Raw genomic sequence first — 57671 nt, forward strand, 5'->3', positions numbered from 1 at the left:
TAATGTCTTATGGTATTGATGGTGAAGCAGAGGGTGAATGGGTTGTTGTCGACATGGGTAATGTAATGATTCATATTTTACAGCAAGAGTACCGTGATCTATACCAACTAGAAAAATTATGGGGCTAATGCAATGAAACTTCAATTAATTGCTGTTGGTACTAAAATGCCAAAATGGGTTGAAGAAGGCTATAAAGAATATAGTCGCCGATTCCCAAAAGACATGCCTCTTGAACTTATAGAGATCACCGCTGGTAAACGCGGTAAAAATGCAGATATTGCTCGAATTCTTCAAAAAGAAGGGGAAGCGATGCTTGCAGCTGTGCCAAAAGGCAACCGTATTGTAACTCTTGATATTCCAGGAAAGCGCTGGAATACGGAGCAACTGGCGGAACAATTAGAAGTATGGAAATTAGATGCCCGTGATGTATCTATATTGATTGGAGGTCCTGAAGGATTATCTCCAGCTTGTAAAGCTGCGGCTGAACAAAGTTGGTCTCTATCTCCTTTAACACTTCCTCACCCTCTTGTTCGTGTTGTTATGGCAGAAAGCCTATACCGAGCATGGAGCATTACTGCAAATCATCCTTACCACAGAGAATAAGAGTGATTAAACGCAAACGCACACAAATTCGTGATCATCATGCTGAAACGAGATTATTTGCTTCCCGTGCAATAGTCTCGTTTGCAGGTATCATTGTACTTATTAGTCTTCTACTAACTAATTTATACAATATTCAAATCAATGAATTTCAAGATTATAGAACACGCTCAAACGACAACCGCATAAAAATTGTACCTATCGCCCCAAATCGAGGGCTGATTTATGACCGTAATCGTTTACCTCTTGCAGAAAATCGTCCTGTTTTTAATTTAGAAATCAGCCCAGATAAAGTAGATAACTTACCTCTCTTATTAACAGAGTTACAAAGTATTTTACCAATCACACAAGAGAATATTGAAAATTTTAAAAAAGAACGCCGCCGTACTCGTCGTTTTAAATCTGTTCCAATTTTATCTCAACTCACTCAAGAACAAGTTGCCATTTTTTCGGTTAACCAACACAAATTCTCAGGAGTTGAGGTTAAAGCCTATCTAAAACGTTTTTATCCTTATGGAAAGACATTTACTCACGTACTTGGATATGTAGCTAAAATTAATGACCGTGATTTAGCCCGTTTAGCTCGAGAAGAGAAAGACGCTAATTATCAAGCCACACGCGACATCGGAAAGCTAGGAGTAGAGCGCTATTATGAAGACCTACTTCATGGCACTGCTGGATACCAAGAAGTTGAAGTCAATAGTCGCGGAAGAATTATACGTACATTAAAATACGTACCGCCTATCCCAGGAAAAGATATTGTTTTAAATTTAGATGTTAAATTACAACAATTTGTTGAAAAACAATTAGATAGCCGCCGTGGTTCAGCTATTGTACTTGAACCTAAAACCAGTGCTATTTTGGCTATGGTATCAAGCCCTAGTTATGACCCAAACCTATTTGTTCATGGTATTTCTAGTAAAAGCTATAATGCTTTGTTACAAGATCCTAATCGACCATTAGTAAATAGAAGTACGCTAGGTATCTATCCACCAGCCTCTACTGTTAAACCTTTTATTGCCGTTTCAGCTTTACAAGAAAAAATTGTCACCACAAAAACAACCAGAAATGACCCTGGTTATTGGCGCATTCCAAACTCCAAAACTAAACCATTTAGAGACTGGAAACGTTGGGGACATGGTTCTGTTAACTTAAAACAATCTATTGAAGAATCAGTAGATACTTTCTTCTATCAAATATCGTTTGATATGGGCATTGATACATTATCAAGCTGGATGATGAAGTTTGGTTTTGGTGACTATACAGGTATTGATATTTATGAAGAAAGCAAAGCAAATATGCCAACTCGAGAATGGAAAGTAGGCCGATTCCGAACCCCTTGGTATCAAGGCGACACTATACCAGTAGGCATTGGGCAAGGTTACTGGACAGCCACACCGTTACAAATCGCAAAAGCAACAGCGGTATTAACGAATCATGGTAAAGTTCAAGCCCCTCATTTATTAAAAACGATCATTGACGGTCAGCTTGAAACACCATTTGTACCTGATCCATATCCGCCGATAGAAGGCGTACGAGACAGTTACTGGCAATTAGCAATTGATGGAATGATTTTAGTAAACAATGGAAAAAAAGGAACAGCCAGAAGAGCTTTTGCTAAAACCCCTTATGTAAGTGCAGGGAAATCTGGAACTTCTCAAGTATTTGGTTTAAAAGAGAACCAAGAATATAAAGCAGATGAAATCGCAGAACACTTACGAGATCACGCTTTATTTACTGGATTTGCTCCTGCGAACGATCCAAAAGTCATTATATCTCTTGTATTAGAAAATGGCGGCGGTGGCTCAAGTCAAGGTGGTCCTATTGCGCGAAATGTATTTGACTATGTTCTATTGCCTGACAACACGAGTGAAAAATAATGAGAGTAGATATTGCATCCGGAAAAAACCGTGATTTATTCCATCGCATTCATTTAGATTTACCATTGTTGCTCGGTATTTTATTACTGATGGCCTGTGCTTTAGTTATTATGTACAGTGCCAGCGGCCAAAGTTTATTGATGATGGATAAACAAGCCATGCGTATGCTGCTTTCATTGGGGGTCATGCTGTTATTAGCACAAGTATCTCCTAGGGCTTATGAGGCAGCCGCCCCCTACTTATTTACCATAGGAATTGCTTTGCTGTTAGGAGTACTTTTTTTTGGTGAAGCATCTAAAGGGGCACAACGGTGGCTAAACCTTGGTTTTGTTCGCTTTCAACCCTCAGAGCTTATTAAACTTGCCGTACCACTTATGGTTGCTCGTTATATTGGTAATAAAGCACTTCCACCAACAATAAGAACGTTGTTTATCGCGCTGTTAATGGTTTTAATTCCTACTATCATGATTGCAAAACAACCCGATCTCGGTACCTCTATTTTGATTGCTGCTTCTGGTGTTTTCGTTATTTTCTTAGCAGGAATAAGTTGGAAAATCATCTGTGCTGCCACTATAGCCGTAGGAGGGTTCATCCCCATTTTATGGTTTTTCTTAATGCGCCCTTATCAAAAGGTGAGAGTTCAAACCTTATTTAATCCCGAATCTGATCCTCTAGGTGCTGGTTATCATATTATTCAGTCTAAAATTGCCATCGGCTCTGGTGGTTTATTAGGTAAGGGTTGGTTGCATGGAACACAGTCTCAATTAGAATTTATTCCTGAGCGTCATACTGATTTTATTTTTGCAGTTATCGCTGAAGAGTGGGGGCTAATTGGTGTTATTGCTTTGTTGTCCATTTACCTATTTATTATTGGTCGAGGCTTATTCTTAGCTGGCCAAGCGCAAACTGCTTTTGGTCGAATGATGGGGGGGAGTATTGTATTAAGTTTCTTTGTTTACATTTTTGTCAATATAGGAATGGTAAGTGGTATTCTTCCCGTTGTAGGTGTTCCCCTTCCTCTGGTCAGTTACGGTGGTACATCTATGGTTACTCTAATGGCAGGTTTTTGGCATCCTCATGTCAATCCATACCCATAAAAAAGTACACTCAAAGGCAAATTAATGCGTATTATTTTTCTTGTCATGTCATTATTCTTGATTGGTTGTACCTCTAAACCAGTCAAGGATACTCAAGATCAACCAAATGCAGGTAGATACCATATTAATAACGATATTGCGCCTAATAGCCCTATATCCATCGAGCATATAGAAGATGCTCATCCTCGGTATGAACCTAAAAGCCTCTATGGTAATAAAGATTATACGTTACTAAGTAAAAACTACTCTATCGTTAAAGATCCTAAAGGTTTTAGCCAAGAAGGAATTAGTTCTTGGTATGGTAATAAATTTCATGGACATAAAACATCCAATGGTGAAGTGTATGATATGTATTCAATGAGTGCAGCCCACAAAACACTTCCAATACCAAGCTATGTTAAAGTCACCAATAAGGACAATGGTAGAGCCGCTATTGTTCGAGTTAATGACAGAGGCCCGTTTCATGAAGGGCGCATTATTGATTTAAGCTTTGCAGCAGCAACCAAATTAGATGTAATAAGAACAGGCACTGCCAATGTTAACGTTGAGTACATCGCAATTGAAAAACCTAAAAACATACAGAATTGGCATGCAATTGATCCCAATCAATATCATATTCAAATGGTTGCTTTAAATACTCAAGAAAGAGCAAATTCAGCAGCCCTAGCATTACAAAAGCAATTTAATGCACCAACAAATATCATGAAATCAAAGACTATTTACCGTGTTCGTTTAGGCCCATTTGTTGATAGAGATATAGCTAATGACCTGTTAATAAAAGCAAAAAGTGATAAATATCCTTCCGCATTTATTATACAAGAATCAAAAAATAACATTTCCAATGTCAAGGTTAAGTGAATATTGTAACGGAATATCACCCCTTATTTAGATAATAAAGATTCACAGAACTAATAGATAATTTAATTGTCTATATTTAACAATAAGATAGGCTTTTATAAAGATTCAGTGTCATGCATTTTTATTAACCTTCTTTTCATAGAAAATCAGTTATTTAATTACGCATCTGGTTATGAGATTCAAATCTGCTATTATATATCCAGTTTCACTACCTCACAGTGTAAAAGTTATTATTATGAAAAATTCAGCAAAACAGTTAAAACGAATCATCTTATCGAGCTGTATTCTTGGCTCTACTGTTGCAGTCGCTGCACCAGCCGTTATCCCTAATGCGCCTCAAATTGCCGCAAAGGGTTACGTTCTTATGGATTACCATTCTGGAAAAGTTCTTGCTGAAAACAACATGAACGAACGAATGAATCCAGCAAGTTTAACTAAAATGATGACGAGCTATGTTATCGGACAAGAAATTGAGAGTGGTAATATCTCAATGGATGACGATGTCGTTATCAGTAAAAATGCCTGGGCGAAAAACTTCCCTGGTTCATCAAAAATGTTCATTGAAGTTGGTAGTATCGTTAAAGTTCGCGAACTAAATAAAGGTATCATCGTTCAATCAGGTAATGACGCTTGTGTTGCAATGGCTGAGCATGTCGCAGGCTCTGAAGACGCTTTTGTTGATCTAATGAATGCTTGGGGTAGAACACTTAAACTAGATAACACACATTTTGGCAATGTTCATGGCTTAGATAGTAATGACCTTTACTCCACTCCATATGATATGGCTTTGATTGGCCAAGCGTTAATCCGCGATGTACCTGAAGAGTACCGTGTATATTCTGAAAAATCATTTACCTATAATGGTATTACCCAATACAACCGTAATGGTCTGTTATGGGATAAAAGCATGAACGTTGATGGCATTAAAACAGGCCATACTGACGGGGCTGGTTATAACCTAGTAAGCTCAGCAACTGAAGGAAAAATGCGTTTAGTTGCCGTAGTTATGGGTACTAAGTCTGGTAATGCTCGTAAAGCTGAAAGTAAGAAGTTACTTAACTATGGCTTCCGATTCTTCGAAACAGTTTCTCCACATAAAGCAAATGAAACCTTCGTTACTGAAAAAGTATGGATGGGTAGCACTGATGAAGTTGCTCTAGGTGTTGCTGAAGACACTTATGTTACTTTACCTCGCGGTCAAGCGAAAAAGATGACAGCAAGCTTTGTTCTAGAAAAAACACTAGAAGCACCAATTTATAAAGGTGATGTTGTCGGTAAGCTATTCTACCAAGCCGACGGTGAAGACATTGCTGAATACCCACTTCTTGCATTAAATGATGTCGAAGAAGGTGGTATTTTTAGCCGTCTAATCGATTACATCGTATTAATGTTTAAAGGCTGGTTAAGCTAATAATTAGCTAATTAATTGATTAAAGGCGGCTTCGGTCGCCTTTTTAATTTCCCTTGTTATCTGACTTAGGTCACAGTAAAATTCCCTTCTATTATTTATCACTTTCGACTGGAGACGGTTATGCAAGAGCAACCAAAGCTAAAAGATCTTCTAGAATTCCCGTGTAAATTTACTTATAAAGCCGTTGGCCTTGCTCAAGAACAGTTGCCTGAACTTGTACTTGAAGTGATTCAACGTCACGCTCCTGGAGATTACACTCCTACAGTAAAAGCGAGCGGAAAAGGTAACTACCACTCGGTTTCTGTTAGTATTACAGCGACATCAATTGAGCAAGTTGAAACTCTCTACAAAGAACTAGCAGACATCGATATTGTTCGCATGGTTTTATAGTTCTTTAGTGAGCACTATTTAGTTATAAATAGTGCTCGTCTTCTATAATTTTTGATATACCCCTACATTTCTTATCTATTCCTTCCTTTCTATCCTTGCTATCATTGGCCTAAATTTTCAAATCAAGTGTGATCCTATTGAACAAGCGTCTAGTAGTTAAAAACCTTGGCCGACAAGATTATGAGCCGGTGTGGAAAGCAATGCATACCTTTACTGATGAGCGCGATGAAAATACGTGTGATGAAGTATGGTTGGTAGAACATAATCCTGTATTTACTCAAGGGCAGGCAGGTAAAGAAGAGCACGTTCTTGCAGCTGGTGATATCCCGATAGTAAAAAGTGATCGCGGTGGGCAAGTTACCTACCATGGACCAGGTCAACTAGTCGCTTATGTGTTAATCAACTTACGTCGTAAGAATATCGGTGTTCGTGAATTAGTCACTCACATTGAAAATACAGTGGTTAATACTTTACACCAATTTAGTATTGAATCAGCAGCACGACCTGATGCTCCGGGTGTGTATGTCGATAATAAGAAAATCTGTTCTCTTGGTTTACGTATCCGCAAAGGATGCTCATTCCACGGACTAGCACTAAATATAAATATGGATTTATCTCCTTTCCTTCGTATTAACCCTTGCGGTTATGCTGGGATGGAAATGATACAATTGCACGATTTAGTCAAAGAAAACGATGAAGTAAAGAACAAAGCAGAACACGTTGAAGATGTTCATCCTCTACTCATTAAAGAATTAACAACGTTACTTGATTACACTGATATCGAGTACATAATGGAAAGCAGCGATCATGAGTAAGCCAATTCAAATGGAAAAAGGCGTGAAATACCGCGATGCCGATAAAATGGCTCTAATTCCAGTTAAAAATATGCCAACAGAAAAAAAAGAAGTATTACGTAAGCCTGAGTGGATGAAAATAAAACTTCCATCAAGCAGTAAGCGTATTGATGAAATTAAATCAGCAATGCGTAAAAACAACCTTAACTCTGTATGTGAAGAAGCCTCTTGCCCGAATTTAGCAGAATGTTTTAATCACGGTACTGCTACCTTTATGATCTTAGGCGCAATTTGTACTCGTCGTTGCCCTTTCTGTGACGTTGCTCATGGACGCCCTGTTACCCCTGAATCAGAAGAGCCAAAAAAACTGGCAAAAACGATTCAAGATATGAAACTGAAATACGTCGTGATTACCTCTGTCGATCGTGATGATTTACGTGATGGTGGTGCACAACACTTTGCTGATTGTAACCGTGAAATTCGTGAATTAAACCCAGAGATCCGTATTGAAACGCTAGTGCCTGATTTCCGTGGCCGTATGGACCGCGCATTAGACGCTATGCACGGCAATCCACCGGATGTGTTTAACCACAACCTAGAAACAGCGCCGCGCTTATACCGTAAAGTTCGACCTGGGGCTAATTATCAATGGTCATTAGATCTACTTAAGAAATTTAAAGAACAGCACCCTACAGTACCAACTAAGTCTGGTGTAATGATGGGATTAGGTGAAACTAAAGAAGAGATCGTCCAAGTATTAAAAGACTTGCGTGCTCACGGCGTGACAATGCTAACTCTAGGTCAATATTTAGCACCAAGTCGTCATCACCTTCCTGTTGAACGCTACGTTCCACCTGCTGAGTTTGATGAGCTAAAAGAGATTGCTCTTGAGCTTGGCTTTTCTCATGCGGCTTGTGGTCCATTTGTTCGTTCTTCTTACCATGCAGATCTTCAAGCAAAAGGCGAAGAAGTTAAGTAATTCAGGATTCAGGATTCAGGATTCAGGAAATAAAAAAAGGTTGACGTTTTAGCGTCAACCTTTTTGTTTATCTGCTAGAAGCTAATTCAGGAGTGATTAACTACGGATTAGGTAATCGGCTTTACCTACCCATTTATAACTTGTTAACTCTTCTAAGCCCATTGGTCCACGAGCGTGAAGCTTCTGGGTTGATACAGCAACTTCTGCACCTAAACCAAATTGAGCGCCATCAGTGAAGCGTGTTGATGCATTCACATAGACAGCAGCAGATCCCGCCGTATTAATGAACTTCTCAGCAGATTCGATATTATTGGTTAAGATAGTATCTGAATGACTCGCGTTATGCTTTTGCATATGAGCAGCCGCTTCATTAACATCAGCGACGACTTTTACACCTAACGTATAACTTAACCATTCAGTATCAAAATCGCCTTCTTGAGCTTCACGTAACGACACACCGTCAAACTCTTTTAATAGTGCATAAGCTTTAGGCTCAGCAACTAATTCAACACGACCAGCCATGTTATCCGCAAGTAATGCTAAAAATTGTAGTGCGACTGCTTCATGAACCAGTAACGTATCTAATGCATTACATGCTGATGGACGTTGTGCTTTTGAATTATCTACAACCGCTAATGCTCTTTCCAAATCAGCACTATCATCAACAAACGCATGGCTAATACCAAAACCACCAATGATCACTGGAATTGAGCTATTTTCTTTACACATTTTATGTAAGCCAGCGCCACCACGTGGAATGATCATATCTACATAATCATCAAGAGTAAGCAGTTGAGAAACTAACTCACGATCAGGCTTTTCGATATATTGCACAGACGCCGCTGGTAGTCCTGCTTTTTCAAGCGCAACTTGAATAACCTTAACCAACTCCATATTAGAGAAGAAGGTTTCTTTACCACCGCGTAAAATGCTCGCATTACCTGTTTTTAAACATAATGAGGCAATATCAATAGTCACATTTGGACGCGCTTCGTAAATAACGCCAATCACACCAATTGGCACGCGACGACGAGATAAAAACATCCCATTTTCTAATACTTTACTATCGATTTCGCTACCAACAGGATCATTTAAATTAATCACATTACGAACATCGTTAGCAATGCCAACTAAACGTTCTTCTGTTAGTAGTAATCTGTCTTGCATTGCTTCTGAGATGCCCGCTTCTACTGCCGCTTTAATATCTTTTGCATTTGCAGCAAGAATCGCCTCTTTATTTGCTTCAAGCTCATCAGCAATAATAGCAAGCGCCCTGTTCTTTTGTGCTGTTGGAGCAACAGCCAAGTCAAATGCAGCCGCTTTTGCTGCCTGACCCATAGTTGTTAAATTCACAATATATCCCTTTACTAAATCAGTACTAAATCATCACGATGGATAGCTACAGGCCCATATTCGTAGCCTAATACTGCGTAAATATCCAAACTGTGCTTTCCTAAAATTTTACTTAAATCATCACTTGAATAGCGTGAGATACCACGAGCAATCAACTCGCCGTTTGTATTTACAATCTTAGCAACACCACCACGAACAAAATGACCCGCAACTTCAGTAATACCCTTACTCAATAAGCTACTACCTTTCTGTTGAACTGCGTTAACGGCACCATCATCAATGACAATGTGCCCATTAGTCGCAGGCCCAGCTAAAATCCAGCGCTTACGGCTCTCAAGTGCGCATTCAACTGGTAAGAACTTAGTTCCTTGTGGTTTTGAGTGTATAACATCACTGATTACGTTTTCGGCACTACCTGCTGCGATAACAACTTCTATACCAGCGCGGCGAGCAATATCTGCCGCTTGCAGTTTCGTTGCCATACCACCAGTACCTAGCGTTGTTCCGCTACCACCGGCAATTTTTCGTAATGTTTCATCAATCGTATGAACTTCTTTAATCAACTCTGCTTTAGGATCTTTTCGTGGATCAGCCGTAAATAATCCCGACTGATCTGTTAATAATAACAGCTTATCTGCTCCGGCAAGAATTCCGACTAGTGCTGATAAATTATCATTATCGCCCACTTTAATTTCATTGGTTGCTACTGCATCATTCTCATTAACAATAGGCACAATGTTATTTTTAAGCAAAGCCGTTAGCATATCTCGCGCATTTAAGTAACGTTCACGATCGTCTAAATCTGCGCGTGTCAGTAACATTTGACCGACATCAACACCATAGATGCCGAATAAACTCTGCCATGCTTGAATTAAGCAGCTTTGACCAACAGCAGCAAGTAACTGCTTATTGGCCATAGTTTTGGGTAGTTCGGGGTAGTTAAGATGTTCACGACCAGCAGCAATCGCTCCAGATGTAACAACAATAACTTGGTGGCCTAACTTTTTCAGATGCACACATTGGCGAACAAGTTCAACCATATGGGCTCTATCAAGTTTTAATGTGCCACCGGTGAGTACACTTGTACCAAGTTTAACGACTATGGTTTGAGATTGTGTATTCAATTCCCTACTACCTATTTATTAACTAATAATGTTTTAAATTACGATTTTTGTTCGTCGTAATAATAATGGAAAAACTGCCCTATTTTTAGCAAGCAAATCAGAACAGTACAAGCTTAAAATAGCATTTAATAACATTTCACTTTAATAAGATGAATTTAAAGTCAGATTATTGTTTCATTTCTTCTTTTATCCATTCAATCATCTGGTTTAGTGCTTCCTCATAGCCACTATATAAAGTCTTAGCATTCAATTCGACACCTTTACCATACTGACTAAACAAAGCGGCCAATTTGTTATCTGACTTAGGGGATACAGGATCCCCTTTTAAGCCAATAGAAAGAATAGAAACCGACGTTTTTCTTCCTCCAGAAAGAAAGCCTTGGTTTTTCAAAGACCATGCTTGCATCTGGCTTGTTAAACTATTGATATCAACAACCTGTTTTGCTAATCGGGAGGCCAATACATCTAAATACATCTTTGGCATCTTCTTCAGCTTAGTCGGTTCAGATAGAATATTATGTATTGGTGCGCCCAATGCCACACATGCTTTTAATCTACTAGATTCTAAAAAAGAGAGACGTAAAGCCACATTTCCACCAAAACGAAAACCCATAACAGCGGCATGAAAGCGGTCAACCCATGGAATACTTGGTAAATGGTTCAAGACGGCTTGATGCAAACAACTAGAGTCTTCCGTTAATGGCCAATGAGAACTGTGACCAATTGATGGCATATCAAGAGTCAGCATAGCTATATTATTTGGCGCAAGAAAATCACGATACAGTCGCCACATATCTGTTTGTAATGAATCCATTCCACCACTGACAATAACAACTGGTAATGGTTTTTCTGTACTTGGTAAGTGTAAATAACAAGTAATTTTCTTTCCTTCATAAGGCACGAGGATCTTCTCTATTCGATGAGAAGTTTCTTTTGCTGCCATGTCATAAGCCTGATTTGCAAGAACCTGTGCTTGAGTTGCCAAATTATCCCCTTTAATGTGCGGATAACCTGCAATACTAAAGTACAAACTTGCTTTAAAGAAAGCCTCAGCGGCTTCATCACCCTCTAGTTCTGATGCTTGCTTTTGATGTTCCATTCCAACATGGATCCACTCATAAGCCCAATTTCCAGAATGATAGCCACTTACAGTATCGAGCCATTCATCACGGCTACGATTTTTGTCACTACTGGCGATACGAGCAAGAATTGACTCTAATTCGATAGGCTCAACACCTTGCCAAATCCATTGAGGGCGACGAAGTTCACGATACCAACGTCGGTCATCATCATTAGAGGACATTTGTTCCACACTACTTGGAAGATAAGGAACAAGACCTGACGTCTCTAGGGCTTGTTTTTGATTTTTAAATAATTTAACAGAGAGGTTTTCACTTTCAGGCTGAGTCATTCCAAACACCAGTAATACAAAGGTTGATGGCTATTACTATATACTGAAAGGCAAATAAGAAATACGCAGAGCGCAATAAAATCAAATTCAAGGCAAAAAAAATGACCCTACTAAGAGAGTCATTTTTATCAATTTGATTTAAATTATTTTTTACAAATAGGATCTACGTATGTTACCGCCATATCCCATGGTTGTTCAATCCACGTATCTTGTGGAATATCAACAACATATGCATCAACTAAATGAATACCTGCTGGTTTAGCACATACTGTCACTAATTTACCTTTAGGGTACATTTCACGTAGCTTAACCGCAGTATCGCCGCTATCAACAAGGTCATCAATGATGATAAAACCTTCACCATCACCTTCCATTGCTTTAACAACCGTCATATCACGCTGGTGATCATGATCGTAGCTTGAAATACAAACTGTATCAACATAACGAATATTCAACTCACGAGCTAAAATCGCAGCAGGCACTAAACCGCCACGGCTCACAGCCAAAATACCTTTCCATTGCTCGGCAGGAAGTAACTGTTCAGCAAGCTGACGAGTATACATCTGCATGTTATCCCAAGTGATTACAAATTTGTTAGCCATAATAGACAAAACCTCTAAAAAGCATAGCCAGTAGTGACTACGCCGTAAAAATAAATTTCAGCGTGAATAGTGCAGCAAGAACCCAAACACTGATATGAACGTCACGACCTTTCCCGCTTAACAATTTAATTGCAGCATAAGAGATAAAGCCTAACGAAATACCATCAGCAATAGAGAAGGTTAAAGGCATAAGTAAGCATACCACAACAACAGGGGCTGCTTCAGTAAGATCTCGCCAATCTATACTCACAAGACCAGACATCATTAAAATTGCTACATAAAACAGTGCGCCAGCCGTTGCATAGGCAGGAACCATTCCCGCTAAAGGAGAGAAAAATAAAGCAAGAAGAAATAATACACCCACAACAACAGCCGTTAAACCAGTGCGACCACCTGCTGCAACACCTGATACACTTTCAATATAAGATGTTGTATTTGATGTTCCTAATAATGCACCAACAGATGTGGCTGTAGAATCGGCTAAAAGAGCGCGGTTCAAACGTGGAATTTTACCATCCTCCCCCATTATACCTGCACGCTGAGAAACACCAACTAATGTGCCCGCAGTATCAAATAGATCAACAAATAAGAAAGCAAAAACAACCGTCAGCATACTTAGTTCAAATGCATTAGAGAAATCTAATTGCATAAAAGTAGGTGCAATGCTTGGCGGTATCGACATAATACCGGCATATTGAACTTCACCAAATAATACCGCTAAAACCGTTACCGCAATAATAGCTAACATTACCGCTGCTTTATATCCACGATGAACTAAAGCAATAGTTAAAAAGAAACCGATAGCACCCATTACCGCAGGGAAACTAGTGATATTACCCATTGATACTAATGTTGCAGGGTTATCAACGACAATGCCTGCATTTTTCAGTGCGATAAATGCAAGAAATAAACCGATGCCCGCAGAGATACCCGTTCTTAATGAAAGAGGAATTGAATCGATAATCCATTCACGTACTTTGAAAATGCTTAAGAAAATAAAAAGTACACCTGACATAAATACAGCAGCTAAAGCAACTTGCCATGTATGACCCATACCTAAAACAACGGTATAAGTGAAGAAAGCATTTAACCCCATCCCTGGCGCTTGAGCGATTGGGAAGTTAGCAACGAACCCCATAATGAAACAACCGATTGCCGCTGCAATACACGTTGCAACAAACACAGCGCCTCTGTCCATTCCTGCATCCGCTAAGATAGCCGGGTTAACAAAAATAATATAAGCCATGGTTAAGAAGGTGGTTAAGCCTGCAATGACCTCAGTACGAAAGTTCGTACCGTTTTCTTTTAGTTGGAACATTTTCTCAAGCATTAGGGGTATTCCTAGTCTATTTTATGCAATCTAAACGTTTGCGTAATCGATTGGCTGAGGATTATAAAGAGGAATTATAGGAATTTCTAGCGATAGTTACCCTTTTAATGAGCTAATAATAAATAAAGTCAATACTCTAATTTATAAAGCAGAGTGTTTTCAATATTAATCAATTAGTTAAAGATAAAGATAACAAGTGAGGTAAGCGTCGAATTTATTTCAGACAAAAAAAACGCCACCCAAATGATTTGGATGGCGGAGAATTAAGTCACCCGTATTTGGGTAAAATAGAATTCCAACTATAGGGGTATTACTTTAACGTATAAAACCGAAGTTTTATTAGTAACCAAAGCAAGCTGGGTATACAAATTGGTTTGTATAAATAGAGCGTTGGTTCCAGAATTTAGAAGAACTTAAAGACATAACATCACCTTATCAATTGACAGTTAAAAACAAAATAATTGATCTCAGTTCCTTGGAGGCGATAAATCGGACTCATCCTTTGAGCATTTACTTTTTGCTGTAGCAGCAGATGGAGTAACTATACCACCATGAAATTTAATTACAACAAAAACATGACGCAGCTCACATAAATTTAATTACCCCTGCTTATTCACCTAAGTTTTGTAATTTTATTACTTTATCGTTTGCTATTTAAAAAATGGACCTGTATCTCATTTCTATTCATAAAATTTGATATGGTATTTACGATATCAAACAGAGTAATTCGCTAGATTCATAGGTATACTTGTTTTAATTAACACCCAATAACTCAAATAAATAGAGCATTCCTAAATAAATAATGTTCTCAAAAGGAGATTCTTGTGTCTGAGATCCGTCAACTTACCCCTCAACCTCTTTGGCAGTTTTTCGATAAAATTTGCTCTATCCCTCACCCTTCTAAACATGAAGAAGCATTAGCTCAATACATCATTGAATGGGCAACAAGTGAAGGACTAGAGGTTCGCCGTGATCCTACTGGTAATGTATTTATTAAAAAGCCAGCAACTGCAGGCATGGAAGATCGTAAAGGGGTTGTTCTTCAAGCTCACATCGATATGGTCCCACAAAAGAATGAAGACACGGATCATGACTTTACAAAAGATCCAATCCAGCCATACATTGATGGCGAGTGGGTAACCGCTAAAGGAACCACTCTTGGCGCTGATAACGGTATGGGTATGGCTTCTTGTCTTGCTGTATTGGCATCAAATGAGATCAAGCACGGTCCTCTTGAAGTTTTACTGACTATCGATGAAGAAGCTGGTATGACTGGCGCTTTTGGTTTAGAAGCGGGTTGGTTAGAAGGTGATATCCTTTTAAACACAGATTCTGAGCAAGAAGGTGAGATCTACATGGGTTGTGCTGGTGGTGCTGATGGTGCTATCAAACTGAATATCGAACGTGAAGCATTACCAACAGGTTATGTTACTCGTCAAATTACCTTAAAAGGCCTAAAAGGCGGTCACTCTGGCTGTGATATTCACACAGGTCGTGGTAATGCAAACAAACTATTAGGGCGTTTCCTTGCTGGTCATGCTGCTGAGCTTGATTTACGTCTTGTTGAATTCCGTGGTGGTAGTTTACGTAATGCAATTCCTCGTGAAGCGTTTGCAACTGTTGCCGTTCCTGCTGATAACGAAGCAAAACTTGCCGAACTATTCACGTTTTATACTGATTTACTAAAAGCTGAACTAGGCCGAGTAGAAACAGGTATCGTGACCTTCAATGAAGCGGTTTCTGCAGATAAAGCCTTAACATCGTCGACTCAAGCACGCTTTATTGCAACATTGAATGCGTGTCCAAACGGTGTGATCCGTATGAGTGATGATATTGAAGGTGTGGTTGAAACGTCTTTGAATGTTGGTGTTATTACGACAGATGAAGATTCTATTACTATTCTTTGTCTTATCCGTTCACTAATGGATTCGGGTCGTAGTATGGTTGAGGGTATGCTTTCTTCTGTTGCTGAATTAGCAGGCGCACAAGTCACCTTCTCTGGTACTTACCCTGGTTGGAAGCCTGATGCTGATTCTGAAATCATGCATGTTTTCCGTGATGTTTATGAAGGTATCTACGGAAATAAACCAAATATTATGGTTATTCACGCAGGTCTTGAATGTGGTCTATTTAAGAAGCCTTACCCAGAAATGGATATGATTTCATTCGGTCCAACAATCAAATTCCCTCACTCTCCAGATGAGAAAGTGAAAATTGACACCGTTGCTCTTTATTGGGAGCAAATGGTTGCTATCTTAGAGAACATTCCTAAGAAATAATCCATTACTTGTTAATAAAAAAACGGTCAGCATATGCTGACCGTTTTTATTTATATCAATACAATAATACCAATAGAACAGCTATTAGAAATATACTTTCGGGTTGGTAGCGCCCCAGATTACGTATAGCTCAGGCATACTACGACTACTAAATGCTTCCATTTCTTTAGTTTCAATCGTCTCTTCATTTTGAGAGCCGAAAAGAACTACTTCATCACCCGGTTGAACATCGGCAATATCGGTAACATCAACCATCGTTGTATTCATAGATGTCACACCCACTACACTTGCTTTCTGGCCATTAATTAATACATAGCCGTTATTACCAATTGAGCGCACATAACCATCAGAATAGCCTAATGGTAGATTGGCTAAAATTGAATCACGACCTAATACGTAAGTGCTGCTATAACCAATAGTGCTGCCTTTTGGTAAGTAATTTAAAGAGGCTACAGAGGTTTTAAAGCGAACGATACGTTTGTATTCAGGGTTACTTGGCATATCACCGTACAGTAGGCCACCAGGGCGAACCATATCTAAATGAGCTTCTGGTAGGTTAATCGTGGTGTAAGAGTTGGCAACATGTAGAGTGATGTTTTCACGATTTAGCTGAGCTTCATCAATCAGCCATTGGCTTTCTTGTTTAAATAAGTTTAGCTTTGTGCGGATCTCTTCAACTGATTCATTAGGGAAGTGCGTCATGATCCCAACGATATTAACATGACCATTAAAGGCAATATTTAATGCCTCTTTTTTACCTTGTAATTGAGTTAAATCTAACCCATTACGTCCCATGCCACCCGCATTAATTGCTAAGTGAACAGGAATGATTGTATTATTTTTTTTAGCTAACTTTGCAATGGTATTAGCTTGTTCGCTTGAACCAATTAACTCTTCAATTTGGTACTCTAAACCTGATTGAATTTCATTAGGTGTTGCTGCGCGTACACGCATGATTTCACCTTCGAAGCCTTTAGCTCTAACAATACGCGCTTCTTCATTACTCGTAATACCAATGCACTCTACATTGCGATCAATCACTGAAGCCATTAAGCCTTCAATACCATTACCATAAGCATCTGCTTTCATGATTGCACATACTTTTGTATTTTCTGATAATGTTTGTTTTAAGGTATCGATATTATGTTGAAAAGCTTTAGTATCAATTTCTAACCATGCATTGGTTTGTTGAATTTTCTCTTGATTTGTCAAAGTATCTAAAGAAAGTAGAGGCGCAGAAATAGCCACTGAAGGGAAAACTAAACTTAACGCCAACGCACATTTTGTAAATTTCATAAACAACCGTTTCTGTATAATTATTATCTTATAAATTTTGAAATGGAATTATATAGTGCTGCTTTTATAAGCTCTAGATAAAACTACTTATATTACAAGTAGATAAATTACAACCAACAACATAAGAACATACCTAAACGAATGGACTACACTTGATTCTCATTTTATAAACATAAGTATCATTAACACTACAGCCTTTATCTGTATTCTGCTTCTAAATTAAACTTAACTGCTGAAAAGCTTCTTTCTCTTTTAGCATCACACTAACCCCTATTAATCGGATTTCTCGTCCTTTTTGTCTCTCTAATACTTCAATAAGAAGCTCTTCGAAAAAAGGCAATGTAAGACTAGGATGTATATGCTCTATCGTCGTTTGCTGAAAATCGGCAAATTTAATTTTGATGCCTTGCTTCGCAATGCTAGATGAACCATTAGCCTTAAGCAGCCGCTTCTCTAATTCAGGATATAGTCGAGTCTGGATAACAGACCAACACTCATCGAAAGAACTTATGTTATGAGTAAAGGTCCTCTCTACTCCCACTGACTTCCTATTTCTCTCTGTAATCACTTCACGCTCATCAATCCCATGAGATCGTTTCCATAGCGAAGCGCCCATTTTGCCAAATCTTAATAATAGATCTCTCTGCTCACTTTTTTTAACATCACTGCACGTATACAATCCAAATTGATGTAAGCGCTCTAAGCTAACCTTTCCAACTCCTGGTATTTTCTCTAACGGCAATTTATTTATTTCATCCATTACCGTATCTGGAGTGATCACGTATTGTCCGTTTGGCTTATTAAGATCTGAGGCTATCTTTGCTAAGAATTTAAGCGGAGCTATCCCTGCTGAAGCGGTTAATTGTAACTCATTAAAAATATCTTTACGGATCTGCTCAGCAATAAGCGTCGCTGAACCATAGAGAAGTGAGCAATCACTAACATCTAAATACGCTTCATCTAATGAGAGAGGTTCAATTTTATCGGTATAACGACGAAAAATACGGTTAATATGATGGGAGACCTCTTTGTATACCTGCATTCTTCCAGGAACAACAACGAGATTTGGGCACAGTTTCAACGCTTTTCCTGTCGGCATGGCTGAGTGGATACCAAACTTTCTTGCGGCGTAATTACAAGTGCTCAATACACCACGCTGTCTTTCATGACCACCAACGGCTAAAGGAACATTCCGCAGTGCTGGATTATCTCGCATTTCTACTGCTGCATAAAAGCAATCCATATCAATATGAATTATTTTTTTTACTTTATTTAGGGTCATATCAGCACCGATAAGACTGTATATATATACAGCAACAATATCAATTATCACTCCGAGTCTCAATCATTTTATTTCTCATTATCGCAAATATTAAAATGACGCCAAGCTTATTCAAAGCTATGATTCATAGATGAATGTTTCAAAAATGTAGCAGGGAGGTTTTTTTGAGCAGTAATAATATTTTAATTGTTGAAGATAGTCTGACATTCAGAAACTACCTACATCAACAAATTAGCAACTTAGGGTATGAAGTTATTAGTGCTGAGTCTCTTGCTGAAGCGAGACAGATACTCGAAAAGAAAACTGACTTCCTTTGTGCTATATTAGATTATTGTTTGCCAGATGGACAAGATGGTGAAGTAATCGATCTCGCATTAGATAAGCAACAAAGAGTTATCGTTCTAACTGCTATATTCCAAGACGATTTAAGAGAAAGAGTACTCAGTAAAGGTGTTATTGACTATATTTTAAAAGAAAGTCTAGTATCAATTTCATATCTTTTACCCCTCATACAAAGACTGACTAAAAATCATCAACATAAAGTCTTAATTGTTGATGACTCTTCCGTAGTACGAAAGCATATCGACCAATTATTAAAACAATATTACATTCAAACTCTCCAAGCTGAAAATGGAAATCAAGCTATTGATATACTAAAAGAAAATCAAGATATATCATTAATTATTACTGATCATGATATGCCCGAAAAAGATGGGATATCTATGATTCATGAGATTAGATCCGATAATAGTCATAGCCAACTTGCTATTTTAGGTATTTCTGCCAGTGATAGTAAAACCCTCACTGCTCGCTTTTTAAAAGCTGGTGCAAATGATTTCTTGTATAAACCATTTCATTCCTGAAGAGTTTTTTTGCCGTATTCATCAAATACTGCAAATTAAAGAGGCAAATGATGCATTGTTTATCATGGCAAACCAAGATGCTTTGACCAATTTATGGAATCGCCGTTATTTAATGGAGAAAGCCAATACAGGCATTAAACGTCGACATATTGCTATGCTTGATATCGATTTTTTCAAAAAAGTTAATGATACTTATGGTCATGATGCTGGGGATATAACTCTCGTTACAGTTGCTCATATTATGAAAGTTTGCTTCTCTGATAGCCTTGTTGCTCGCTTTGGTGGTGAGGAATTTTTAATTTATTCGGAACTACCATTAAGTGACTTTGTTATTCGATTAAACAAAATGCGAGAACGGCTTGGTAACGTATCAATCCCTTATCACGATCAAGAAATAACAATTACTATCAGTGCAGGTGTATCAGGTATTGAAGGAACATTAGAAGAGCAAATTAAAGATGCTGATGAAAAGCTATATCAAGCAAAGAATAGCGGAAGAAATAAAGTAATTTCTGAAATATAATTGATCAAAGCCTGAAAAACTCTCAGGCTTTGTTTATTACTGATTAAGCAATACGGTCTTTTTCCCAAGCGGCTAACTTCTCAGCTCGAATCGCTTCCTTCGCTTCTCGTTTTTTACGTGCATCGCAAGGCTCAGGGCAATTACATACCTTATCAATCCCAACAGCACCAAGGCCACCACAGCTTCCCTTAACGACTTTACGTTGGACAATATAGCCAATAGCCATTGCACCAATCACCGCAAGAAAAACACCAAATGTAATTAGAAAAGTATTCATCATCTACTCACTTATTTCAAAAAAGGCTTAAAGGCTTCAGAAGCTATTTCTTTAAAGCCATCTTTTGTTTTCACAATCATGAAAACAGGGATATTATTTATATTGGCGATTTCCATGCCTTTCTTTTCACCTAACACCATAAGGCCAGTTGCTAGTCCATCTGCTGTCATTGATGATTTATCAAGCACTGTTACTGAGACCACTTTATTCGCAATTGGTTTACCCGTAATTGGATTGATAATGTGAGAGTAACGGACCCCCTCTTTCTCAAAGTATATACGGTAATCACCAGATGTTGCCACTGCATGATGGCCTGGTTCAATAATTTCTTGGATTGAACGTTCATCTACTGATGGTTTTTCAATCGCGATACGCCACGCAACCTTCTCTTTATTCTTACCTTTAACACGCATCTCACCACCAACTTCAACCATGTAGTTCGTGATACCTAATTCTTCTAAATAATTAGCCACAACATCAACACCCCACCCTTTTGCTATAGTCGATAAATCAACATACAACTCAGGGATGTCTTTAGTTACCGTAGTATCGGTTACACTTAAGTGCTGAATACCAACAATAGCACGACGAGTATTTAATTCATCTTCTGTTGGAACAACTTCAGGGCGAGCTTCTGGGCCAAAACCCCATAAATTAACCAGAGGACCAACGGTTACATCTAGTGCACCTTCCGTTAATTCATTTAATCGGATCGCCTCTCTGATCACCATTGCTGTATCTTTAGACACTGTGAATGGTGTTGAAGCAGTACTTTGATTAAATTGACTTAGCTCTGAATCTTTACGATAAGTCGACATTTGATCATTAACAAGTTCAAGCTTTCTATCTACTTCTACTTGAATAACTTCAGCTGTAGGTAAACCGTCTTGAGCTATAAATTTGATATTATAACTGGTCCCCATAGTTGGACCATTTAAATACACTTGCTCACGCTGTTCACTACAACCCGAAATTAATATTAAAGCACATAGTGCAACGACTACTTTTTTTGCTTTATTTACCATATGAGTACAACTGACAATCACTGTCAACTCCTTAAAACAAACAATACACAGGAATATAAATTTGATAAAACCTATAACCCTGTACTTTGTCTGGTTAAATGTAAACCATTAATACGAAAAAAGGCTGACTCAAAGATGAGTCAGCCAATATTTATTACTTCGTTAGATTAACCACCGAAGTCATCTAGTAAGATGTTTTCATCTTCAACACCAAGATCTTTAAGCATGCCGATTACAGCTGCATTCATCATTGGTGGACCACACATGTAGTATTCACAATCTTCTGGAGCTTCATGATCTTTCAAGTAGTTTTCATAAAGTACGTTGTGAATGAAGCCTGTGTAACCATCCCAGTTATCTTCTGGCATAGGATCAGACAGAGCACAGTGCCATACGAAGTTTTCATTGTTAGCCGCTAGGCCGTCAAAGTCTTCAACGTAGAACATTTCGCGCTTAGAACGAGCACCATACCAGTAAGACATTTTACGTGTTGATTTAAGACGTAAAAGTTGGTCAAAGATATGAGAGCGCATTGGTGCCATACCAGCACCACCACCGATGAATACCATTTCATTATCAGTATCTTTAGCGAAGAACTCACCAAATGGACCAGAAATAGTACATTTGTCGCCTTCTTTTAAAGACCAGATATAAGATGACATAACACCAGGAGCTACATCTGGGTTATTTGGCGGCGGAGTTGCAATACGTACGTTAAGCTTGATGATGCCTTTCTCTTCTGGGTATGAAGCCATAGAGTATGCACGGATCGAATGCTCTTTAACGATTGATTCGTAACGGAACAAGTTAAACTTATCCCAATCACCACGATATTCGTCAGGAACATCGAAATCTGCGTATTTAATGTGATGTGGTTCAGCTTCAATTTGAATGTAACCACCAGCACGGAATGGAACTTCTTCGCCATCTGGGATAGCAAGAGCAAGTTCTTTGATGAAAGTAGCTTCGTTATCATTAGAGATAACCGTACATTCCCACTTTTTAACACCAAAGATTTCTTCAGGAAGTTCAATATCCATGTCAGTTTTCATTGCAACTTGACATGCTAGACGCTCACCTTCACGAGCCTCACCTTTAGAAATGTGATCAAGTTCTGTAGGTAGAATATCACCACCGCCAGATTTTACTTTCACACGACACTGACCACAAGAGCCACCGCCACCACAAGCTGATGATACAAAAATACCAGCGCTACCAAGAGCGTTAAGTAATTTGCTACCAGGCTGTGTAATGATCGCTTTTTCAGGATCACCGTTTACAGAGATAGTAATGTCACCTGATGGCACTAGTTTAGATTTAGCGAATAAAATCACTAAAACTAAAGCCAGTACAATTATGGTAAACATCGCTACACCAAGAATAATGCTTTGCATTTGTTATTCCTTATTACTGGGTGCTTACCCTACAGTTGAACACCAGAGAAAGACATAAAGCCTAACGCCATCAAACCTACTGTAATGAAAGTAATACCTAAGCCACGAAGACCTGGAGGTACATCTGAATACTTCATTTTCTCACGAATACCAGCAAGCGCTACGATAGCCAACATCCAACCAACACCAGAACCAAATCCATAAACCACAGATTCAGCAAAGTTATAGTCACGTTGAACCATGAAAGATACACCACCGAAAATTGCACAGTTAACTGTGATTAACGGAAGGAAAATACCTAACGCATTGTACAAAGGCGGGAAGAAACGGTCTAAGATCATTTCTAGAATTTGCACAAGTGCCGCGATAACACCAATAAAGGTAATAAAGCTAAGGAATGTTAAATCAACACCCGCAACAATCGCATTTTCTTTCAATAAGTAAGTATAAACAAGGTTGTTCAATGGTACTGCGATTGTCAATACAACAACTACAGCAACACCAAGACCAAACGATGTTTTTACTTTCTTAGACACGGCTAAGAAAGTACACATACCCAAGAAGAACGAAAGTGCCATGTTCTCAATGAAGATCGATTTAACAAGTAAACTAATATAATGTTCCATTTCGACCCTACTCCTTCGCTTCTACTTGTTCTGGCTTGATGATACGGATAGCCCAAATCATAAAACCAATTAAGAAGAATGCAGATGGTGCTAGAAGCATTAGACCATTTGGTTGGTACCAGCCACCGTTAGAAACAAGTGGAAGAACCTCAACACCAAACAATTTACCAGAACCTAAAAGTTCACGGAAAAATGCAACTGTCATCAATACAAAACCGTAACCAAGACCGTTACCAATACCATCGATGAATGATGGAAGTGGTGCAGACTTCATTGCGAACGCTTCAGCACGACCCATTACAATACAGTTTGTAATGATCAAACTAACAAATACAGAAAGCTGTTTAGATATATCGTAAAGATATGCTTTCAATACTTGGTCAACAACGATTACCAAAGAGGCAATGATCGCCATCTGAACGATGATACGAACACTGTTTGGCATGTGGTTACGAATTAGCGAAACGAATAAGTTAGATAATGCAGTAACAAACATTACTGCAATTGTCATAACAAAAGCCGTTTCAAGCTTAGTTGTTACAGCCAAAGCTGAACATACACCAAGAACTTGCAGCGCGATTGGGTTGTTATCCAATACCGGTGCTAGAACGCTCTTTTTAATGTCTTTTACGCTCGCCATTAGTTCAGACCTCCATCACGAACTTTAGTTAAGAATGGGCCGAAACCATCATTACCTAACCAGAAGTCAAATGTGTTTTGAACACCGTTACCAGTTAGCGTTGCACCAGAAAGACCATCTACACCGTGCTCAGAACCAGCTGGAGCACCGCCTTTAACGATCTTAATTGCAGGGTTATGATCTGCATCAAACAGAGTTTTTCCTACAAACTGCGCACGCCATGTTGGGTTTTCAACTTCACCACCAAGACCAGGAGTTTCACCTTGCTCATAGTAAGTGATACCAGCAACTGTGTTACCGTCAGTCTCAACTGCAACAAACGCATACATCATTGACCATAAACCAGTACCATGAACAGGTAAGATAACCTTAGATACTGCATCGCCGTCTTTAACTAGGTAAACAACACCTAGGTTTGCACGACGAATGATCTTCGCTTTATCTTGCTCAGAAGTAAGCTTGATCGATTGTTTTGGATCTTTTGATGCTTTACGTTGATCATAAGTAGCAGCATCGCCATCAACAAACTCACCTGTTGTAAAATCAACAAGGCGAGGTTCAATGTTTGCAGCAAACAGTTCAGGAATAGTTCCTTCACCAGTTACACCAGCTACTTCAACAATTTTACTTTGCTTATCAAGCACTGCGTTCGCTTTCTGCTTATCACGCAGGCCAACCGCTGCTGTTGATACAATGATTGAACACACTAGGCTCAAACCAATAACAACACCAAGAGTCTTTTTAATGCTATCGTTATTACTTGCCATAGCGTTTTAGTCTCCGTTTAATATTGCCTTCAACCACAAGATTATCAAACAGTGGAGCAAATAGGTTTGCAAACAGAATAGCTAACATCATACCTTCTGGGTATGCAGGGTTAACTACACGGATCATTACAGCCATACCACCAATTAAAATACCGTACCACCACTTACCTTTGCTGGTAAATGAAGCCGATACTGGGTCTGTTGCCATAAAGATCATACCAAACGCAAAACCACCAAGAACTAGGTGCCAGTGCCAAGGCATGCTAAACATTGCGTTTGTATCAGAACCAATAAGATTAAACAGTGTAGACACTGCAACCATACCAATCATAACACCCGCAATAATACGCCAAGATGCAATACGCATGTAAACGATCATTAGGCCGCCAAGGATCAGTGCAAGCGTTGAAACCTCACCGATTGAACCTGGAATATTACCAATGAATGCGTCCATCCAAGAGATAGTGTTACCAGTGACAGTATTAACTAAGCCACCTTGACCGCCTTGTGCCCATTGGCTAAGTGCTGTAGCACCTGAGAAGCCATCAGCAGCAGTCCAAACTGTATCACCTGAAATTTGAGCTGGGTATGCAAAGAATAAGAATGCACGACCCGCAAGCGCTGGGTTTAGGAAGTTACGACCAGTACCACCAAAGATTTCTTTCGCTACAACAACACCGAAGGTAATACCTAGCGCTGCTTGCCATAGTGGAAGTGTTGGTGGAACGATCAATGCGAAAAGAATAGAAGTAACGAAGAAGCCTTCATTTACTTCATGCTTACGCACCATACAGAACAATACTTCCCAGAATCCACCAACAAGAAACACTGTTGCATAGATAGGTAAGAAGTAAGTTGCACCCAGTAGCATGCTACTGCCCCAACCAGCATCAGCACTTATTGTACCGCCAAGCATTTGAGTCAACCAGTAGTGCCAGTCGCCTGAAATAACAGCAGCCAATTCTGCGCCAGAATACATATGGTCAAGAGCTACAATAGCTTGGTTACCAGCGTTGTACATACCCCAGAACATTGCTGGGAATACTGCAAACCAAACCATGATCATGATACGTTTTAAATCAACACTATCACGTACATGTGAACCACCTTTTGTTACCGTACCTGGTGTATAAAAAAGAGTTGCTGCTGCTTCATACAGAGCAAACCATTTTTCATGTTTTCCGCCAGGTTCGAAATGAGGTTCAATTTTTTCAATAAACTTTAAAAGGCTCATCGATTACCCTCTTCCTTCTCGATGGTATCCAAGATCTCACGAAGCATTGGACCATACTCATATTTACCAGGGCACACATACGTACATAGACCTAGATCATCTTCATCTAATTCTAATGCACCTAAACGTGCAGCACTGTCAACATCACCCGCACAAAGATCACGTAGTAACATTGTTGGTTCCATATCTAATGGCATTACACGTTCGTAATTGCCGATTGGCACCATTGCACGATCACTACCATTGGTAGTTGTCGTCATGTTAAACAGTTGACCTGAGAATACATGGCTTAGGAATGAGCGAGTAACAGAAAATTTGTTTTTACCAGGGACAGCCCAGCCAAACAACTCTTTCTCACGACCTTCACGAAGAACACATACTTGTTGATGGTAACGACCAAGGTAGCCATGAGGGCCAAACGCTTGTGTACCGTTCAATACAGAACCAGAAATGATTCGTACTTCACCAGGCATAACTTCGCTGTCAGTTAATTCAAGCAAGCTAGCACCAGAAATAGTGCGAACTAAGCGAGGATTATTTACTGCAGGTCCAGCTAATGAAACGATTCTGTCCGAGTAAATTTCACCCGTTAAGAATAGTTGACCAAAGGCAATAACGTCTTGGTAGCCGATGCTCCATGCAACATTAGTTGTATCTACAGGATACAAGTAATGCATGTGAGTACCAGCTAATCCTGCTGGATGCGGGCCATCAAATACATGTTCTTCAACATTACTTTGAGAAGAGCGAGGTAAGCTACCTCCTTTCTTACATACATAAACCTTCTCACCTGTTAATACAGATAATAGATCTAAGCCTGCAACGAAAGCATCTTCTTGTTGGTTAATGATCACTTCTGCATCAGCTGCTAGTGGATTAGTATCCATAGCAGTAACAAAGATAGCCTTTGTTTCAGAATCGATCGCTGGAACCTTGCTGAACGGACGAGTACGTAATGCAGTCCATGCACCAGAATCAATAAGCTGCTGCTTAACCGTATCACGATCAAGAGAAGCTAGTTGGTTCGCTGCATAGTTATTAAAAGTAACCTGCTCTTCGCCTTCAACTGCAATAACTACAGATTGAAGTACACGCTTTGCACCACGGTTAATTTCAACAACTTTACCACTTACTGGAGCAGTAAAAATAACACCAGGATTCTTTTTATCAGCAAAAAGAATCTGACCTTTTTTTACTACATCTTCCACACGGACATGCATCGTAGGACGCATACCGATGTACTCTTCGCCAAGCAAGGCGACTTTAGTGATGGATTTACCATCATTAATCACCTGAGTTGGAACTCCTGCAATAGGAAGATCCAAACCCTTTTTTATTGTAATCATACGCACTTGCACTAATTTAATTGGGAAAAAGGATTCTATATAAGACACGACATTACCAATGCACTCAACTCCAACAGAAAAAACCGCCAGAGTTGCAACATTTTAGTAATATGCTTTTTACATAAAGACGAAAAAAGCTATTTTAAGGCGGAAGATTCTAGCATTTTTTATGGTGTAGATGCCATGTTCAATAACTAGATTCCTAATATTTTTTACTATTCGTTGTTAGAAATCATTGAAATAGGTTTAGTATTTTAGAACTAGCGCACAGTTTTTGTTCAAAATCAAAAAATACCACCTTAGTAGCAATTAACTTCATAATTTGTCACTTTTTAACAAATCACATCACAACTCATTTATTTTATGTTAAAAATTAAACATTCGCGTTTCAAATTTAACCTTTTGAGCCACCCATACAATTAGGCGATTGAGGCACTTGTTCCGTTGCTAATGCTTGCCATTCTTCTTCGGTATAAGTATGAATCGCAAGAGCATGAATATGATTCGCCAGCTCATCTGCTAAAATCGCATTTATTATTCTATGACGGGCCAATAAACGCTTTCCTTCAAATTCATCACTAACCACAATCACTTTAAAGTGGCTTTCCGAACCCTCTGGTACATTGTGCATATAACTCTCATTAAGCACTTTTAAGTATGACGGCGATAGTTCTGTACGTAATTTTTGCTCAATTTGATGCTGAATCATATAAATCCCTTCTTTATTTCAATTCTTCTATTTCCACTTTATACACCATTTGCGACAATAGCCAGAAGCGATCCCTATTGAAGAATCTAAATTATGAAAACCGAATTATCTTTGTTTGACCGAAGCTTAAATTTACAGCGTTATCCAAAACGCGCTCAAGAGTTATTACAAGCTTGGGATGCCGGTGACGAATACGTTATCAAACACGTAGAAGAACTAAACTTAGAAGATGGCAAAAACATTCTTATCTTAAACGATAATTTTGGTGCTTTATCTTGTTGGTTCTCTGAAAAACATAACGTCACTATGATGACGGATTCTTTTGTTTCTCAACGTGGTACCTTAAAAAATCTACAACGTAACCAATGTAATCGTGTGCAGCTAATCACTTCAACAGAAGAGATGCCTCAAGGTTTCGATCTTGTTTTAATGCAAATCCCAAAAAACAATCGCATGTTAACTTGGCAATTACAGCAACTTCGTCAATCAATGACGGCTGAGTGTCCAATTATTGCCGTTAATAAGGCCAAAGAAATTCATAGCTCAACACTGGAACTTTTTGAAGATTTTTTAGGTGAAACAAAAACGTCTTTGGCTTGGAAGAAGCACCGTTTAGTTTTATCTAATGCCAATGCAACTAATCCAGCTACTATCGCAGAAGCAGTATGTTGGAGTGTAGATAATGAAGATATTGATCTTTTAAACTACCCTAATGTCTACTCTGGTGAACGTTTAGATCAAGGCGCTCGTTTTCTACTTGAGCATATCCCTGTTGATCCAGAACTTCGTCATATTATTGATTTAGGCTGTGGTAATGGTGTGCTTAGTGTGAAAGCTGCACAATTAAACCCAGAAGCTCGAATCACCTGTATTGATGAAAGCTTTATGGCAGTCGAGTCTGCTCGTCGTAATTTAGAAGTAAATCTGGGTAAAGAGCGTCAATTTCAATTTATCGCCAATAACTGTTTAGATGGATTTAAAAAACACAGTAGCTATTTAGTACTTTGTAATCCTCCTTTCCATCAAGGACAAGCCATTACTGATCATATCGCTTGGCAAATGTTCTGTGATGCTAAGCACATCTTATGCAAAGAAGGTAAATTATTAGTTATTGGAAACCGTCATCTTGATTATGATGATAAGTTATGCCGTTTATTTGGTGAAGAGAACGTCACCACTATTGCTAGTAATTCAAAATTCGTTATTTTAGAAGCTGTTAAAGCTGAAAAATCAAAATAAAAGGATATTCCAATGAAAAAGGCCATTATTGCCCTTTCTGCACTTTTCTTAGCTGCTTGTACTGCACCCTCTGATCCTCAATTGGATATCAAACCAGTAGCATCAAGCAATGCACATCAGATTGTTGATGGTGTAAAACTAACACTAGATAGTAGCGATTTACGTACTGCACAATACGTTGCCGTAATTGATAACGGACGTCAAAATGTTCAGCCGATTCATTCTCAGCAGAACCTGCGTGTTACTCTTGAAGATGTGCTATCAGATCAATTAAAAAAACAAGGCTTCATCATTACCGTTGATAGTGATAACACACTACGCTTAGATATTATCGAAGTATTAGTTAACGTTCAGCACTCATTAATGAGTAATGAAATGAATACACAAGTTAAACTGCAAATTACCGCTGAAACAGCACAAGGGAAATTTGTAAAAACCTACAACGGAGTATCTGAAAGATCAGGTTCAATGAGCGCTGATAATCAAGATATTGAATTAGTTCTTAATGACCTTCTTAATGCAGTACTAGATAAGATCGCTGTTGATGAAGAACTACAAACCTACATTAAAGGCAACTTCTAATGATGAAATGGACATCTAAAGCAGCTCTATTAATTGCTGCCTTGGGTTTTACTCAGGCAGCCGTTGCTGAATCTGTAAAATTTGAGACTACATTAGGTAATTTTACTGTAGAGCTTAACTCAGAAAAAGCACCTATTTCTGTAGCTAACTTTCTACGCTATGTAGAAGATGGCAGTTATGTTGGTACTCAATTCCACCGAGTTATTCCTGGGTTTATGGCTCAAGGCGGTGGTTTTGATAAAGATATGACTAAAAAATCAAGTTATGCCCCTATTAAAAATGAAGGCAGCAACGGTTTAGATAACGATACAGCAACAATCGCAATGGCTCGAACCAACGCACCAGATTCTGCAACTCGTCAATTCTATATTAATCTGAGTGACAATGGCTTCTTAAATGCAAACCAACGTCCACCAGGTTATGCTGTATTTGGTAAAGTAACTCAAGGTTTTGATGTTATTCAAAAAATGGCAACTAAAAAAACCAAAGCTCTACCTAATGGTATGCGTGACATTCCAATTGAACCAATTATCATAACTAAAGCAACACTGATTAAATAACTTAGTTTAGTATTGATTTAATTTCATTATCAAAGCAGCTTACGAGCTGCTTTGTTTTTTCTCATATAAATATAAGAACAAGGAGCGTTTCATGTCTCAATCCATGCAATGGAAATCAGCGATTAAAAGCTACATGGATAAACGTCTACTTTGGGTTTTCATGCTTGGTTGCTCTAGTGGTTTCCCGTGGGTATTGATTGGTTCTAACATGTCTGGTTGGCTAAAAGACGCAGGCTTAACTCGTGCTGCGATTGGCTACTTTGGTTCTGTATTCGCAGTATATGCGATTAACTTTATGTGGGCACCTCTCGTTGACCGAGTAAAAATCCCATTTTTAGGAGATAAATTAGGTCAACGCCGTAGTTGGATTTTTCTTTGCCAAACTATCGTTTTATTTTGTACCTTACAAATTGCAGGCTTAGATCCATCAAATAATCTGGCATTAACCTCGATGTTCGCCCTTGCTATTGCGACGGCATCTGCAACCCAAGATGTCGCGATTGATGCTTTCCGTATTGATACCTTTCCTAAATCAGAATCAACCAAAATGCCACAAGCTTCTGCAATGGCCGTTATTGGTTGGTGGACAGGCTATTCATTACCGGGTTATTTAGCGTTTGTTAATGCAGATAATATTGGTTGGAATGGCGTCTATTATGGAATGGCTGGCATTGTAGCTTTACTCATGGTCTTTACTTTGCTTGTTGGTGAGCCAAAAACCAAACGTGATGCGCTACAACATGAAGCCGAGGAACGTCATAATAAATTAATCGGGTCTAAGACTACTGCTTGGTTTACCGTAACCGTTATTGAACCATTTTATGATTTCTTTAATCGTAATGGTGTCAAAACTGCTTGTACTCTATTACTGTTTGTTTTTCTTTTTAAAATTGGTGAAGCTTTCCTAGGCAGAATGTCGATCACCTTCTACAAAGAAATTGGATTCAGTAATGAGCAGATTGGCTACTACTCAAAATTAATTGGTTGGGGAGCTACGGTCTTCTTTACCTTATTGGGAAGCTTGATTAATGTACGATTTGGCGTTATCAAAGGCTTAATGATCGGCGGTATTGCGATGGCAGCAAGTAATTTAATGTTTGCCCTAATTGCCAATGTAGGACCAAATGAGCATTTATTCTTAGCGACAATCCTTGTTGATAATTTCACTACTGCATTTTCAACTGTTGCATTTGTATCTTTCTTAACCATATTAACGGGAGAGGCTTTCTCTGCCACTCAATATGCACTTCTTGCCTCTTTAGGTAACCTAGGTCGAACGACCCTTGCTTCCTTTAGTGGAGAGCTTGCTGATTATCTAAATAGTTGGCCTCTGTTCTTTATATTAACTGCTGTGATGGTAATCCCAAGTTTGATCATGTTACTTATGCTTAAAGGGCATTTCAAAGCCCTGCTTGATAAAGCTCAAAATTCTTAAAACAGCTAATAAATAACAATTGCCAATTCAAAGCTCCTTTACTTAAGGAGCTTTTTAGTTTTAGTTCACAAATTTATGTCAGGATAATGTCAATTTATCGACATAAATCACAAAATTAAAGATGTTAACTCTACAAGTAAGATCGGGATCAACATATAACATAGCAGTTACATAAATTGCATTTAAAAAAGTGAACTTTATCTATAATATGAACGCAACTTAAAGCAGTGCGATAATACTGTTTTTTATTTTTAGTAATACATAACCGTAGAGATGCCATTATGCGTAAATCCCTTTTAGCTCTATCTGTGCTTGCTACTCTTTCTGCACCTACTTTCGCTGCTGATTACAGCGATGGTGACACTCATAAAAATGATTACAAATGGATGCAGTTTAACCTAATGGGTGCATTCGATGAGAAACCTGGGGAATCAAGCCACGATTACCTAGAAATGGAATTTGGTGGTCGCTCGGGCATCTTTGACCTTTATGGTTATGTTGATATTTTTAACCTAACATCAGATAAAAGCAGTGATAAAGCTGGCGCAGCGAAATCATTCATGAAATTTGCACCACGTATGTCTCTAGATGGACTAACTGGTACTGATTTATCTATGGGCCCAATTCAAGAGTTATACGTTGCTACTCTTTTTGAATGGTCTGGTGATGCTGAAAGTACTTTCGGTGTAAATAATACGAAAGTAGGTTTAGGCTCAGATGTAATGGTTCCATGGCTTGGTAAAATTGGTCTAAACCTTTATGGTTTTTATGACATGAACCAAAAGGATTGGAACGGCTACCAAGTATCTGCTAACTGGTTCAAACCTTTCTACTTCTTCGAGAATGGTTCATTCATCTCTTACCAAGGTTACATCGATTACCAATTTGGTATGGAAGAAGAAATGGGCTCTACTGCAAGTAATGGTGGTGCTATGTTCAATGGTATTTACTGGCACTCAGATCAGTTCGCTGTTGGTTACGGCTTAAAAGCATATAAAGATGTTTATGGAATTAAAGATACCGATGCATTTGAATCTTCAGGTGTAGCACACTACGTAGCAGTAACTTACAAGTTCTAATTTAATTTAGACTTCCTATTTTACAAAGGCGCTCATCATGAGCGCCTTTGTTTTTTCTAGCAAACCCATTACACTACTTTCATTATTGATACTTAATGGATAGTCGCGTGAATATCACCATTCTTGGCCCAGGAGCTGTCGGCTCTTTATGGGCGTGTTATCTTCAAAAAGCAGGGCATAATGTCTCGTTATGGACAAGAAAATCAACGCCTTCTGAACTTTCTCTTTCTTTAAATTCACAAGAAAACTCTTCGCATACTTTTTCTTGTAACGACAAAGAATCACTCATTCATTGTGATTTACTTTTTATTACCGTTAAAGCTTGGCAAGTAGAAAGCGCACTACTCCCCTTACTTCCATTATTATCACAAGAAACCATATTGCTCTTTATGCACAATGGCATGGGCGCTATTGATAATATTAAAGAAAAAATAAACCACCACCCTATTTTACAAGCGACTACGACACATGGAGCATTAAAAGAGAATAATCACACCGTAAAACATACTGGTTTGGGTCATACCGTCATTGGGCCATTTAACCTATTGGGTAATCAATGCCAATTTATCCAAGACGTGCTTACTCATAGCTTACCAAGTATTGAATGGAACTCTGGGATTGAAATTGCACTATGGAAAAAGCTTGCCATTAACTGTGCGATTAATCCACTAACGGCGATTCATCAATGTAAAAATGGGCAATTATCTCAGCCAGATATTCACCAAGATGTCATTCGTATTTGCAGTGAAGTACAACAAGTATTACAACAAGAAAATGTCGAGTGGACAGAAACAGAACTAGTTTCAATGGTAAATCAAGTAATATCAGCGACCTCTGAAAACTACTCCTCGATGAATCGTGATTGCTTTTATCAACGAAAAACTGAAATAGATAATATTACTGGTTATCTATTACAAAAAGCAGAGCAGCATGGTATTTCAGCACCAACTAACCAAACGTTATATAATCAAATAAAACAATTAGAAGAGAACACACTATGACAACAAAAATTCTCGTATGCCTTGCTCCTGGAACCGAAGAGCTCGAAGCTATCACGGTAATTGATATTCTAGAACGCGCTAAATTTGATGTAACGATTGCCAGTACCGCTTTTGATGGTGCATTAACCATGAAAGCAGCACAACGAGTCACTCTTACTGCTGACGTAAAATTAGTTGAAGTGGCTGATGAAGAGTTTGATTGTATTGTGCTTCCCGGCGGTCTTAAAGGTGCTGAAAATTTCAGAGACAGTCCACTTCTGATAGAAATGTTAAAGCAACAGAAATACGATGAAAAATGGGTTGCTGCTATTTGTGCTGCTCCAGCAATCGTTCTTCAACATCACAATTTATATCCTGATGCGCGAATGACTTGCTATCCTAGCTTTATGGATACTATCCCAAAAGACAACTTACGTATTAAACGTGTATTTACTGATGTCTTAAATCACTTAATTACTAGCCAAGGTCCTGGCTCTGCACTTGAATTTGCAATGGAAATCGTCACATTACTGGGTGGCAAAGAACTAACAGCAAAATTAGCGGCTGATTTAGTGACACTACCAAACTTAAATTATCATCAAATCTAATAAAGCTACCCTACCTAAATACTCCAATGCCAAATAAAATTGGCATTGGTTACCCTCTTGAAAACTATACCTTTGCTTCTTGCTTCGTCGCTATAAAGGTTGCAATAAAAATAAGACTCGCACCAATAACTTGAATCAAAGTAAATCTTTCACTTAGCCATAAAAAAGCAAACAGAGCACCGAATATTGATTCACTGCCCATTAAGATCGACACTTTCGTTGGCGACATCTTCTTTACACTATAATTCTGAGCATAAAAAGCAAACACGGTACAAAATAAGACAAGATAGATCGCTAATAACCAAAAAGACAAATCAAGTGGTATCAAATTAACCCATTCAAAACCATGAATGGATAAAAGCAATACGATTGAAAAAATGGACACTACACTTGATTGAACACTTGTCACCATAATAGGGTCAACGTCTTTATCGACCATCACCTTTTTAGTAAACACAACCATTACACCTCTCAATAAGGCTGCCATTAACATTAAAATATCGCCCTTATTTATATTAATTTGATGAGTATTAATATTTGTTAATAAAAACACCCCAATAACAGAGATAATAGACAAAAATAATAACTTATTCGTCGGCTTGTTTTTATTCACCAACCATTCAATAAATGGCGTAAAAACAACAAATAAACTAATAAGAAAGGCGGCATTAGAAGCGGTCGTGTTTTTTATTCCGTAGGTTTCACAAACAAAGATCAAAAATAAAATAACCCCTGTTGGGATAACGGATTTCCAATGCGCTATATTTTTTCGATAAATAACAATTGGTAATAAAACAAGAGTTGTCATTACAAACCGAATGACTAAAAAAACGAATACACTAGTAAAAAATAACGCTTCTTTTGCCACCCCATAACTGGTTCCCCAAAAAAACGCGACAAGTAGTAGAATCACTGAAGGTAAATATTGATTAACTGGCAGCTCTCGCCCTCTTTCTATACGCCTTTCCATCGCTCTTCTCTTCTTCCCTGTGAGATAACATAAATCACATCCTTATTTGCACCAAGATACCGCAAGCTGATAAGTTAAATAATCCCTACATAAATCAAATCTTTTGTGACTCATGGACATAAATAAACTCGTCACCTTATTACCAGACATGGCCGCCTTTGTAACCGTGGTTGAATCAGAAAGCTTTAGTAAAGCAGCGCAAATTCTTGATATGACCCCATCAGGAGTAAGCCGCCAGGTTTCTCGTCTTGAAAAGGCTCTACAACTAACATTATTAGAAAGAACAACAAGAAAGCAGACATTAACTATAGCAGGACAAGAAACGTATAATTACTGCAAGAGCATCGTTGATAATGCTCAAGAAGTGGTTAATATTGCAGATAAAAGCAGTAATAACATAGAGGGGTTGTTAAGAGTATCGACACCAAAAGCATTTGGAAACCAAGTCTTACAACCTCTTTTCCTACAGTTTATTGAGCTATATCCAAACATAAAACTGAAAATAAAAGTGACCGATCAGTCTTGTGATCCCATTAATGATAATTTGGATTTGATATTTAATTTAACTAATCAACCACAAGAAAATTTGATAGCCAAGCCATTAACGAAGATTGACCTTGTACTTTGTGCAACACCTAAATACCTACAAATAAATGGCATACCTAAACACCCTTCGGAATTAGATAAACATCAATGCCTATCCCTTGGAGAGACGCAACACGATAACGAATGGGGGTTTAAACAAGGGTCCGAGTACTATCAAATCAAAGTTGATGGATGCTTTGTAGTTAATCATACTGAAATGCGATTAGATGCGGTAATGCACAATCTTGGGATCGGCATTTTTCCTAACTTCGTTGTTCAAGAAAAGCTAAAACAAGGGTTATTGGTCGAGGTTCTACCTCACTGGGAAGTGCAGGGGAATTATCATGGAAAGGTCATGATGCAGTTTCTAAGAAGTAAACATATGCCTAATCGCTTAAGAGTCTTTATTGATTTCATGGTCCAACAATTTGAAACTATCAACATAAAAAAAGAGAGCTAATTAATCAGCTCTCTCATATCATTCTACAATGTTAGAATAGCAAAAGTTACGGGCGGTAAACTTTTACATTCTTGTAGCCATTGTCTATCAACAGCAATGCTTGAAGACGACTCATTACGCCACGTTCACAGTATAAAAAGTATTCTTTAGATTGGTCTAAATCACCAAATTTAGTTGCAAGTTTAAAGAAAGGAATATGAGTAACTTCAATTCCTTCAACCTCGAATGGATTTGCATCTTCTTCTTCTGAAGAACGAATATCCAGAACAACCGCATCAGAGCCCAACTCAGATACCATCTCAACTTCAGGTGCTTGTTCTTGGCTCTCTTTTTCAATATCACGAATATCCATAACTCGCGCATTGTAAATTGCTTGCTCAAGTACAGAGAAATCAAACTTCGCTTCTTCTTTCTCTAACTTAGATTTTTCAGCTTTGATGGTTGGCTTTTTAGAAATAACACCACAGTATTCTGGCATTGTTTTAGCAAAATCTTCAGTACCAATTTGACGAGCTACATCAATGATGTCTTCTTTATCCCAGTTAATTAATGGACGAAGGATCAAGGTGTCAGTTACATTATCAATATGACGTAGATTAGTCAGTGTTTGACTAGATACTTGACCTAGAGCTTCACCTGTAACTAAACCTTCAATACCAAACTTCTCAGCAACCATACCACCTGCACGCATAAACATACGTTTAAGGATCACACCCATTTGACCGTCATCTACTTTCTCTAGGATCTCAGCAACAACAGGATCAAAATCAACAGAGATGAATTTTACTTTTGCTGATGAGCCGTATTTTTTCCATAAGAAATGAGAAACTTGCTTAACACCGATTTCGTGAGCTGGGCCACCTAGGTTAAAGAACAAGTAATGTACTTTTGAACCACGCTTGATGTGTAAATAGCTTGAAACACCAGAATCAAAACCACCAGAGATCAGGCTTAATACGTCTTCTTGCGTACCAAGAGGGAAACCACCAAGACCTTTATGACGAGCGATAACTAAGTTAAGTTTTTCATTTTCTACTTCAAACTTAACCGTCACTTCTGGGTTCTTTAATCGAACTTTTGCGGATTCAACCGCTTGATTTAAACCACCACCAACATAACGCTCTAATTCAATTGATGTAAATTCATGAGTACCACGGCGCTTTGCGCGAACACAGAAAGTCTTGCCTTCAATGATCTCACGATTCATCTCTAAACATTGCTCATAGATATCATGCATATCTGCAAATGCTGATTGCTTTACTTCTAATACATGATGAATACCTGGAGTATGAGTTAGCGCAGTCAGTGTCTGCTCTCGATACTCACCACTTAACCCGGTAATTTCAAGGTGATCACGGCGGTTAATAACCTCAACCCCTTTGGTTTCACGTTGAATAATACTACGAAGGTTTGATTCTAAAATACGAATAAAACGCTTGCGTACTGAATCACTTTTAACAAAAACTTCTGGGTGTGGCTTAACGATAAACTTCATATATAGGCTTCACTGATGTGGAATAACAATCAAAAGGTTAGACTAAATGGATTTAAGACCTAATCTAAGGCGCAAGATTATACCGAAAAAAAAGGAGAGTTGCTAATTCAACTCTCCTTTCATCATTTACTTAAACTATCTATTATTTCTGCGCACTTGGCACTTCATCACTCTCATGCGCTTTACCTTGCATGATACTGATCTCAACTCGACGGTTACGCGAACGTTCTGCAGCCGTTTTGTTTGGGCCTAATGGTTCTGTTGATGCCATACCTCGAACACGTAAGCGATCACTTTCAAAACCTTTAACTCGCTCCATCTCATGGGCAACTGACACAGCTCGCTGAGCTGATAAATCCCAATTAGAACGATATAATTCCGAATCTAATGGTTGGTTATCAGTATGACCAGACACTCGAATTACACCTGGAACGTCTTTTACTAATTCACCAATTTGGCGAATAAGAGGACGAAACTTAGGTTGTAAGAAAGCAGAGCCTGCAGGAAATGCTCCTTTCTCACGAATTCGAATCACAAGTTGTTGACCTAAATTCTCAACTTCTAGCGCACCATCATCAATTTCACGTTCTAACGCTTTTTTAATGGTTTCTTCTAATTCTTGTTGTGTCTGACTCTGGCTTTCTGATTCAGACTCGCTTTGCGAATTGGTCTGCGTTGACGTTGATGATGATTCACCACCTGTTTGTTTACCCGCATCTCTCTTCGTTCCACCAGCACGATCTGATTCACCATCATGAAAATCTAATGTTTTCTGAGGGATATCTATCGTTTGCTGCATGATAACTTCAATCGGAGTTGGCTCAGGGCGACCCGGTCGAAACTCTTGAGCAATAACACTAGTACCTTTAGGGATATCTTTTACTTCAAGCACGTTTTGAACACCAAATGCAAACTTCATAGAGCCTGCAATCTGTTTGAACTTCAATACATCCATTTCAGAGAAAGAAAGTAACAGTACGAAGAAACACATTAAGAGTGTTGCTAAGTCAGCAAATGTTGCCATCCATAAGGGGGCTCCTGGAGGACATTTGCAATCATCTTCTTCTTCCATCATTCGCTCCTAGTCTTATTCTTCGCCAGTATCAACAACACGTTTTTTCTCGTTTAAGTAGTTACGTAAGTAGCTATCAATAACACGAGGGTTCTGGCCATCTTGAATAGCTAAGATACCATCAAGAATCAAACGACGGTTTAATTTCTCTTGTTCTTTACGTAGTTCAAGTTTATGAGCAATAGGGAATGCAATCATATTTGAGATAACTGAACCATATAATGTGGTTAATAGTGCAACCGCCATCGCAGGACCAATCGATTTAGGATCATCCATATTTGAAAGCATACCAACAAGACCGATAAGAGTTCCTATCATACCCATCGCTGGCGATACATCACCAAAAGCACCAAACACACCAACACCACGTTCATGACGTTCATTAGTGAGTGCAATGTCTTTTTGTAATGTTGCTTTTACTACTTCAGCATCATGGCCATCTACGAGTAGATCAATACCTTTCTGCATAAAAGAGTTACTGATCTCTTTTTCTTCTAAAGCCAAAAATCCGCCTTTACGAGCAGCATCAGCCATTTCAACAATGGTCACAATTAAATCAACAGGTTCATCAGTCTTAAACATAAATGCTTTAGCTGCAATTTTCCCTGCGCCAAAAAATTGACCTATCGTAAATTTCATTAATACTACGAATGTTGAACCACCTACTACGATAAGAACCGAAGTAGTATCCATAAAAATGGCTAAGCCACCAGCCAGTACCATTGCCATAATAACAAATGCAAAACTACCAACTAAGCCTATTAACGTTGCTAAATCCACAGAGCGCTCCCCTATTTGCTGCTTGTGTTTACTTATAATATGCTAAGCAAAAATTAAGCCATAAATATCATCACTTTTTTGCCGCTCTCTTCTTATCGACCAAAGAGTTAGATGGTTTAACTTTATTTACTAAAAAAGATCACATCAATATATTATTGTTTAAAAAATAGCCCTTAATCATTAAATTTTACCTTTACGCATCACTTTCTCACCTGTTCAATTGACCCTTTACGCTCTCTGAGTTACCTTTCTTGGATCATTTTAAGAGTGAATCATTATGGCTGTAAAAAAACCGGAAAATTTATCATTTGAAGCGGCAATTGAAGAATTAGATTCTGTCGTCAATCAATTAGAAAGTGGCGATCTTCCTCTTGAAGACGCTTTAAAGAAATTTGAGCGTGGAATTGCTCTAGCTAGAGCTGGACAAGAAAAACTGACTCATGCAGAACAGCGTGTTGATATTCTTTTACAAGCTGATGATAACGCAGAATTAACGCCTTTTGATACCAATGATGACTGATTCACTTAAACAACAATTACCTATTTTCCAGCAGCGAAACATTGAACATTTACATCAATGGCTTAAAGAGATAGATATTCAACAGCAGCCGCTTACCGAAGCAATGAAATATGCATTGCTACTCGGGGGGAAGCGTGCACGCCCTTATCTTGTCTACATAACTGCAGATATGTTAGATGTTAGTGTCGAGAACACAGATGCCGCCGCGGCTGCAGTAGAATGCATCCATTCTTACTCTCTTATCCATGATGATTTACCAGCCATGGATAATGATGATTTACGTCGCGGTCATGCAACCTGTCATATTAAATTTGATGAAGCTACAGCTATCCTTGCTGGTGATGCATTGCAAACTTTGGCTTTTGATATTTTAGCGAATGGCAGCATTGCAGAAAACGCAGAGTTATCTCGTATTGATATGATCCGTGTATTATCAAAAGCATCTGGAGCTTCTGGTATGTGTATGGGACAGTCTCTTGACCTGCAAGCTGAAGGTCAACAAGTTGATCTAAAATCACTAGAACAAATTCATGCCCATAAAACCGGTGCATTAATTAAATGTGCAATTCAATTAGGTGCTTTATGTGCGGGAGAAAAAGGCAAAGCCATTCTTCCACAACTTGAAAAGTATGCAGATGCTGTTGGTCTAGCCTTTCAAGTTCAAGATGATATTTTAGATATCATTAGCGATACTGAAACTCTCGGTAAACCACAGGGTTCTGATCTAGAATTAGAAAAGAGTACCTACCCTGCATTATTGGGGCTTGAAGGCGCTAAGCATAAAGCTGCACAGTTATACCAAACAGCAATCGATGCATTAGATGGCATCCCTTATAATACGGATGCATTGCAAGCGTTCGCCCAATACGTCATTGAGCGTAAAAACTAAAACAGATAAGCGCTAATACTATGTCACTAGATATTTCAAAATACCCTATTCTGGCTTTAGCAAATACACCAGATGAACTACGTTCTTTACCAAAAGAAAGCCTACCGGCACTGTGTGATGAGCTTCGAACTTATCTTTTAAAATCAGTGAGTAAGTCAAGTGGACACCTAGCTTCAGGCCTTGGTGTCGTTGAACTTACGGTTGCTTTACATTACATTTACAATACGCCATTTGATAAATTAATTTGGGATGTAGGCCATCAAGCTTACCCTCATAAGATTCTAACTGGACGTCGAGACAAGCTTTCAACTATTCGTCAAAAAGATGGATTACACCCTTTTCCATGGCGTGATGAAAGTGAATATGACGTGTTATCTGTTGGTCATTCATCAACATCGATCAGTGCCGCTTTAGGTTTAGCGATCTGTGCTGAAAAAGAACAAGCTAACCGAAAAGTGGTTAGCGTTATCGGTGATGGTGCCATTACTGCGGGTATGGCGTTTGAAGCGCTAAACCATGCCGGTGATATTCATCCTGATATGTTAGTTGTCTTAAATGATAATGAGATGTCAATTTCAGAAAATGTGGGAGCACTAAACAACCAACTTGCTCGTGTATTATCAGGCAGTCTATACACCTCTATTCGTGAAGGCGGTAAAAAAGTACTTTCTGGTACCCCAACCATTAAAGAGTTACTTAAGCGAACAGAAGAACACTTAAAGGGCATGGTTGTTCCTGGCACTATGTTTGAAGAACTGGGTTTTAATTACATAGGTCCAGTTGATGGTCATGACGTGAACGAATTAGTTCGTACACTTAAAAATATGCGCAATCTAAAAGGGCCGCAGTTTTTACATATCATGACTAAAAAAGGAAAAGGCTACGAACCGGCAGAAAAAGATCCAATCAGCTACCACGGTGTACCTAAATTCGATCCAAATAATGACTCTTTACCAAAATCATCAGGTGGAAAACCAACATTCTCCAATGTTTTTGGTGATTTTCTTTGCGATATGGCAAAAGAAGATGACAAATTAATGGCGATTACTCCTGCGATGCGTGAAGGTTCTGGTATGGTAAGGTTTTCAAAAGAATTTCCAAACCAATACTTTGATGCAGCCATTGCTGAGCAGCATGCTGTAACTTTAGCAAGCGGAATGGCTATTGCTGGTTATAATCCTATCGTTGCTATCTACTCAACATTTTTACAACGCGGTTATGATCAACTGATCCATGATGTCGCTATCATGAATCTTCCTGTTATGTTTGCCATTGACCGTGCAGGTTTAGTTGGTGCCGATGGCCAAACACACCAAGGCGCATTTGATATCAGCTTTATGCGTTGCATTCCAAATATGGTGATCATGACGCCAAGTGATGAAAACGAGTGCCGTCAAATGCTCTACACTGGCCATAAACATACGGGTCCAAGTGCCGTTCGTTACCCAAGAGGTAGCGCCACTGGTATTGCTGTAGATAAAGATATGCAACCATTAGAAATTGGTAAAGGTCGCTTGGTTCGTGAAACAAAAATTACAGAAAAAGGTGAACGTGTTGCCATTCTAAACTTCGGGACTTTCTTAGCAAGTAGCTTAGAAGCCGCTGAAAAACTAGATGCAACCGTTGCTGACATGCGCTTTGCCAAGCCTCTCGATGAAGCTCTTTTATGTGAGTTAGTCACAAGTCATGATGTATTAGTTACCATTGAAGAGAATGCTATTTCAGGTGGTGCTGGTTCAGGAGTGATTGAATTCTTGATGAAGAATCGCTTAATTAAACCAGTTCTACAATTAGGGTTACCTGATGAGTTTATTGCTCAAGGTACACAAGAAGAAATGCACATCGAACTTGGATTAGACTCGCAAGGTATTGAAAAACAGATCAGAGACTATCTGGATCTTTAAACACTTCCTATCTAATTTTCAGTGAGACATAAAAAATGCCACAACTCTGTGGCATTTTTTGTATGTAATGGTTATGACATTTAATCTAATTTTGGTGCATCGAAATTAGCTGGCTCATCGGTGTAAATACACACATTCCATTTCTCAACTAAGCCATCTTCTGCAATGCATTGTTGCTCAAAAAACTGCTTAATCTCTTCACGTTGGCAATGTGCTTCAAATGCAGCGTTATCAGCCCAAACTTCATTAAATGCAATAGGAAAGCTTGCACCTTCTGCAAAAGGACTTTGTAACTGACGAGTCACGGTATATTGCAAACAACCATCTTCGCGCATTGTATTTGGTTCTAGATTTTGCAATACCGTAAATAATGCATCCAATTTACCTTCTTTTGGTAAAAATTGTGCAATACAATATACTTTCTTAGACATTTGAGATCCCTTGTAATAATTGACTAACATCCATTTATCTTTCATTATCAAACACACTATTTCAAACTAAATTGAGCCTTTTAATGAAATCAGACGTAGATAAAATGCTAAATAAACACCAACAACTTACGCACAGTGTTGATGTAAAAGTGACGTCCCACACCCAACGTGACGTTGGTGATTGGATACAGCATACCATTATGATCGAAAACTGTAATGTTCCATTTAAGTTTAATAGAACAAAAGCTTACCAATCTCTCAAAGGAGCAAAAGTAAATTTAACTTACTATCCTTTTAATGAAAAAATTGCAGGCTTTGATATAGAGGTAATGAAAGTTGTTAGGATTAAACGCAGTTAAATAAACTCTTGATAAAATAACTATCGACTTAGAATCTGCGAGTTATAAAATACAAGAGCATCTAAAATTGATTTTTCTTTAATTGGCTTACTGATAATATAATTAGCACCTGCAGATAAAAAATCTTCACTCGCTTCTTTTAACACATCCGCTGTATAGGCATAAATAGGAGTTGTGATATTCAGTTCATTTCTTATATACCTTGTCGCTTCAATACCACTCATTTTAGGCATTTGATTATCCATTAAAATCAAATCAAATGATTGTTCTAGTAACCGTTCAATTCCATCCTGAGCAGACTCTTTCCATTCAACATTTAAGCCATACTTTTGACAATAAGCTTTTGCTATATAAGCATTAGATTTATTATCTTCCACTAACAATATATTAAGCCCTGTTGGTAACTGTAGAGAATTATTAAAGGTTTTCTCATTCGCTTCTTTTGCACTTTCATCTAAAATAGAAATAGGGATCTCGATATAAAATATTGAACCCTTCCCTAGTTCACTATCAACCTCGATCTTCCCCTGAAGTAATTCCAGTAACTGATTTACAATAGCTAAACCTAAACCACTTCCACCAACTTTTCTTATATTCGTTGATTCAAGTTGAATAAAAGGTTCAAACATACGAGATTGCTCTTCAATGCTAATCCCTATTCCACTGTCTTTAATCTCACAAAATAACAGTACTTGAGAATTGTATATTTTAAGAGAGATAGTTAACTCTACTTCTCCTTTCTCTGTAAATTTGACAGCATTACTTAAAAGGTTAAAAAGAATTTGAGTTAATCGGACCTGATCTGAATAAACAAGAGCATCTTGGCTAACTTTATTTATTAGTTTGAAGGTAATGCCTTTAGCATCGCATAATGGTATATAGATAGCATTAATCGTATCTAAAACATCGCTTAAAACAAACTGCTCACAATTTATATTCAGTTTATCTTGCTCTATTTGAGAAAAATCTAAAACATCATTTAATACCGCAAGAAGATGCTCTCCACCTTGATGTAAAATATTAACCTGTTTCTCTTGTTCATTACTTAAGTTACTCTGCCTTAAGAGCGCTGATATACCTAAAATGCCATTTAGTGGTGTACGTATTTCATGACTCATTTTAGCTAAAAAATCAGATTTCACTTGGGTAGATTTTTCAGCCGCAGCTTGAGCTTTATAGCTCTCCTCTTTTGCTTCTATTAATTCAACAAAAGTTTGTTCTAGCTTTGTGCCTATGTAATCAAACTCTAAAATACCGCTTCCTGAGTAATGCATCTCAGCGCCTTTTTTAGATACATTGTCGGTATATTTTAATAAAGAGTTTAAGGCTAGTAATATTTTATGCTCAAAAAGCCCTCTAACCAACATAGCAAAGGCAATCAATACAAAGAAAGAGAGGATCACGCTATAAATAAATTGCATCTCCAAATGCTCAATATTATCTCTATTATTTAAAGATAATATTGATAGATCCCCATTTAAAGACTTAACATTCAAATCAGTAAAGTTTATTATTTTACTCGGGATTTCGTTAATAGGAAATTGAAGAAGGCCCTCAACTTCTTTATATTCTTCTGAATTTTTTCTCATACTAGAGGCTATAATATTATTATTATTAATAATAGCGACATCTGCACTATTACTGATGTTTTTTAAACTATATACAAATGATACATTATTATTTAAGATTGCTGCATTATATAGATAGCCTCTTATTTCTCCAGTTAAGGACATTACGATTGGTGTTTTTCTTATTAAAACATGAGCTTGTGGAGCCCCTTTTTCTAACATCATATAATACCAAGTATTAATATGAATATTTTTATTAATAATATCTTGAAGGGAATTCTCTTTTAGCCCTAAAAATAAATTATTACCGTCAACCCAATATAGTTTATTTTCCGTTTCTATAAATCGAAAATCTGGTGAATTGTACGGGGACTTAGCTTCGATACTTGAGAAATATCGCTCTAGATCCTGAATTCTATCTCTAGTTTTCGAGTCTTTAAGCCCCAAACTTCCTGCATCTGTATCTTGTCTAATCTGTAAGATAGATAAGCGATGATTTAAATAATTAGTAATTAAACTCGATGTCTTTTGTAAATTACGTTTAACTTCTTCATTAATCGTATTCACACTTAACTGGTAGGTATGGATAGTAATACCTACCGTTAAAATAGAAAATATAATAAAAATAGCTCGAAAGATTAAGTCTGCTAACGATGCTTTTTTCAAAACATTTTTACTAGTCATTCTTTATTTCCATACCAGAATAACGAAAAGCTCTCTCTTTCAGTGCCTGAATGTCTTTTGCTGAGGTTTCTGAAGTTACCATTTCAAAATCTCCTGAAAATACCGTTGGTACTGATTTCCCTTCAATATCTCGCTTAATAGCTTCAGCCATTGCAATGCCCGTATCGTCATTCATTCTCATAACTGTCGCATCTAATTGGCCATTTTCAATCGCAGCAAGCTCTAGAGAACCGCCCCCCCAACCATTAATCACAGGCTGAACTTCTGGATACTCATTCAATGCAGCAATTGCACCAAGGGCTATATCTGTCGATGAAGCGTAGATAAAATCAACATTCGAGTTATCTTGTAAAATACTTTTTGTGGCAGAACGAGCACTCTCTTCCGTGGCTTCTGTATAAAATGAGGAAGTTAATGTGTATTTTTGATTATCTAATGATTGAACAAAAACATCCCCTCTAGCAGTGCTTAAATAGCCATAAGAGTAATACAACATTCCATATTTCGCACCATCCGGAAAACGATGTTGGAAATATTTAGATAACAATTTAGTTCCAATAACATGATCAAAACCGACGTATAATAACGGTTGATTATCCTGCCATGCTTTTACTGGAGTAGTAATATTTTGTAAGATTATTTGAGTTTCAGGCGTCTGAATCACATGCTCAATAAATTTACGATGACGAGTTGTATTAAGAGTAAAAATTAAATAATCCGCTTTGTTCTCAATTGCTTGATACAAAGAACGGCTCTGTTCTTTAAAATCGATATTTAAGCGAGTTGAAACTGGTGTTAGCTCATAATTTATATTTAAAGCTTTTAAACGTGACTCAAATGCGATTAAATTTCGAGTCCAATAATCAGAAGCCTGCTCACCAGGATAAATAAATGAGATTTTAACTGGCTTATCTTGCTTAAGAGACAATGGAACAGGATCGTTTTTTACGATACCCTGAAGAATATTAGTTAACTGATTTTCTTCAGGATACTTGTTAAGGTATTCATCATAGCCCCAATACCCAACTAATACAGGATCCGAAAATGCGACTTTTGAGTAACCTAAAAAAGTCAAGATGATGAAAAACAAAGAGCAAAACTTTACTCTAACTTTATACATTTTATTATAACCAACCAGAATATTTTCCAACTGCCCAAAGGCTAATTAGAGCCATAAATCCAGCGACAATATCATCAAGCATAATGCCAAAGCCGCCATGAACTTTGTTATCTAGCCATCCAATTGGCCAAGGTTTTACCATGTCGAAAAATCGAAATAAGATAAACCCTGTAAGTAACCATTTCCAATCAGTTACTGATAAGTTTAAATAAGGAACAATACTCATTGTAATCCACAATCCAACGAACTCATCCCAAACAATAGACCCATGATCATGTACCTTCATATCAGAAGAGGTAATATCACAGATCTTAATTCCCACTAACGCCGAGATAACAACAGCGATAAAAAATAGGTAAAAAGGTAATTGTGCAAGCAACAAATAGAGTGGTATTGCTGCTAATGTCCCCACGGTTCCAGGAATAACTGGCGCTAAACCACTACCAAATCCGGTTGCTAGTAGATGCCACGGATTTTTTAAGCTAATTAATGCTAAAGGGTTTGTCATATCTCACTCCTGAAATGATCGTATCCACATAATTGCCAATCCAACATAATATTATTTACCATTAATTGTACGCTAGACTGTAAATTAGTAAATGGCTTATCTACAACTTTTCCAATTATACTAACGTTTTGATTTAAAAGAATAGTTATTTGTTTGATTGCTTCTCTATTCTCTTTAGGAGCAGTGAAACAAAGTTCATACTCTTCACCGCTCGTTAGTGCTGTTTTCTGACATTGCTCTCTATTACCAGAATAATATTTCATCAACTCATCAGAAATGGGTAATTTACTCACATCTATACACGCATTCATATCTGATTGTTTTAAGATATGACCTAAATCTGAAATTAGACCATCAGATATATCAAGAGCAGAATGACATAAAGGACGTAAACGTTGAGCTAATTCAACTTTTGGGGTTGAGTAATAATGTCTGCGCTCTAACTCTATTTCAAGATCTGTTTTTATCTGCTTAGATGTATTTAATAACACTTCAAGACCAGCAGCACTGTCACCTAAAAGACCAGTAACATAGATATCATCCCCTGCTTGTGCTCCTTTACGAGTTAACGCTTCTCCTTTTGGTATAATACCCTGCACCGTTATTGTAATACTCAACGGGCCTTTTGTTGTATCACCACCAATAAGTTGAACATGATGTTGTTTAGCTAAACCAAAGAAACCTTTGCAAAAACCATTAAGCCACTCTTCATCAGGTTTTGGTAGCGTTAATGCGAGAGAAACCCACGTCGGCTTAGCCCCCATAGCAGCTATATCACTAAGATTCGATGCTAGAGCTTTGTAACCGACACTCACAGGGTTCGCTGTCGCTAAAAAGTGAGTTCCGGCGGCTAAAGTGTCTGTTGTAATGGCAACTTGGTGGTTTTCAGGAACTGTCACTAGTGCACAATCGTCACCAATACCAAGATCTACATCTTCTCTTGTAAGGTTTCCATGTACAAAAAACTTATCAATTAAATTAAATTCACTACTCATAGTATATAAAATGCTGTTTTTTAGTTATAAAAAAGGCCAGCGATTAGGCTGACCTTTACTATTAATTAGTATGCTAAATCCAAATTACTTTTTACGTAATGTTGGAGCCGCTTTATCTAATACACCATTTACAAATTTGTGGCTATCTTCTGCTGCGAATACTTTTGCAAGTTCAATCGCTTCATTAATAACTACTTTGTAAGGTACATCGTCACGATTCATCATTTCATAGATAGACATACGTAATAACGCAAGTTCCATCTGATCAAGGTCTTGAAGTGGACGAGATAAGTATGGACGCATTTTACCGTCTAACTTAATGTGGTTAAGAGCAACACCAGAGAAAAGATCGCGGAAGTACGCTACATCTGTATCTGGAGCTTGTAGTTTAGGCTCTTTTGCATGATGCTCTTCTTCATCATACTTATCTGCGGTTAAAAACTGTTCTTCAATAGCAGCAACATTTTCTTTGCTTATTTGCCATGAATAAATTGCTTGAAGCGCAAATTGACGTGCATTACGACGTGCGGCTGGTTTCACACTAACTCCCATTAGGATTCTATTTGAGACAGAACATTAATCATTTCGAGTGCGCTTAGTGCAGCCTCCGCCCCTTTATTACCAGCCTTGGTACCTGCGCGCTCGATTGCTTGATCGATTGTATCAACAGTCAAGACACCAAATGCCACTGGAATACTAAATTCCAAAGATACTTGCGCTAGACCCTTATTGCATTCACTACATACGTATTCAAAATGTGGTGTACCACCACGGATAACAGAACCCAATGAAACAATCGCATCATATTTTGCTGTTTTAGCTACTCGTTGAGCAACTAATGGTAATTCTACAGCGCCAGGGCAGCGAACAACAGTGATGTTTTCTTCAGATACTTGACCAAAACGCGTTAAAGTATCGATAGCGCCAGAAAGTAAACTTTCATTAATAAAGCTATTAAAGCGAGAAATGACAATTGCAATTTTCGCATTAGGAGCAGCAACGCCGCCTTCAATTACGTTCATAAGCCTTCCTGTATCTATATTATTCCAATTAAACTGGGTAACTATTTTCAACTACATATCATAGTGAGAATCGGCGAATTCTATCACAGCTTTGTGACAATTATCTAATTATTTGGGCTCTATTTACACAATAGAGCCCATCAATACGCTTATTCTGAAACGTATTCTACAACATTCAGACCAAAGCCTGATAATGAATGGTAGCGCTTTGAAGAAGATGATAGCAGACGCATATCAGAAATACCCATATCAGCTAAGATTTGTGAACCAACACCAACACGGCGAGATGTACCTTGTTTTTTAGCCATTGTAGGTGATTCACCGTTATCTTGGCGCTCTAACACTTTGATTTTATGAACAATGCTATCTGTTGACTCTTCATTGCCTAAAATCACAAGTACACCACCCTCGGCCGCAATACGTTGCATTGCTGTTGGTAATGTCCAGCTACGTTCTGCACAACGATCTGAATGTAAGATATCTGTAAACGTATCTTGAAGGTGAACACGAACTAATGGTGCAGTACCTGATGTATTTTCTTTTTTCATTGCATAATGAAGTTGATTATCGATCGTGTCGCGGTATGTAACTAAATCAAAATCACCGAATTCTGTTGGTAATTTACACTCAGCAACACGTTCAATCGTTGTTTCGTTATTATTACGGTATTCAATTAAGTCAGCGATAGTACCCAATTTTACATCATGTTTTTCAGCAAAGACTTCTAAATCAGGACGGCGAGCCATTGTACCGTCGTCATTTAAGATCTCAACAATCACACCCGCAGGTTCAAAACCAGCTAAACGAGCGAGATCACAGCCAGCTTCTGTATGTCCTGCACGTGTTAATACACCACCATCTTGTGCTGCAAGAGGGAAGATATGACCTGGCTGAACAAGATCAGCAGCAACGGCATTCTTAGCAACAGCGGCTTCTACAGTACGAGAACGATCTGCTGCTGAAATACCCGTTGTAACGCCTTCAGCGGCTTCAATAGAGACCGTAAAGTTCGTTGTAAATTGTGCATTATTGTCTTGCACCATTGGCGGTAGACCTAATTTTTCACAACGATCTTTTGTCATCGTTAAGCAAATTAGACCGCGACCGTGTGTTGCCATGAAATTAATAGCTTCTGGTGTAATTTTTTCTGCAGCAATAATTAAATCGCCTTCATTTTCACGATCTTCATCATCCATTAGGATAACCATCTTACCTAAGCGAATATCTTCAATAATGTCTTTTGCTGAGCTAATTGCCATGTGAAATACCTTTAATATATTAGTTAGGTTAAGTGGTTAATTTAAGAAACCTGATTTTGCCAAAAGATCCATCGTAACAGAAGACTGAGGTTGCTCTTCTTTCTGTCCGATCACAAGTCTTTCTAAATAACGAGCGATAACGTCTACTTCTAGGTTTACTTTTTGTCCTACAGAGAAGTTATCCATGGTTGTCTCTGCTGCCGTATGAGGTACGATCGTCAGCTTAAATGCATTTTTACGTAAATCATTCACCGTTAAGCTAATACCATCAACCGTAATGGACCCTTTTTCTACCACATATTTTGCTAAACTCTGTGGCAATTGGATCCAGAACTCAACAGCTCTACCTGTTTGGTAACGTTCAATGATTTCTCCAACCGCATCAACATGACCTGAAACAATGTGACCACCAAAGCGAGTCGTTGGTAACATGGCTTTTTCAAGATTTACTTTATCACCTGCTTTGTAATCGACAAATCCAGTGCGTTTGAGTGTCTCTAATGATAAATCAGCAGTATAGGTATGCCCTGTCATCGCAACAACCGTTAAACACACCCCGTTGGTTGCAATACTATCGCCAAGTTTTACATCGCCCATGTCTAACTTACCAACATTGACGGTAACACTAATATCTTCACCTTTTGGCGTGATCGATTGAAGTGTACCGATTGATTCAATAATTCCTGTAAACATCTGTTACCTTACTATTTCTGCTGTAATACGAATGTCTTTTCCAACCATTCGAACATCTGTAATGTTTAGATCGATAGCTTCAGACATGGCTTTTAATCCAATTAGATTCAATAAGCTGCGTCCATCAGCCCCCATAAGCTTAGGTGCAAGATAAATGATCAACTCATCCACTAAATTAGCTTCTATCATACTCGCCGCTAAGGTCGCCCCTGCTTCTACCCAAATATGATTAACATTGTATTCTTGCGCTATTTTATCGACAACTTCAGATAAGATAAGTTTACCATCGTCACACACATTGCAATGTAGATGACTATCTTGAGAACTAATAGGATGAGAGAACTGAGATGAAATTGTTGCGACATTGCCTTTAGTATTAAATAATTTAAGATCGGAAGTGAGTTGATGTTGGCGATCTAGAATGATCCTTAATGGTTGTCTTAGCTCTTTTTCTGGGTAGTTGTTTTGACTTGAGGACGGAAGATCATCCCAGCGTACATTTAGAGAAGCGTTATCTTCGATTACCGTCTTTGCGCTTGATAATATGGCACCTGATAACGCACGATAACGCTGAACATCTTGCCTTGCTTCTTTAGAGGTAATCCACTGACTTTCGCCATTTTCTAATGCGGTTTTACCATCAAGGCTAGCTGCCATTTTTAATTGAACAAATGGTTTCTTTGTTTCCATTCGCTTTAAGAAATAGGGGTTTAATGCTCTAGCATCTGCTTCAAGTAACCCAAATGCAGTTTCAATACCCACTTCTTTCAACATAGCTAGACCACGGCCTGCAACTTGTGGATTAGGGTCAACCATGGCACAGATAACCTTAGCAACACCAGCTTTTATTAAGCCCTCAGCACAAGGTGGAGTTCTTCCATAATGCGAGCATGGCTCCAACGTAACATACGCCGTCGCACCTTTTGCATTCTCACCGGCTTGGCGTAATGCATGAACTTCAGCGTGTGGTTCGCCAGCTTTAAGGTGAGCACCTTCTCCAATAATCTTTCCATTCTTGACCAATACGCACCCAACATTTGGATTAGGTGCTGTGGTATAGATACCTTGTTTAGCCAATAAAATAGCTTTCTGCATCATTTGGTGATCTTGGGAGGTAAATTTCATGTTATTTCTCTAATTTTGCGATTTCTTCACCGAACTCTTTAATATCTTCAAAACTGCGATATACAGATGCGAAACGAATATATGCAACTTTATCTAACTCTTTTAATTGGTCCATTACCAGATTCCCAATCATATCAGAAGGCACTTCTCGCTCACCTGTTGCTCGTAGTTGTGATTTAATAGTATTTAACGCTAACTCAACTAAATCTGCACTAACAGGACGTTTTTCTAATGAACGATATAAACCACCAGAAAGCTTATCTTCATTAAATGGTTCACGATTACCATTAGATTTAATGACTTTTGGCATTACTAATTCAGCTGATTCAAACGTGGTAAAACGTTCACTACAGGCTAAACATTGACGACGTCGGCGAACTTGATGACCATCAGCAACTAATCGAGAATCAATCACTTTTGTATCTGTTGCACTACAAAATGGACAATGCATGACTTGTCTCCTATTCTTTTTTTATCAGTGTACAAGAAAAGCGGAAGTCTGCCTATGTTCTAACGCTAAGAAGCAGAATAGATATTGTATTTATTTACTAAAGTATCAATACATTAAGTCGATACATTTATGGCCCTTTTATTTAAATTATCCAAAGGATGTTTATGAATCTATCTATTTTAAAAAGTATCAAATATCGGTTACTCATCATTTCATTATTACCTACTTTAATTATTTCTGCATTTTTAGTACAACTACTCAATCAGGAAAACAATAATGTATATGATGCTAATTTCTCTTTAGAAGCAGTGATCCTTTTTAATACATTAGATAATGTAGCTCATAACTTTGCTGTTGAACGAGGTTTAACTGCAGGATTTCTTGCATCAAAAGGGCAATCTGGAAAAGATAAACTGAATACTCAACGCAAAAAATCAGATTCAGCAGAACAAGAACTGCGTAATTTTAGTGCTGAATATTTAGATAAAGGAATGATAAATACTCTCTTATCTGATGTTATTCAGCAATTAAATAATAAAAGTACCATTCGTAGCCAAGTTGATAATTTACAAATCAAAAACTCCCCTTTTGTCTATTATTCGACATTAAATCAACTATCCCTTGATTCTATCTCTGTCATTATTGGTAATATTAACTCCTCCGATTTACGCAATGAAATGTTAGGATTATCTGCATTATTACAAGTAAAAGAAGAAGCAGGTAAAGTCCGAGGTGCATTAAATGGTGCTTTTGCTGGTAAAAAATCAAGCTTAGATAAATACTCTGATATCAATAATTACCTAACAACTGAGTTGCTCTCAATTCGTCAAGCTAAATCTGTACTTTCCTCCTCTTTTGTGGGGCAATTAAATTCAACATCCAGTTCTAGCACTTGGCAAAAGGTAAAAAGTATTCAGAATAACTATTTATCGCAAAAAGAAAGTTTACATGCATTAAATGGCCCAACAGCGAGTGATTGGTTTCCTTTAGCAACTCAACGTATAGGATTAATTAAGGGCATTACTGATAACATTTCTCAACACCTCAATACTGCCGCGAATAAAGATATGATGGATGCGAAGTTCTCTCGTAATCTTTATATTGCCATTGCTCTATTATTAATTCTTCCAATCGCTGTAATGAGCTTATTTACAACTCACTCGATAAGTAAACGAATGGCTGCTTTTAGTTTACGTATTAATGAAATATCCGCGACAAAAAACCTAACGCTAACTTTAGATGATAATGGTGAGAACGAATTTGATCATATTGCAAAAGATATCAATTCTCTAATCGAAAGTATCTCATTACCTTTACGAGCAGCCCACTCTGTTGCCACTAAAACCCAAGATGAACTTAATTCATTAAGCCACCATTTAAAACAAGCAACGCAATCAAGCCAAACGACCATCACTCACTGTGAAAGTATTGCGACTGCAATGACTGAAATGGCTCAAACTAGTAGTGAAATCGCAGGAGTAACTAACAGTGCTCATGAAACGACAACTCAGGCAACAAACTATGCAACTGAATGTCAGAACCATACGCAAACTACAACAACAATTGTGAATGATTTACATCATAGTATTATCAATACTCACGAACATGTTGAAAGCCTTGAAAAACAAACCTTAAATGTTTCTGAAATCTTAGATACCATCACCGCCGTTTCTGAACAAACTAACCTCTTAGCTCTAAATGCTGCGATTGAAGCTGCTCGTGCAGGTGAACAAGGTCGTGGTTTTGCCGTTGTTGCCGATGAAGTAAGAAAGCTAGCTCAACACAGTCAAGAAGCAACTCATGATATTCGTCAGCTATTGGATACTATTGGTCATAGTGCAAAACACGCTTTTGGCCTAATGGAAGAGAGTAAACTTCTCAGTAACAAGACCCAAGACAACGTGCAGTTTTCATCAACATTTATTGACTCATTACACTCCTCTGTTACTGAGATAGATAGCTTTAACACCAGCATTTCGGCAGCGACTTTAGAGCAATCTGAAACCGCAAATTCTGTTAATGCTGACATCGATGATTTAGCGTCATTAGCAAATGGTACTAATGATCTCATTCTTCACCTTGAAAAGGAGATGAGAAATATTGAACACACAATGTCTGAACTTACTTTGCAAATAAATACGATTAAAGTGTAGGATTTATACCAATTCCAGTAATTCTCTAGTCATTATTACTGGTTAAATCACATACTAGCTTCGTTAAAAATTATTTAAGTAGAATAACTACTTATCAGAATTTTTGCCTTGCTCTTAAGTGGTTTTCCTGCGTAATAAATAGACCATTTAATTAATGGCAATGGTATTATTTTCTTTTTAAGCACAGTAAAAAGCCCTTCATCTAATTAAAAAATGAAGGGCTTTATTATTATAAATTAAGCGTTTTTAGTTTAGCTTATTAATACTTAATGGGTTCAAAGGAGCTTTTGGTAGCCTTAGCTGAGATACCATATTAATCCCTTTATTTGATATACCACCCGAATACATTTTTGTTCCATCTGGGTTCGTACTTGATGTTTCACCCGCATTCCATTCAGAGAAAAACTCACTTAAATCATAACCAGATACATAGGAACTACACACCATCAATAAATCGGCATCATTTAACCCCGTATCTTGAGCTGTACAGTAGTTCTTATCTATATCAAATTGATTATCACCACGTGACTTTCTGTGCATTAGTTTAATAAAGTTCCAACCTTGATCATCTCCATAAATACTTGGCTTATTTTCAGTATCTGAATACCAATCATCAATGTTAAATTGAGTTTCAGCCCAAATTTTCAACTGTCCAAACATAACTAAGCGCATGCCTGCATCACCATGACTCCATGCATGACCTATATTTTGATTTAGCCATGTTGGGGCTTTTTGAATATCAATGCTAATACGGTCCATTTGGGGTTCATCATTACGCCCTTCTAATTCTTGCATATAAAGCGCTAACATATTGTTAGTTACTTCTGTACTACCAGAGATCGTAAATGGTGCAGCCGCAAGATTATGACCTGTTTCATGCCATAATAACCAATCATCTACCGCATTAGTTGGTAGCGCACTTGAGTTACTATTAAATGAACTGCTCATAATAGGGTAACCTGAATGTGCTGAGCCAATGGAGATCTGAACATCATTAACAAAGCGATGGCGGTATTCCGTTAGCTTAGGGTAAGTAAAGCGTCGATGTTCACCAACGTCTGTGGTTTCATCTCTACCATAGAAATCACTTGCGGCATCCGCAAAACGATTCATACCAGCACTAAACTTCATTAAATCGGTGGACTCTAGATTTTTCACTGCGGTTGTATAAATGAATGACCCTGTGTCTACTTCTGCAATAGGTGCGGTTGATTCATTTAGCCCTTGCTTCCAAAGCCCATTCTTCCACCATGCGGCTTTTTCTACGCCATTAAAAGTGAACGTTGTTGCGCTTGGGTTAACGACCTCTTCTACTGGTTTAATGTAAATTAAGCCACCATACGGCACTTTAAATGTCAGTGAGGTACCATCATACGCAAAGCTTGTTTGCATTCTTGGCGGACGACGTAAACTTTTCTCATGTTGAGGTTTACCCGTTAAATCATCTGCCATCATAATTGAGATGCTGGCTTTAACACCTCCAGACACTGACACCTCACTTAACTGTGGTGCCCATAATCCAGTCGATTGGTTATTACCTGCTGAGAAAGTAACGCCATTACCTACGGTATCAATCGTCGCATCAGCAGATAGCGTGGAACCAGAGCTGTGACCAGGATATTGGGTGGTATCGACCTTAATTTCATGATCCCAGAAAGAACGTCCTAGCATTATGCGAGTTAACGGCTTCTCCATGTAGTTTAATGGGTAGCTCGGGTTTAACTGACCATTTAACTCACTATCTTCTCCATGTAACATACCATTCAAAACTAACGTTGTTTTTAGATCTGAGGGACAACGTTGTCCCATACCGTGTTGATTATTGGTATAACAATTTAAGAAACCAACAGCCGTTTTAAAACCAAGTTCATCTTGAACATTCGGATCATACGCATAGTCATTATTATTCCACATCCAAATAGAAAGATTGTCGTAAGTTTGATTCAACTCAACAGTAGATAGACGAGTACCTTGCTTACCTTTAGTGCGGTAGTAAAGCTCATGATCCATTAAAGCATTGAAGTTATCACCTAGGTTAGCTGCTTTAACCATGCT

The 57671-nt window shown here is 38.1% G+C and carries 55 protein-coding genes and 2 pseudogenes (2 of these 57 only partly in view); 24 read left to right on the top strand and 33 right to left on the bottom strand.

The genetic code is table 11. The features are described 5' to 3' along the window. The 9 genes and pseudogenes from rsfS to lipA form a co-directional block, all read left to right on the top strand. Positions 1 to 128: the 3' end of a ribosome silencing factor gene (gene rsfS / locus ACU5DF_RS14810; protein ID WP_045101496.1), read on the top strand. Its footprint begins 190 nt before the window's first position; 128 of the gene's 318 nt are visible here — the last part of the coding sequence; its start codon lies beyond the left edge, outside the window; its stop codon occupies positions 126 to 128. Positions 129 to 132: 4 nt separating this feature from the next. Further along, positions 133 to 603, top strand: coding sequence for a 23S rRNA (pseudouridine(1915)-N(3))-methyltransferase RlmH (gene rlmH / locus ACU5DF_RS14815; RefSeq protein ID WP_446713406.1), 471 nt, complete (start codon positions 133 to 135; stop codon positions 601 to 603). A 5-nt stretch (positions 604 to 608) separates the two neighbouring features. Continuing rightward, complete coding sequence (gene mrdA / locus ACU5DF_RS14820; protein ID WP_446714251.1) at positions 609 to 2480, top strand: penicillin-binding protein 2; 1872 nt, start codon at positions 609 to 611, stop codon at positions 2478 to 2480. Further along, positions 2480 to 3602: pseudogene (gene rodA, locus ACU5DF_RS14825) on the top strand (rod shape-determining protein RodA). The gene mrdA and the pseudogene rodA overlap by 1 nt, the downstream one beginning before the upstream one ends. Beyond that, the gene (locus ACU5DF_RS14830; RefSeq protein ID WP_446713407.1) at positions 3602 to 4435 is read left to right on the top strand and encodes a septal ring lytic transglycosylase RlpA family protein; all 834 of its coding nucleotides are present in this window, start codon (positions 3602 to 3604) and stop codon (positions 4433 to 4435) included. Before rodA ends, ACU5DF_RS14830 begins: the two are co-directional and overlap by 1 nt. Positions 4436 to 4670: 235 nt before the next feature. Further along, positions 4671 to 5846 carry a serine hydrolase gene (locus ACU5DF_RS14835; RefSeq protein WP_045101491.1) on the top strand — a complete coding sequence of 392 codons (1176 nt, stop codon included), beginning with the start codon at positions 4671 to 4673 and terminating at the stop codon, positions 5844 to 5846. Positions 5847 to 5966: 120 nt separating this feature from the next. Then, positions 5967 to 6236: a DUF493 family protein YbeD gene (gene ybeD, locus ACU5DF_RS14840; protein ID WP_045101490.1), complete on the top strand. Its 270-nt coding sequence runs from the start codon at positions 5967 to 5969 to the stop codon at positions 6234 to 6236. Positions 6237 to 6373: 137 nt separating this feature from the next. Then, on the top strand, positions 6374 to 7051 hold the full coding sequence (lipB, locus tag ACU5DF_RS14845) for a lipoyl(octanoyl) transferase LipB (RefSeq protein ID WP_099047704.1): 678 nt from the start codon (positions 6374 to 6376) through the stop codon (positions 7049 to 7051). Continuing rightward, positions 7044 to 8009 carry a lipoyl synthase gene (lipA, locus tag ACU5DF_RS14850; RefSeq protein WP_045101488.1) on the top strand — a complete coding sequence of 322 codons (966 nt, stop codon included), beginning with the start codon at positions 7044 to 7046 and terminating at the stop codon, positions 8007 to 8009. The genes lipB and lipA overlap by 8 nt, the downstream gene beginning before the upstream one ends. A 96-nt stretch (positions 8010 to 8105) precedes the next feature. Here lipA and ACU5DF_RS14855 read toward each other — a convergent pair whose 3' ends face one another. From ACU5DF_RS14855 to vcdP, 6 genes are all read right to left on the bottom strand, one after another. Further along, positions 8106 to 9362 carry a glutamate-5-semialdehyde dehydrogenase gene (locus ACU5DF_RS14855; RefSeq protein ID WP_446713408.1) on the bottom strand — a complete coding sequence of 419 codons (1257 nt, stop codon included), beginning with the start codon at positions 9360 to 9362 and terminating at the stop codon, positions 8106 to 8108. A 14-nt stretch (positions 9363 to 9376) separates the two neighbouring features. Continuing rightward, on the bottom strand, positions 9377 to 10486 hold the full coding sequence (gene proB, locus ACU5DF_RS14860) for a glutamate 5-kinase (protein ID WP_080889780.1): 1110 nt from the start codon (positions 10484 to 10486) through the stop codon (positions 9377 to 9379). A 166-nt stretch (positions 10487 to 10652) separates the two neighbouring features. Then, positions 10653 to 11897 carry an esterase FrsA gene (frsA, locus tag ACU5DF_RS14865; RefSeq protein ID WP_446713409.1) on the bottom strand — a complete coding sequence of 415 codons (1245 nt, stop codon included), beginning with the start codon at positions 11895 to 11897 and terminating at the stop codon, positions 10653 to 10655. Positions 11898 to 12040: 143 nt separating this feature from the next. Then, positions 12041 to 12499: a xanthine phosphoribosyltransferase gene (gene gpt, locus ACU5DF_RS14870; protein ID WP_045101484.1), complete on the bottom strand. Its 459-nt coding sequence runs from the start codon at positions 12497 to 12499 to the stop codon at positions 12041 to 12043. Between the two features lie 37 nt (positions 12500 to 12536). After that, positions 12537 to 13829, bottom strand: a complete 1293-nt coding sequence (locus ACU5DF_RS14875) for an NCS2 family permease (protein WP_446713410.1) — start codon at positions 13827 to 13829, stop codon at positions 12537 to 12539. 339 nt (positions 13830 to 14168) lie between these two features. Next, the gene (gene vcdP / locus ACU5DF_RS23905; RefSeq protein WP_512700524.1) at positions 14169 to 14252 is read right to left on the bottom strand and encodes a small protein VcdP; all 84 of its coding nucleotides are present in this window, start codon (positions 14250 to 14252) and stop codon (positions 14169 to 14171) included. A gap of 401 nt (positions 14253 to 14653) precedes the next feature. On the opposite strand from vcdP, the gene ACU5DF_RS14880 reads away from it, so the two are divergent. Beyond that, on the top strand, positions 14654 to 16108 hold the full coding sequence (locus ACU5DF_RS14880) for an aminoacyl-histidine dipeptidase (protein ID WP_446713411.1): 1455 nt from the start codon (positions 14654 to 14656) through the stop codon (positions 16106 to 16108). A gap of 84 nt (positions 16109 to 16192) precedes the next feature. Here the strand turns inward: ACU5DF_RS14880 and alr are convergent, their stop codons facing one another. Together alr and dinB are read right to left on the bottom strand one after the other, a co-directional pair. Then, positions 16193 to 17404: an alanine racemase gene (gene alr, locus ACU5DF_RS14885; RefSeq protein ID WP_446713412.1), complete on the bottom strand. Its 1212-nt coding sequence runs from the start codon at positions 17402 to 17404 to the stop codon at positions 16193 to 16195. 214 nt (positions 17405 to 17618) lie between these two features. Further along, a complete protein-coding gene (gene dinB / locus ACU5DF_RS14890) occupies positions 17619 to 18686 on the bottom strand; it encodes a DNA polymerase IV (protein ID WP_446714252.1) in 1068 nt (355 codons plus the stop codon). A 134-nt stretch (positions 18687 to 18820) separates the two neighbouring features. Between dinB and ACU5DF_RS14895 the strand changes: the two are divergent. After that, positions 18821 to 20072: pseudogene (locus ACU5DF_RS14895) on the top strand (response regulator). 43 nt (positions 20073 to 20115) lie between these two features. Here the strand turns inward: ACU5DF_RS14895 and nqrM are convergent. The 9 genes from nqrM to bolA form a co-directional block, all read right to left on the bottom strand. Then, positions 20116 to 20349, bottom strand: a complete 234-nt coding sequence (gene nqrM / locus ACU5DF_RS14900) for a (Na+)-NQR maturation NqrM (protein WP_045103268.1) — start codon at positions 20347 to 20349, stop codon at positions 20116 to 20118. An 11-nt stretch (positions 20350 to 20360) separates the two neighbouring features. Next, the gene (locus ACU5DF_RS14905) at positions 20361 to 21374 is read right to left on the bottom strand and encodes an FAD:protein FMN transferase (protein ID WP_446714253.1); all 1014 of its coding nucleotides are present in this window, start codon (positions 21372 to 21374) and stop codon (positions 20361 to 20363) included. Positions 21375 to 21541: 167 nt separating this feature from the next. Next, a complete protein-coding gene (nqrF, locus tag ACU5DF_RS14910; protein ID WP_446713413.1) occupies positions 21542 to 22768 on the bottom strand; it encodes an NADH:ubiquinone reductase (Na(+)-transporting) subunit F in 1227 nt (408 codons plus the stop codon). Between the two features lie 29 nt (positions 22769 to 22797). After that, a complete protein-coding gene (nqrE, locus tag ACU5DF_RS14915; protein WP_045101477.1) occupies positions 22798 to 23394 on the bottom strand; it encodes an NADH:ubiquinone reductase (Na(+)-transporting) subunit E in 597 nt (198 codons plus the stop codon). A 7-nt stretch (positions 23395 to 23401) separates the two neighbouring features. After that, positions 23402 to 24034 carry an NADH:ubiquinone reductase (Na(+)-transporting) subunit D gene (locus tag ACU5DF_RS14920; RefSeq protein ID WP_122035799.1) on the bottom strand — a complete coding sequence of 211 codons (633 nt, stop codon included), beginning with the start codon at positions 24032 to 24034 and terminating at the stop codon, positions 23402 to 23404. Beyond that, positions 24034 to 24801, bottom strand: coding sequence for a Na(+)-translocating NADH-quinone reductase subunit C (locus ACU5DF_RS14925; RefSeq protein WP_446713414.1), 768 nt, complete (start codon positions 24799 to 24801; stop codon positions 24034 to 24036). Before ACU5DF_RS14925 ends, ACU5DF_RS14920 begins: the two co-directional genes overlap by 1 nt. Beyond that, entirely contained in the window at positions 24791 to 26035 is a 1245-nt protein-coding gene (locus tag ACU5DF_RS14930; RefSeq protein WP_446713415.1) for an NADH:ubiquinone reductase (Na(+)-transporting) subunit B, read from the bottom strand. Before ACU5DF_RS14930 ends, ACU5DF_RS14925 begins: the two co-directional genes overlap by 11 nt. Further along, positions 26032 to 27381 carry a Na(+)-translocating NADH-quinone reductase subunit A gene (locus ACU5DF_RS14935; RefSeq protein ID WP_446713416.1) on the bottom strand — a complete coding sequence of 450 codons (1350 nt, stop codon included), beginning with the start codon at positions 27379 to 27381 and terminating at the stop codon, positions 26032 to 26034. Before ACU5DF_RS14935 ends, ACU5DF_RS14930 begins: the two co-directional genes overlap by 4 nt. Before the next feature lie 394 nt (positions 27382 to 27775). Continuing rightward, a complete protein-coding gene (gene bolA / locus ACU5DF_RS14940; protein ID WP_045101473.1) occupies positions 27776 to 28090 on the bottom strand; it encodes a transcriptional regulator BolA in 315 nt (104 codons plus the stop codon). 93 nt (positions 28091 to 28183) lie between these two features. On the opposite strand from bolA, the gene ACU5DF_RS14945 reads away from it, so the two are divergent. The 7 genes from ACU5DF_RS14945 to ACU5DF_RS14975 all read left to right on the top strand — a co-directional run bounded on the left by ACU5DF_RS14945 (position 28184) and on the right by ACU5DF_RS14975 (position 34573). Further along, the gene (locus ACU5DF_RS14945) at positions 28184 to 29329 is read left to right on the top strand and encodes a methyltransferase (protein ID WP_045101472.1); all 1146 of its coding nucleotides are present in this window, start codon (positions 28184 to 28186) and stop codon (positions 29327 to 29329) included. Positions 29330 to 29341: 12 nt separating this feature from the next. Further along, positions 29342 to 29911, top strand: a complete 570-nt coding sequence (locus tag ACU5DF_RS14950; protein ID WP_045101471.1) for a YajG family lipoprotein — start codon at positions 29342 to 29344, stop codon at positions 29909 to 29911. Beyond that, on the top strand, positions 29911 to 30471 hold the full coding sequence (locus ACU5DF_RS14955; RefSeq protein ID WP_045101470.1) for a peptidylprolyl isomerase: 561 nt from the start codon (positions 29911 to 29913) through the stop codon (positions 30469 to 30471). The genes ACU5DF_RS14950 and ACU5DF_RS14955 overlap by 1 nt, the downstream gene beginning before the upstream one ends. Positions 30472 to 30562: 91 nt before the next feature. Beyond that, positions 30563 to 31906 carry an AmpG family muropeptide MFS transporter gene (locus tag ACU5DF_RS14960; protein ID WP_446713417.1) on the top strand — a complete coding sequence of 448 codons (1344 nt, stop codon included), beginning with the start codon at positions 30563 to 30565 and terminating at the stop codon, positions 31904 to 31906. Between the two features lie 281 nt (positions 31907 to 32187). Further along, positions 32188 to 32985 carry a nucleoside-specific channel-forming Tsx family protein gene (locus ACU5DF_RS14965; RefSeq protein WP_045101468.1) on the top strand — a complete coding sequence of 266 codons (798 nt, stop codon included), beginning with the start codon at positions 32188 to 32190 and terminating at the stop codon, positions 32983 to 32985. Positions 32986 to 33092: 107 nt separating this feature from the next. Continuing rightward, the gene (gene panE / locus ACU5DF_RS14970) at positions 33093 to 33986 is read left to right on the top strand and encodes a 2-dehydropantoate 2-reductase (protein WP_446713418.1); all 894 of its coding nucleotides are present in this window, start codon (positions 33093 to 33095) and stop codon (positions 33984 to 33986) included. After that, positions 33983 to 34573 (top strand): DJ-1 family glyoxalase III, encoded by a 591-nt coding sequence (locus ACU5DF_RS14975; RefSeq protein ID WP_446713419.1) that lies wholly within the window; start codon positions 33983 to 33985, stop codon positions 34571 to 34573. The genes panE and ACU5DF_RS14975 overlap by 4 nt, the downstream gene beginning before the upstream one ends. Before the next feature lie 64 nt (positions 34574 to 34637). Here the strand turns inward: ACU5DF_RS14975 and ACU5DF_RS14980 are convergent, their stop codons facing one another. Next, positions 34638 to 35543 carry a DMT family transporter gene (locus ACU5DF_RS14980; RefSeq protein WP_446713420.1) on the bottom strand — a complete coding sequence of 302 codons (906 nt, stop codon included), beginning with the start codon at positions 35541 to 35543 and terminating at the stop codon, positions 34638 to 34640. 112 nt (positions 35544 to 35655) lie between these two features. Between ACU5DF_RS14980 and ACU5DF_RS14985 the strand changes: the two genes are divergently transcribed. Next, positions 35656 to 36588 carry a LysR family transcriptional regulator gene (locus ACU5DF_RS14985; protein ID WP_446713421.1) on the top strand — a complete coding sequence of 311 codons (933 nt, stop codon included), beginning with the start codon at positions 35656 to 35658 and terminating at the stop codon, positions 36586 to 36588. A 46-nt stretch (positions 36589 to 36634) separates the two neighbouring features. Here ACU5DF_RS14985 and thiI read toward each other — a convergent pair whose 3' ends face one another. The 3 genes from thiI to pomA form a co-directional block, all read right to left on the bottom strand. Further along, positions 36635 to 38083 (bottom strand): tRNA uracil 4-sulfurtransferase ThiI, encoded by a 1449-nt coding sequence (gene thiI, locus ACU5DF_RS14990; protein WP_045101464.1) that lies wholly within the window; start codon positions 38081 to 38083, stop codon positions 36635 to 36637. Positions 38084 to 38225: 142 nt separating this feature from the next. Beyond that, entirely contained in the window at positions 38226 to 39155 is a 930-nt protein-coding gene (locus tag ACU5DF_RS14995) for a flagellar motor protein MotB (protein WP_045101463.1), read from the bottom strand. 15 nt (positions 39156 to 39170) lie between these two features. Next, entirely contained in the window at positions 39171 to 39935 is a 765-nt protein-coding gene (gene pomA / locus ACU5DF_RS15000) for a flagellar motor protein PomA (protein WP_045101462.1), read from the bottom strand. A gap of 277 nt (positions 39936 to 40212) precedes the next feature. Here pomA and xseB point away from each other — a divergent pair, with 277 nt between their 5' ends. The 3 genes from xseB to dxs are packed head-to-tail and all read left to right on the top strand — an operon-like array spanning position 40213 to position 43248. Beyond that, a complete protein-coding gene (xseB, locus tag ACU5DF_RS15005) occupies positions 40213 to 40455 on the top strand; it encodes an exodeoxyribonuclease VII small subunit (RefSeq protein ID WP_045101461.1) in 243 nt (80 codons plus the stop codon). Beyond that, positions 40448 to 41344, top strand: a complete 897-nt coding sequence (gene ispA / locus ACU5DF_RS15010; RefSeq protein WP_045101460.1) for a (2E,6E)-farnesyl diphosphate synthase — start codon at positions 40448 to 40450, stop codon at positions 41342 to 41344. Before xseB ends, ispA begins: the two co-directional genes overlap by 8 nt. A gap of 20 nt (positions 41345 to 41364) precedes the next feature. After that, a complete protein-coding gene (gene dxs / locus ACU5DF_RS15015) occupies positions 41365 to 43248 on the top strand; it encodes a 1-deoxy-D-xylulose-5-phosphate synthase (protein WP_446713422.1) in 1884 nt (627 codons plus the stop codon). Between the two features lie 80 nt (positions 43249 to 43328). Here the strand turns inward: dxs and ACU5DF_RS15020 are convergent, their stop codons facing one another. Further along, positions 43329 to 43679 (bottom strand): putative quinol monooxygenase, encoded by a 351-nt coding sequence (locus ACU5DF_RS15020; protein ID WP_446713423.1) that lies wholly within the window; start codon positions 43677 to 43679, stop codon positions 43329 to 43331. A gap of 83 nt (positions 43680 to 43762) precedes the next feature. On the opposite strand from ACU5DF_RS15020, the gene ACU5DF_RS15025 reads away from it, so the two are divergent. Continuing rightward, positions 43763 to 44038, top strand: coding sequence for a hypothetical protein (locus tag ACU5DF_RS15025; RefSeq protein ID WP_446713424.1), 276 nt, complete (start codon positions 43763 to 43765; stop codon positions 44036 to 44038). A 20-nt stretch (positions 44039 to 44058) separates the two neighbouring features. On the opposite strand, the gene ACU5DF_RS15030 is transcribed toward ACU5DF_RS15025, so the two are convergent. The 10 genes from ACU5DF_RS15030 to nrdR form a co-directional block, all read right to left on the bottom strand. Continuing rightward, positions 44059 to 46290 (bottom strand): LuxQ periplasmic sensor domain-containing protein, encoded by a 2232-nt coding sequence (locus ACU5DF_RS15030; RefSeq protein ID WP_446713425.1) that lies wholly within the window; start codon positions 46288 to 46290, stop codon positions 44059 to 44061. Beyond that, complete coding sequence (locus tag ACU5DF_RS15035; protein WP_446713426.1) at positions 46283 to 47410, bottom strand: substrate-binding domain-containing protein; 1128 nt, start codon at positions 47408 to 47410, stop codon at positions 46283 to 46285. The genes ACU5DF_RS15030 and ACU5DF_RS15035 overlap by 8 nt, the downstream gene beginning before the upstream one ends. 4 nt (positions 47411 to 47414) lie before the next feature. After that, on the bottom strand, positions 47415 to 47918 hold the full coding sequence (pgpA, locus tag ACU5DF_RS15040) for a phosphatidylglycerophosphatase A (protein ID WP_045101454.1): 504 nt from the start codon (positions 47916 to 47918) through the stop codon (positions 47415 to 47417). Continuing rightward, positions 47915 to 48913 (bottom strand): thiamine-phosphate kinase, encoded by a 999-nt coding sequence (gene thiL / locus ACU5DF_RS15045; RefSeq protein WP_446713427.1) that lies wholly within the window; start codon positions 48911 to 48913, stop codon positions 47915 to 47917. The genes pgpA and thiL overlap by 4 nt, the downstream gene beginning before the upstream one ends. An 84-nt stretch (positions 48914 to 48997) precedes the next feature. Then, on the bottom strand, positions 48998 to 49465 hold the full coding sequence (gene nusB / locus ACU5DF_RS15050; protein WP_045101452.1) for a transcription antitermination factor NusB: 468 nt from the start codon (positions 49463 to 49465) through the stop codon (positions 48998 to 49000). After that, positions 49465 to 49935 carry a 6,7-dimethyl-8-ribityllumazine synthase gene (gene ribH / locus ACU5DF_RS15055; protein ID WP_045101451.1) on the bottom strand — a complete coding sequence of 157 codons (471 nt, stop codon included), beginning with the start codon at positions 49933 to 49935 and terminating at the stop codon, positions 49465 to 49467. Before ribH ends, nusB begins: the two co-directional genes overlap by 1 nt. Positions 49936 to 50084: 149 nt before the next feature. Next, entirely contained in the window at positions 50085 to 51194 is a 1110-nt protein-coding gene (gene ribBA / locus ACU5DF_RS15060) for a bifunctional 3,4-dihydroxy-2-butanone-4-phosphate synthase/GTP cyclohydrolase II (RefSeq protein ID WP_045101450.1), read from the bottom strand. A gap of 36 nt (positions 51195 to 51230) precedes the next feature. Then, positions 51231 to 51887: a riboflavin synthase gene (locus ACU5DF_RS15065; RefSeq protein ID WP_446713428.1), complete on the bottom strand. Its 657-nt coding sequence runs from the start codon at positions 51885 to 51887 to the stop codon at positions 51231 to 51233. Positions 51888 to 51890: 3 nt separating this feature from the next. Further along, positions 51891 to 53012 carry a bifunctional diaminohydroxyphosphoribosylaminopyrimidine deaminase/5-amino-6-(5-phosphoribosylamino)uracil reductase RibD gene (gene ribD, locus ACU5DF_RS15070; protein WP_446713429.1) on the bottom strand — a complete coding sequence of 374 codons (1122 nt, stop codon included), beginning with the start codon at positions 53010 to 53012 and terminating at the stop codon, positions 51891 to 51893. Position 53013: 1 nt separating this feature from the next. Beyond that, on the bottom strand, positions 53014 to 53463 hold the full coding sequence (gene nrdR / locus ACU5DF_RS15075) for a transcriptional regulator NrdR (RefSeq protein ID WP_045101447.1): 450 nt from the start codon (positions 53461 to 53463) through the stop codon (positions 53014 to 53016). Positions 53464 to 53627: 164 nt separating this feature from the next. Here nrdR and ACU5DF_RS15080 point away from each other — a divergent pair, with 164 nt between their 5' ends. Then, entirely contained in the window at positions 53628 to 55616 is a 1989-nt protein-coding gene (locus ACU5DF_RS15080; RefSeq protein WP_446713430.1) for a methyl-accepting chemotaxis protein, read from the top strand. A 246-nt stretch (positions 55617 to 55862) separates the two neighbouring features. On the opposite strand, the gene ACU5DF_RS15085 is transcribed toward ACU5DF_RS15080, so the two are convergent. Further along, positions 55863 to 57671: the final stretch of an SslE/AcfD family lipoprotein zinc metalloprotease gene (locus tag ACU5DF_RS15085; RefSeq protein WP_446713431.1), read on the bottom strand. The gene runs 2586 nt beyond the window's last position; the window shows 1809 of its 4395 coding nt (coding positions 2587-4395); its start codon lies beyond the right edge, outside the window — the gene reads right to left on this strand; the stop codon is at positions 55863 to 55865.

The organism is Aliivibrio wodanis (genome assembly GCF_052920805.1).

Excerpts from the sequence above, each read along its gene's own strand:
- rlmH (WP_446713406.1), top strand. The coding sequence starts at position 133 with ATGAAACTTCAATTAATTGCTGTTGGTACTAAAATGCCAAAATGGGTT.
- ACU5DF_RS14830 (WP_446713407.1), top strand. The coding sequence starts at position 3,602 with ATGCGTATTATTTTTCTTGTCATGTCATTATTCTTGATTGGTTGTACC.
- ACU5DF_RS14835 (WP_045101491.1), top strand. The coding sequence starts at position 4,671 with ATGAAAAATTCAGCAAAACAGTTAAAACGAATCATCTTATCGAGCTGT.
- ybeD (WP_045101490.1), top strand. The coding sequence starts at position 5,967 with ATGCAAGAGCAACCAAAGCTAAAAGATCTTCTAGAATTCCCGTGTAAA.
- lipA (WP_045101488.1), top strand. The coding sequence starts at position 7,044 with ATGAGTAAGCCAATTCAAATGGAAAAAGGCGTGAAATACCGCGATGCC.
- frsA (WP_446713409.1), bottom strand. The coding sequence starts at position 11,897 with ATGACTCAGCCTGAAAGTGAAAACCTCTCTGTTAAATTATTTAAAAAT.
- gpt (WP_045101484.1), bottom strand. The coding sequence starts at position 12,499 with ATGGCTAACAAATTTGTAATCACTTGGGATAACATGCAGATGTATACT.
- ACU5DF_RS14875 (WP_446713410.1), bottom strand. The coding sequence starts at position 13,829 with ATGCTTGAGAAAATGTTCCAACTAAAAGAAAACGGTACGAACTTTCGT.
- vcdP (WP_512700524.1), bottom strand. The coding sequence starts at position 14,252 with ATGTCTTTAAGTTCTTCTAAATTCTGGAACCAACGCTCTATTTATACA.
- alr (WP_446713412.1), bottom strand. The coding sequence starts at position 17,404 with ATGAAATTTACAAAATGTGCGTTGGCGTTAAGTTTAGTTTTCCCTTCA.
- dinB (WP_446714252.1), bottom strand. The coding sequence starts at position 18,686 with ATGACCCTAAATAAAGTAAAAAAAATAATTCATATTGATATGGATTGC.
- nqrM (WP_045103268.1), bottom strand. The coding sequence starts at position 20,349 with ATGAATACTTTTCTAATTACATTTGGTGTTTTTCTTGCGGTGATTGGT.
- ACU5DF_RS14905 (WP_446714253.1), bottom strand. The coding sequence starts at position 21,374 with ATGGTAAATAAAGCAAAAAAAGTAGTCGTTGCACTATGTGCTTTAATA.
- nqrF (WP_446713413.1), bottom strand. The coding sequence starts at position 22,768 with ATGCAAAGCATTATTCTTGGTGTAGCGATGTTTACCATAATTGTACTG.
- nqrE (WP_045101477.1), bottom strand. The coding sequence starts at position 23,394 with ATGGAACATTATATTAGTTTACTTGTTAAATCGATCTTCATTGAGAAC.
- ACU5DF_RS14920 (WP_122035799.1), bottom strand. The coding sequence starts at position 24,034 with ATGGCGAGCGTAAAAGACATTAAAAAGAGCGTTCTAGCACCGGTATTG.
- ACU5DF_RS14925 (WP_446713414.1), bottom strand. The coding sequence starts at position 24,801 with ATGGCAAGTAATAACGATAGCATTAAAAAGACTCTTGGTGTTGTTATT.
- ACU5DF_RS14930 (WP_446713415.1), bottom strand. The coding sequence starts at position 26,035 with ATGAGCCTTTTAAAGTTTATTGAAAAAATTGAACCTCATTTCGAACCT.
- ACU5DF_RS14935 (WP_446713416.1), bottom strand. The coding sequence starts at position 27,381 with ATGATTACAATAAAAAAGGGTTTGGATCTTCCTATTGCAGGAGTTCCA.
- bolA (WP_045101473.1), bottom strand. The coding sequence starts at position 28,090 with ATGATTCAGCATCAAATTGAGCAAAAATTACGTACAGAACTATCGCCG.
- ACU5DF_RS14945 (WP_045101472.1), top strand. The coding sequence starts at position 28,184 with ATGAAAACCGAATTATCTTTGTTTGACCGAAGCTTAAATTTACAGCGT.
- ACU5DF_RS14950 (WP_045101471.1), top strand. The coding sequence starts at position 29,342 with ATGAAAAAGGCCATTATTGCCCTTTCTGCACTTTTCTTAGCTGCTTGT.
- ACU5DF_RS14955 (WP_045101470.1), top strand. The coding sequence starts at position 29,911 with ATGATGAAATGGACATCTAAAGCAGCTCTATTAATTGCTGCCTTGGGT.
- ACU5DF_RS14960 (WP_446713417.1), top strand. The coding sequence starts at position 30,563 with ATGTCTCAATCCATGCAATGGAAATCAGCGATTAAAAGCTACATGGAT.
- ACU5DF_RS14965 (WP_045101468.1), top strand. The coding sequence starts at position 32,188 with ATGCGTAAATCCCTTTTAGCTCTATCTGTGCTTGCTACTCTTTCTGCA.
- ACU5DF_RS14975 (WP_446713419.1), top strand. The coding sequence starts at position 33,983 with ATGACAACAAAAATTCTCGTATGCCTTGCTCCTGGAACCGAAGAGCTC.
- ACU5DF_RS14980 (WP_446713420.1), bottom strand. The coding sequence starts at position 35,543 with ATGGAAAGGCGTATAGAAAGAGGGCGAGAGCTGCCAGTTAATCAATAT.
- ACU5DF_RS14985 (WP_446713421.1), top strand. The coding sequence starts at position 35,656 with ATGGACATAAATAAACTCGTCACCTTATTACCAGACATGGCCGCCTTT.
- thiI (WP_045101464.1), bottom strand. The coding sequence starts at position 38,083 with ATGAAGTTTATCGTTAAGCCACACCCAGAAGTTTTTGTTAAAAGTGAT.
- ACU5DF_RS14995 (WP_045101463.1), bottom strand. The coding sequence starts at position 39,155 with ATGGAAGAAGAAGATGATTGCAAATGTCCTCCAGGAGCCCCCTTATGG.
- xseB (WP_045101461.1), top strand. The coding sequence starts at position 40,213 with ATGGCTGTAAAAAAACCGGAAAATTTATCATTTGAAGCGGCAATTGAA.
- ispA (WP_045101460.1), top strand. The coding sequence starts at position 40,448 with ATGACTGATTCACTTAAACAACAATTACCTATTTTCCAGCAGCGAAAC.
- dxs (WP_446713422.1), top strand. The coding sequence starts at position 41,365 with ATGTCACTAGATATTTCAAAATACCCTATTCTGGCTTTAGCAAATACA.
- ACU5DF_RS15020 (WP_446713423.1), bottom strand. The coding sequence starts at position 43,679 with ATGTCTAAGAAAGTATATTGTATTGCACAATTTTTACCAAAAGAAGGT.
- ACU5DF_RS15025 (WP_446713424.1), top strand. The coding sequence starts at position 43,763 with ATGAAATCAGACGTAGATAAAATGCTAAATAAACACCAACAACTTACG.
- ACU5DF_RS15030 (WP_446713425.1), bottom strand. The coding sequence starts at position 46,290 with ATGACTAGTAAAAATGTTTTGAAAAAAGCATCGTTAGCAGACTTAATC.
- ACU5DF_RS15035 (WP_446713426.1), bottom strand. The coding sequence starts at position 47,410 with ATGTATAAAGTTAGAGTAAAGTTTTGCTCTTTGTTTTTCATCATCTTG.
- pgpA (WP_045101454.1), bottom strand. The coding sequence starts at position 47,918 with ATGACAAACCCTTTAGCATTAATTAGCTTAAAAAATCCGTGGCATCTA.
- thiL (WP_446713427.1), bottom strand. The coding sequence starts at position 48,913 with ATGAGTAGTGAATTTAATTTAATTGATAAGTTTTTTGTACATGGAAAC.
- nusB (WP_045101452.1), bottom strand. The coding sequence starts at position 49,465 with ATGGGAGTTAGTGTGAAACCAGCCGCACGTCGTAATGCACGTCAATTT.
- ribH (WP_045101451.1), bottom strand. The coding sequence starts at position 49,935 with ATGAACGTAATTGAAGGCGGCGTTGCTGCTCCTAATGCGAAAATTGCA.
- ribBA (WP_045101450.1), bottom strand. The coding sequence starts at position 51,194 with ATGGCAATTAGCTCAGCAAAAGACATTATTGAAGATATTCGCTTAGGT.
- ACU5DF_RS15065 (WP_446713428.1), bottom strand. The coding sequence starts at position 51,887 with ATGTTTACAGGAATTATTGAATCAATCGGTACACTTCAATCGATCACG.
- ribD (WP_446713429.1), bottom strand. The coding sequence starts at position 53,012 with ATGAAATTTACCTCCCAAGATCACCAAATGATGCAGAAAGCTATTTTA.
- nrdR (WP_045101447.1), bottom strand. The coding sequence starts at position 53,463 with ATGCATTGTCCATTTTGTAGTGCAACAGATACAAAAGTGATTGATTCT.
- ACU5DF_RS15080 (WP_446713430.1), top strand. The coding sequence starts at position 53,628 with ATGAATCTATCTATTTTAAAAAGTATCAAATATCGGTTACTCATCATT.